This is a genomic window from Sphingobium sp. LB126, assembly GCF_002795205.1.
Lineage (GTDB): Bacteria > Pseudomonadota > Alphaproteobacteria > Sphingomonadales > Sphingomonadaceae > Sphingobium > Sphingobium chungbukense.
Window position 1 is genome coordinate 2779269 of sequence record NZ_NETV01000001.1, and the last position, 57671, is coordinate 2836939.

The window sequence follows — 57671 nt, forward strand, 5'->3', positions numbered from 1 at the left end:
CGCCCTCGGCAATTTCGTTAAGCGTCTTGGCGCGGGGCTTGAGGGAGGGCATGGCGTCGGTCAGCAGCTTTTCCGCGCCTGCCGGAAGGACGATGGCCAGTCTTTGCGCGATCCGGGGCGCCACCAGCGCGGCCAGGCGCGCATCGTCCGCTTCACGCAGATAATGACCGTTGAGATTCTCCAGCTTCTTGATGTCGAAGCGCGAGGGCGAGCGGCCGACGCCTGCAATATCGAACAGCTCGACCGCGCGGTCGCGGGAGATGATCTCCTCGTCGCCATGGCCCCAGCCCAGGCGCAGCAGATAGTTGAGCACCGCTTCGGGCAGCATGCCCATTTCGTCGCGATAGGCGTCGACGCCGAGCGCGCCGTGGCGCTTTGACAGCTTGGCCCCGTCCGATCCGTGGATCAGGGGGATATGGGCGTAGATCGGCTCTTCCCAATTCATCGCCCTTATGATGCCGAGCTGCCGGAATGCATTGTTGAGATGATCGTCGCCGCGAATGACGTGGGTCACGCCCATGTCATGGTCGTCGACCACCACGGCCAGCATGTAAGTCGGCGTGCCGTCGGAGCGCAGGAGGATCATGTCGTCCAGCTCCGCATTCTGGACGACGACGCGCCCCTGCACGGCGTCCTCGATGACGGTTTCGCCGGTTCGCGGGGCCTTCAGGCGAATGACATGGGGCGCGCCTTCGGGAGCTTCCTCCGGGGAGCGGTCGCGCCAGCGACCGTCATAGCGCATCGGCTGCTTGGCGGCGCGCTGCTGTTCGCGCAATTCGGCCAGTTCCTCGGGCGTCGCATAGCAGCGATAGGCATGGCCGGCCGCGAGCAACTGGTTGGCGACCTCGGCATGGCGGGGCGTTCGTTCGAACTGGAACACCGCCGGTTCGTCGCCGCCAAGGCCCAGCCATTCCAGTCCGTCGAAGATTGCGGCGACCGCCTCCTGCGTCGAGCGGGCACGATCGGTATCCTCGATCCGCAGCAGGAACCTGCCACCATGATGGCGCGCGAACAGCCAGTTGAACAGCGCGGTCCGCGCCCCCCCGATATGAAGAAAACCGGTGGGCGACGGCGCAAAACGGGTTACTACCTGTCTGTTCGAACCCGTGGCACTCACCGCTTCATTCCCTGACATTCGCTCCGATATCCACCTGGCCTATCCATGATCGCGACGCCCCCTAGCATGGCTTTCGAGCCACGACAAACCTCCGTTGTCGGTTATGGCCGACACGGCGCGCTGTCGCTTTTGGAGAGGGTGGAAGCCTGGCTGGAGGAGGAGCGCGAGCAGCTGCCGCTATGGGTCCCCGTGGCGCTCGGTGCGGGAATTGCGGCCTGGTTTTCTTTGCCTAACAGATTGGGATGGCTGGCCTTTTGTAGCGCTTCACTGGCCCTGGCCTGTGCCGCGTTGCTCCTGCCGAGCGGCGGGCGGCTGCGCCGGGCGGTCCTGATCGGAAGCATGATGGCCTGTTTCGGCTGCGTACTGATCTGGGGGAAGGCGACGTTTTTGGGTGCGCCGCCATTGGCCCAGGCGGTGTTCGTCGAGGTGAGCGGAGAGGTGAAACGGCTCAATCCGGTCCCGGCTCAGAAGATGAGTCGCATGCTGGTGCGGCCGATTGACGCCCCTGGCCTGCCGCCGCTCATCCGGGTCAATCTGGACGATGAACTGACACCCGCCGGCCTGGGGAGAGGCGCGGTCGTGCGTTTTCGTACAAGATTGATGCCGCCTGCATCGCCGGGCCTGCCTGGTGGATATGATTTTGCGCGGCGGGCCTATTTCGACGGCATCGGGGCGACGGGCCGCGTTCTCAAGCCGATCGCGCTATTGCGACCGGCTTCCGCGCCGCCGCCGATGAGGGAGCGGCTGTTCGCGCATATCGTTGGGCAGATTCCCGGCGCCGGCGGTGGCATCGCCGCCGCGCTGGCGACGGGGGATCAGGGGGCGATCGCGGAGGATGATGCCGAGGCGATGCGGCGCAGCGGCCTCGCGCACTTGCTGTCGATCAGCGGCCTGCATGTGACGGCTCTCATCGCGGCGGTCGTGTTCCTGTTGATGCGGGCGATGGCGCTCAGCCGGCGGGCGGCGCTGGATTGGCCGTTGATGCTGATCGCGGCGGGCGGCGGCGCGCTTGCGGGCATCGGCTATACATTGCTGACCGGAGCGGAAGTGCCGACCGTGCGGTCCTGCGTCGCCGCCTTGCTGGTGCTGGGCGGGCTGGCCATGGGGCGGGACGCCATCACATTGCGGTTGGTTGCGGCCGGTGCGCTGGTGGTGCTGCTGGCCTGGCCGGAGGCGTTGGTGGGTCCCAGTTTCCAGATGAGCTTCGCCGCCGTGGTCGCGCTGGTCGCGTTGGGTGAGCATCCGCGTTTCCGGGGCTTCATCGCCGCACGGGAAGAGGCCAGTTGGCGTCGGTTGGGCCGGCACTTGCTGGCCATGCTGGCGACGGGGCTGGTGGTGGAACTGGTGCTTGCGCCGATCGCCATCTTCCATTTTCACAAGGCGGGAATGTTGGGGGCCATCGCCAATCTGGTGGCGATTCCGCTCACCACCTTTGTCATCATGCCGCTGGAAGCGCTCGCCTTGCTGTTCGATCTGTGTGGATGGGGCGCGCCCTTCTGGTGGCTCACTGCACGCGCGCTCGATCTGTTGCTGCTCGTTGCGCATGGGGTGGCGTCCAGTCCCTGGGCGATCATGCGATCATCCGCGCAGTCCGGCGGGATTTTCGCGCTGATCCTTGCAGGCCTGCTCTGGTGCCTGCTGTGGCGCAGCCGATGGCGCTGGGTAGGGCTGATCCCCGCGGCGGCGGGCGTAGCGATGATCCTGAAAAGCGGGCCGCCCACCTTGTTGATAACGGGAGACGGTCGTCATGTGGCGGTCCGGACCGCGAGCGGGGGCATGGCTATTTTGCGGGAGAGGGCCGGAGGCTATGTGCGCGATGCGCTCGCCGAAACCGCCGGCTATGACGGTATGCTGGAAGCGATGGCTGCCATGCCAGCATCGCGCTGTTCACCTGACCTTTGTGCGGTACGGTTGAAGGGCGATGGACGGAACTGGGACATACTGGTGACGCGGAGCAGCGCCAGGATCGAGAGCGGGGTGCTGGCCCGAGACTGTGCACGGGCGGATATCGTGATCAGCGACCGGTTCCTCCCCGTTTCCTGCCGTCCACGCTGGCTGAAAGCGGACCGGCGCCTGCTTGCGCGGACCGGAGGGCTGGCCATTGACCTCGAAGTCCCCTTCGTCCGCACCGTCAGAAGCGTGGATGACGAGCATCCCTGGATTGCGCGGTCCGCGTTCAGGCTGCGCCGATCCTCTCAATTATAGCGGCGCAGCAATCCTGCGAGCTTGCCCTGGATGCGGACCTGCTGCGGATCGTAGATTTGCGGCTCATAGGCGCTGTTCGCCGGATCGAGCCGGACCTTGGGTCCTTCGCGCCGGAAATATTTGAGCGTCGCTTCGCTGTCGTCGATCAGGGCAACGACGATCTGTCCTTCCCGCGCGACGTCGGTTCGCTGGATCAATGCGAAGTCGCCGTCGAGAATGCCCGCCTCCATCATGGAATCACCCGCAACCTCCAGCGCATAATGGTCGCCGGAACCCAGCAGCGCCGCCGGCACGGAGAGCATGTTCTGCCCTTCCAGGGCCTCGATCGGCACGCCCGCCGCAATCCGTCCGTGCAGAGGGATTTCCAGCACGTCATTGGCGGCGATCGGAGCGCTTGCCACCAGTTGCGGCTTGGGCGGCGTGATGACTTTCGGCGCATTGCGATGCATGGCCTCGGGAAGTTTCAGAACCTCCAGCGCGCGGGCGCGGTTGGGCAGCCGACGGATGAAACCGCGCTCCTCCAGCGCATTGATCAGGCGATGGATGCCGGATTTGGACCTGAGATCCAGCGCTTCCTTCATTTCCTCGAAGGACGGGGACACGCCTCCCTCCTCCAGCCGGGTCTGAATGAAGCTCAGCAATTCCTGTTGCTTGATGGTCAACATGCCTGCTTGCCCTCCTTGGAACGGATGGAGAACGCATAGGAAACGAAAAAGGGGAAGTCAAGCGCTTGGTTATTATCCCCTTGAAACAAGTAAGCGGATATGGCATAGAATAGGCATGAGCAACAAAGCCCCTACGCTGCGCCAGTTCCAAGACCGCTTCCCGACTGAGGATAGCTGCCTCGATCATCTGATGCGCGTCCGCTACGGGAACCGCCATGATTGCGAGAAGTGCGGCAAGTCGGCTCATTTCTACCGCGTGAAGGGCCGCCGCTCCTACGCTTGCGAGTATTGCGGCGCGCAGGTTTACCCGACTGCTGGAACGCCCTTTGACCGCACTCGCACCAGTCTGCGCGATTGGTTCTTTGTCATGTTCCAGTTCTGCGCTTCGCGGAACGGCGTTGCCGCCAAGGAAGTCGAGCGCCAGCTAGGCGTGACCTACAAGACTGCTTGGCGCATGTGCCACATGATCCGCGAATATATGGGACAATTTGACGGCGATGATCCGGTGGGCGGCTTCGGCAAGATCGTGGAAGTCGATGAAACCTACATCGGCGGCAAGCAGGAAGGTAAAGGCGCGGGTAACTACCGTGACAACAAGGCCATCGTGATCGGAATGCACGAGCGCAACGGCGACGTTATCACCCGCGTTGTTCCGAACCGGAAGCGCGCAACGCTGGAACCGCACGTTTTCAACAACGTGAAGCCCTACAGCGAAATCCACACGGACGAACTAATCAGCTACGATAATTTGGGCGAGTTCAAGGGCTACTGGCACAAGACCGTCAACCACAGCGCCGATCAGTATGTCGGCCCGACTGGAACGACCGTGAATGGCATCGAAGGTTTTTGGGCGCAGCTAAAGCGCGGGATCAACGGCACTCACATTCATGTCAGCGAGAAGCATCTTTCGAAGTATCTCGCGGAGTTCGAGTTTCGCCACAATATGCGCGACGTTCCGCATCTGATGCTGGATCGCCTAATGGTTTCTTTTTCCCGCTGACAGGCGCGTGGCCGTGGGCCATTGCATCTAGTAGTCGGTCGAAGCGCTTATTCGTATCATCCGTCATATCGGTAAATTCCAAGCTTGTTTTGTGCTGACGTATCAAAAACGTCATCGCCCTCCTCTTGGACATAGAGGCATGGCGAAAGCTTTTGGCCAACGTGACTGATCATTTCTATATAGATTTTTCTCCGCTGCGTCAGCCATCGCCCGTGACACTCAAGGATGGCTACGTTTCTCGACCCGCCAATAAAATTCTCTGTTTTGAGCGGCCCCCAGCCGCGCTTCCTTTTGTGATCCCATCCCGCTGTTGGGATGCCCATATCAACAATTGGAATATCAAGTGTCTGCCCCGCTTGGGCATTATAGCTGTTCGCGATTTTCAGCACATATTCAAAAGGTTGCTGACCTCGACCTGTGCATGAGTATACGCGCAGAACTAAATCGACGCGCCGGACTTTGCGGATAAATCTTATTCTGAGCCGAACGCCAATATCGGTAGCAGGCATGACACCGCCCCACTCAGGGCCTGACCAATGCCCCGCATGGAGATGGGCAACCTCAAACTTGTCGCTAACTTTATGCCAGAACTGCCAAACGCGAGAGTCATTCCCGCGAAGTAGGTCATACCATAGCGTTGCAAGGGCGACTCCTATGGAGAAAGGATATGCCCAGTCAGGCACCGCCGTGACCCATCGGTATTGCGGGTTGGCTTCCAGCCATTTCCCGCAGAGGAAAAGCAACGGGCTTTGCAAAATCAGTAGGTAATTTGCATCCGCCAGATGGATTCGACTCGGCATTCCCATGCGCTCGCATATCACAGCCTCCTACTTGTCGGAAAGGGATAATCACCAAGCGCTTAACCGTTGGCCGCATTTGCCGGAACGCCAGCGTCCACGGGCCGTTCTATAGCGGCCTCCCTTCAAGGAGGTGAATAGGAGAGTAAGATGGCCAACCAGAATAATCAGGACAAGAATCAGCGCCGTGATCAACAGGGCGGTGATCGTTCCAGCCAGGGTGGACGCCAGCAGCAGCAGGAAAACCGGCAGGGTCAGATGGGCGATGAACGCCGTCAGGACAAGGCGCCCGGAAAGCAACAGCGCTGATCGGGTCGGCCGTCATTCGGTCACGGACAGGAATGGCGCCGGATTTCAGCATCAGGACCGCACTGGAAGGGGTCGCTTCGCGGCCCCTTTCCTTATGCCAGGGGGAGGATTGTGACGGCATCCCCCGCAACGGCCGGGGGTGATCCGGCGGGGCGTATTATCAGGCAATCGGCCATCGCCATGGCGGCGGTCGCCGCGCTGTCCTGGGAGGTGAGGGAGACGATGCCGGCCTCGCTGCGATAAGCGCGCAGATAATCGTCGCGTTCACCGGTCGCGGGAAGGGGGGCGGTAAGCGTCGCGGGCGCCGTCCGGGGCAGGGGGGCGACCGAGCCCATGAGATGCCGCACCAGCGGAAGCAGGAAAAGGGTCGCGGTGACGAAGGCGGACACGGGATTGCCGGGCAGGCCCAGGAAGACGGCGGAACCCAAGGTGCCCGCCATCAGGGGTTTGCCGGGCCGCATCCTGATCTTCCAGAAATCGAGCGAGCCGCCCGCCTTGGTGAAGGCGGGGCGGACGATGTCATGATCGCCGACCGACGCACCACCGGTCGAGACGATGATGTCGGCTTGCCCGGCGCGACTGAAAATAGCGGCCATGCTGTCGAGATCGTCGCGAATGATGCCGAGGTCGACGACTTCGCAGGGCAACCCGCCCAGCAGCGCGGCCAACATCGGTGCATTGGAAGCGGGCAATTGGCCGGGCCGGGCGGGCGTGCCCGGCGGCACCAACTCGTCGCCGGTCGAAAGCAGGGCGATGCGAGCGGGACGCGCGACCGGCAAGGAGCCATGGCCGCCCAGGACGGCGAGGGCGATCTGGGCCGGACCGAGCGCGGTGCCTGCGGGCAGGAGAAGACCGCCTTTGCCAAAATCCGAGGCCGCGGGCCGCACGTTGCGGCCCCGCGCCAGCGGTCCCTCGGTAGAGCGGATGACATGGCCCTCCCTTGCCGCATCTTCCTGGATCAGCACGCCGTCCGCGCCTTCCGGCAATGGCGCGCCGGTGAAGATGCGGCAGGCCTGGCCGGGCGCGAGGGCGGATGGCAATGATCCGCCCGCCGCGCTTTCGCCCGTCACCTGCCATGGGCCGGGCCATTCGGCGGCGCGGATCGCATAGCCGTCCATGGCGGAGAGATCGGCCCAGGGCTGATCGCGCAGAGCCGGGAGGTCACGGGTGAGCCAGCGTCGCGCGCAGGCGGGAATCGGCATGTCCTCGGTCGGAAGCGGCTCGGCCAATGCCATCAGCCGGCGTTGCGCTTCTGCGACCGGGAGCAGGCTCATGCCGCGCGTCCATCCTGGGCCGTCCAGGCGCCGGACTTGCCGCCGCTCTTGGCCAGCAGGCGGACTTCCCCGATGACCATGGCCTTGTCCAGCGCCTTGGCCATGTCATAGACGGTCAGCAGGGCGACCGTCGCGGCGGTGAGCGCTTCCATCTCGACGCCGGTCTGGCCCGTGGTTCTGGCGGTGGCGGTGACGGTCACGCCCGTAGCATCGAGATCGAAATCGACCGTCACGCTGCTGAGCGCGATCGGGTGGCAGAGCGGGATCAAATCGGCGGTGCGCTTGGCGGCCATGATCCCGGCGACGCGGGCGACGGCCAGGACATCGCCCTTCTTCACCAGTCCCTGCGCGATGGCGGCGGCGGCCTCCCCGCTCATGGTGATGCGGCCGGTGGCGATCGCTTCGCGGGCGGTCATGGCCTTGGCCGAGACATCGACCATATGGGCCGCGCCGTCCGCGTCCAGATGGGTGAGCTTGCTCATCGTCCCGTCAGCAGGTTGCGCGTGGCGGCTTCCACATCGGCCTGGCGCATCAGCGTTTCCCCGACCAGGAAACAGCGCACGCCATGGTCCGCCATGGCCGTGAGGTCCGCATGGCTGCCGATGCCGCTTTCCGCGACGAAGGTGCAGCCTTCGGGAGCCTGCCCCACCAGCTCATAAGTACGGGCGAAATCCACCGTGAAGTCCCGCAGATCGCGATTATTGACGCCGATCAGGCGGGAGCGGAGTTTCATCGCGCGCTCCAGTTCCTGCGCGTCATGGACTTCGATCAGGGCATCCATGCCAAGGCCGAGGGCCGCATCCTCGATCTCCGCCATTTGGCCGTCGTCCAGCGCGGCGACGATGATCAGGATCGCGTCGGCACCCAAGGATCGGCTTTCCAGCACCTGCCAGGGATCGACCATGAAATCCTTGCGCAGCACCGGCAGGGCGCAGGCCGAACGAGCGGCCATCAGATAGTCGTCATGACCCTGGAAATAGGGCTCGTCGGTCAACACCGAAAGGCAGGCCGCGCCGCCCGCCGCATAGGCCTGCGCATGGGCGGGCGGGTCGAAATCGGGGCGGATCAGGCCCTTGGACGGGCTGGCCTTCTTGATCTCCGCGATCAGGCCGAAGCCGGAGCGGGCGGCATCGTCCAGTGCCTTGCGGAAACCGCGCGGCGGCGTCTGCTCGGCGGCGCGGGCATGCAGGGTGGATACGGTGATCGCGGCCTTGCGGCGGGCGACTTCCTCTCGCTTCACATCGCAGATTTCGATCAGCTTGTTGGTCATTTATAGGCAATCCAGCAATTGAGGAGCGCGTTGGCAAGGCCGCGATCGATGGTTTCGGCGGCTTCTTCCACGCCTTCGCGGAAATCGGCGACAGCGTCCGCGACGACAAGGGCGGCGGCGGCGTTCAGCAGCACCGCGTCGCGATAAGGCCCCGTTTCGCCTTGCAACAGGGCGCGCAGGGCAGCGGCATTATGGGCGGGGTCGCCGCCCCGGATCGCATCGACCGGATGGGTGGAGAGGCCGAGTTCCGCGGCGGTCAGGCGGTGCATGGCGACCAGGCTGTTGCCCTTCACCTCGGCCAGGTCGTTGCCGCCCGCCAGCGACAGTTCGTCCAGCCCTTCGTCACCGGACACGATCATGGCATGGTCGACGCCAAGGGCCGCCAGCGCTTCGGCATAGATGGGGACATAGTCCGGGCGGGCGATGCCCACCAGCTGGCGGCGTACCCGGGCCGGATTGGCGAGCGGACCCATCAGGTTGAAGATGGTGCGTTCGCCGATCGCCTTGCGGATGGAAGCGAGCCCTTTGAGCGCGGGATGATAATTCTGCGCGAAGAGGAAACAGATGCCAAGGTCGGCCAGCGTCGCTTCGGCCGTCGCGGCGGCGCGGTCGAGGTCGAGGCCAAGCGCTTCGAGCGTGTCGGCAGCGCCCGCCTTGGAGGAGGCGGCGCGGTTGCCGTGTTTGGCAACGGGGGTGCCACTGGCCGCGACCACCAGCGATACGGCGGTCGAGACGTTCAGCGTATGGTGGCCGTCCCCGCCCGTGCCGCAGACGTCGATGGCATTTGCCGGAGCACTGACCGGGATCATGCGGGCCCGCATGGCGCGGGCCGCCGCGGCGATTTCCGTGGCCGTCTCGCCGCGGCGGGCCATGGTGACGAGGAAGCTGGCGATGTCCTCTTGCGGCAGGTTGGCATCGAACAGCAGGTCAAAGGCCGCGGCGGCCTGTTGCGCGTCAAGGGGGCCGCTGGGATCGGGCAGCTTGGGGTCGGGCAGGCGGGTCATCGACGCTGCCTTAATCACGGGATCGGGCCGGAGTCGAGATGGTGCCGCAGGAAAGTCTTCGTGCAAGCTGTTTCAGCCTGGCAAAGGCGACACGGCAGGCCCGCACGAAAGCGGGTCAGGCGGCGGTGCGTTCGTGAACCGGGATGCCCGCGATCCGCATGAAATTCGCCAGCATGTCATGGCCATGTTCGGTGGCGATGCTTTCCGGGTGGAACTGGACCGAATGGATCGGCAGGTCGCGGTGACGGAAGCCCATGACCGATCCGTCCTCGCTGGTGGCGTTGACGATCAGGGTTTCGGGAATGTCCTCGACGATCAGCGAGTGATAGCGGGTGGCGGTGAAGGGGGAGGGCAGGCCTGCGAACAGACCGGTGCCGTCATGGGTGACGGGCGATGTCTTGCCATGCATCAGGCCGCCACGGACCACCCTGCCGCCGAAATGCTGGCCGATCGACTGGTGGCCTAGGCACACGCCGAGCAACGGCGCGCCCGCGTCGGCGCAGGCGGCGACGAGGTCGAGGCTGACTCCCGCCTCATTGGGGGTGCAGGGGCCGGGCGAAAGCAGGAAGGCCTGCGCGCCGCTGGAGAGCGCTTGCCCAGCGGAAATGGCGTCGTTGCGGACGACCTCCACCTGCGCGCCCAATTCCATGAGGTAATGGACGAGGTTCCAGGTGAAGCTGTCGTAATTGTCGATGACGAGGATCATGAAACGGCTTTAGCGTGGGATCGAGGGTTGGGAAAGTGGGTCGATCGAGGGATGCAAGCCATGGGGCATTTCGGGATGACGAGGGTGGTCAGATTCGAAAAATCGCCGCCGGCCGTCATTCGGCCGGTGCAGGCCATGTGAAAGCAATGCTGCTTTCCCCGCTTTGTTTGCCCTCGGAATCGAAGCGGCGTTCGGTAATCGTGCCCTCGCCTTGCGCGTCGATCGCGACGATCGTGCTGCAACGGGTGCCGTAGGTGGGATTGCGGATGAAGATGGGGGAGACCCGTGCTTCGGCCGGAACGTCGGAGGGCGTGTCGGGGGCTATGCCCGCATGGGGAAGGGTTTCCGTGCGCAGGGCGTCGAACAGCGGGAGGGGATCGGCGGCTCCCGCCACCAGCCAGTCGAGCAGGGCGGATTTGAGCGCCAGCGTCTTGGGCCAGGGCGCGTCGAGCGTCCCGTTGGAGAGGCCGTAGAGACCGGGGGCGAGTTCGGTGCGCAGCGGCGCCGGGCGGTTGGACAGGAAATGGGCCTGTTCCCCGTCGACGAGGATGAGGTTGAAGGGGTTGAAATCATCCAGAGGCGCTGTTTTCCGGCCCGCCAGCAGGTCCGCCACCAGCACTCCGCGGGAAGCGCGATCGGGATCTGGGGCGCCATAGCCGCGCAAATTGGTGACGATGGCGGCGCGACCCTGTTCGGACACGCCCAGCCAGGTTCCGCCGGACAGCAGGTCGCGGCCCGCGATCAGGGAAGCGGGCTGATCCCAGCGCGCGAGCGGCGCGGCGGGGCGGGCGTGCAACTCGTCGCGATTGCCGATCAGGATCAGCCGCCAGCGCGGATGCGCGTTCCAAGCCATGGCCATGATGCACATGCGGTCTTCCTCCTGATCCGGGACGGCTTGATAAACCGTCTGCGTCTCTCCATATAGGCCCCTGCCGGGTTCGCCCGGCTATGGTGATAAATCGTGTCGTGTAATAGGCGCAGCGGACCCGGGGGCGGTACCCGGCGGCTCCACCATTTATCCCGGTCTTGCCGGGGTGATTGACGGGGCCGAACTAGGATCGACGTGTGTTGAAAAGCGATATTTTCACCCGGCCTGAGTACGCCGTAAAAAGGTTCAAAACTCACAAGTGCCAACGATAACGAGGCTCTTGCTCTTGCTGCGTAATTGATGGCCTCACGGCCGGACATTACTCAAAAAGAACGCGGTTGAACCCACCGGGCAACAGAAGGGAATTCAGCGGCCTCCGGAGGGGCCGGGCAACAGAACCCTCCGGACCTTCATGACATTTTCGGACTTTTCCCGGCGCGCGGTCGATGGACCGTCATGCGCCCTTTTGCGATTCGAATCGGGCGCCGCGTAACCCATTCATTCAATTACATTTTTATGACATTATTGCGTAAAAATTGCAAACCATTGTTTTAAAAGAGATAAAAATCCTTTTTCGGCCTTTGTTCCAGTCTTGTCCCCATGTCATCAAAGTGAAATACTAAGACCTATGCTAGAAAGTTTTTTTGGGAGAATCGGGATGAAGATGGTGGCTGCGACTTTCGGTCTGGTGCTGGCTGCAATCGCGCCGACCATGGCTTTCGCGGCACCTGACGAGGTGGTCGTGGTGGGCGTGCCCGATGGCCGCCTGGCCTCCGGTGCGCTGGTCTCGGGCGATTATGTCCATGCGGCCCAGCGGCTGGAAGTCGTGCGTCCCGACGCGGCCAACGATCCCGCAAGGCTCATCAACCTCGGTAATGCCTATGCCGGCATGGGCAAGATGCAGGCTGCGCGTGCCGCCTATAAGGCTGCCCGTTTCGCGCCGGATTCGATGCTGGTGACGGCCGATGGCAACGAGTCCTCCTCGCGCGAGATCGCGCGGCGGGCGATGGGCCGTCTGAACGCGCAATACGCCATGCGCTGAATGCGCGCGGCGAAAGCCCTGGGTGCAGGGAGAGGGGGCGTCATCCTGGCGTAGGGATGGCGCCCCTGCTTTTGTGTCTCACGGCATGTCATGCAAATGAAATAAGTGTCTTCAAAACGTCATCTTAAAGACGCCGTTTCGTCACTAAATCAAAATCACGCTGTCATCTGCACGCCCTAGCTGCCCGTTCAGAGGGCGACAGGGGGCGTTGTCCGATTCGAGTTCCCCTTGCGCTCCGCATCTCATCACAAGCCGGCTTGCGCCGGAGCGGAGACGACATGGCCAAGATTAACCGTATCCAGACCATCCTCATGGCGGGCTGCGCCTGCGCGGCGCTCAGCGCTTGCGGCGCCGACGACATCGCTTCGCCCGGTGAGGGCACGATCGTCCTGCCGACGCCCACCCCGACGCCGACTCCGACCCCCACGCCGACGCCTACACCGACGGCGGTGACGCCGGCTTCGGGTTGCCCGACGATCGCCGGTTCCGACCAGTTGCAGGATCTGGGCACCATCACCGACGGCAGCAACACCTGGCGCAATTGCGCCTTCCCGGCCCGTTTCAACAGCACGACGGCGATCGCCAAGACCACGGGCGTTATCTACTCGCTGCCCGGCCGCGTCGATGTCGGCACCGACCAGGGCGCCGCGAGCACCGGCTCCAACGTCACCCTGTCGATCGATCCGGGCGTCGTGGTCTTCGCCAGCACCGGCAACGCCTATCTGGCGGTCAATCGCGGCAACAAGATCAACGCCGTCGGCACCGCCGCCAGCCCGATCGTCTTCACCAGCCGCGAAAACGTGACCGGCGCCGCGACCGACCAGTCGTCGGGCCAGTGGGGCGGCATCGTGCTGCTCGGCCGCGCGAAGATCACCGATTGCGACGCACCGGCCGCCGCGCCGGGCACCACCGCCTGTACGCGTGACACCGAAGGCACCAGCAACGCCATTTACGGCGGCGCGGACGATGCCGACAATTCTGGCCGCCTCAGCTATGTGCAGATTCGCTATTCGGGCTTCGTGCTGTCGAACGGCAAGGAATTGCAGGGCCTGACCCCCTCGGGCGTAGGCACCGGCACGCAGATCGACCATATCCAGGTCCACAACAGCTCCGACGACGGTATCGAGGTGTTCGGCGGTTCGACCCATATGAAATATCTGGTCCTGACCGGCAACGAGGACGACAATCTCGACACCGACGTGGGCTTCCGCGGTACGGCGCAGTTCATCATCTCGATCCAGCGCGCCAACGCCAATATCGGCGACACCTTCACCGAGACGGACTCCAACGGATCGACCGTCAACAGCAATGCGAGCGAGGATGCGCTGCCCCGCCAATATCTGAAGGTGGCGAACTTCACCCACATCCAGCGGTCGAACACCGGCGACGACGGCGCGGCCATGATGCTGCGCGGCGGCGCCGACCTGGCCATGGTGAACGGCATCATCGTCAGCCCCGATCAGAGCTGCCTGCGCATCAACAGCGCCACGACCGTGCGCGACGCCGACGCCGCGCTTCAGGACGCGGGCAAGCCGCGCTACCTGTCGGTGGTGATGCAATGCAACGCCACCCCGTTCAAGGGCACGGGCGGCGCGGACGTGGCGCTGGTCCAGTCGATCTTCACGACCGATCCGAACAGCACGTTCACCTACACCCCGTCGCTGACCAGCCTGTTCATCAACGGTGCGACCGAAACCGCCCGCACCGCGATCGATCCCAAGACGGTCGACAGCAACTTCACCACCACCAACTATATCGGCGCGGTGAAGGACAGCAACGACACCTGGTATGCCGGTTGGACTTGCAACTCTGTGACGGCCAGCTTCGGCAGCACGAGCAAGAACTGCACGGCCATCCCGACCGCCTGATCGGTTCCCGACCTCAACAGGGGCGGGGAAGCGTGCATCCGGCGCTTCCCCGCCTTCTTTGCACTGAATTTCTTTGGGGGACATTTTCATGTCACAGCCGCTGAACATGGCGCGTCTGCTCCTGATTTCCACCGCGCTCGTCGCGCCTGCCGCCATGGCCCAGAACGCCGCGCCGACGCCGCCCGTCACGTCGGGCACGCCGACCGCATCCGAGGAAGCCGACGCCCAGGCCGGCCGGGTCGATGTCTCGATCCCCGGTTCCGACATCATCGTCACCGGCCGCCGCACCAGCAACATCTCGCAGGCCGCGCCGCAGGTGGTGAACGTGCTGTCGGCCGCCGACATCAAGCGCACGGGCGAGGGCGACATCGCCGGTTCGCTCCAGCGCGTGACCGGCCTTTCGGTCGTGTCGGGCGGCTATGTCTATGTGCGCGGCCTTGGCGACCGCTATTCGCTGGCACTGCTCAACGGCTCCCCGCTGCCCAGCCCCGAGCCATTGAAGCGCGTCGTCCCGCTCGACATCTTCCCGACCAGCGTGATCGCCTCGACCCTGGTGCAGAAAAGCTATTCGGCCAATTTCCCCGGCGAATTCGGCGGCGGCGTGATCAACCTCACCACCAAGGCGATCCCGGTCGAAAGCTATCTGGAACTGAGCGTCGGCAGCTCGGCCAACACCGAAACCTCGGGCCAGCTTGGCTATACCTATTATGGCGCCAAGTCGGACTGGACCGGCTTCGACGACAGTTCGCGCGACGTCCCGCCGCTGCTGGCCGACGCTTTCAAGAGCGGTGTGCCCTTCTCCAACATGCCGCGCGGAGAGCAGCAGGCGATTGCCATGCAGTTCCTGAACGCCAAGACTTCGGTGCTGCAGCGGACCAACAGCCTGCCCTTCAACTTTTCCGCGTCGCTGAACGGGGGCACGTCCTTCGACATCGGCAGCGACGGTCGCATGGGCCTGTTGCTGACCGCATCCTACAGCAACAAGTGGCGCACGCGCGAGACGCTGCAACAGGCGTCGACCGACCTGACCCAGGCACCCGGCAAGACCGGCACGCAGGTCAACACGGATAATGACGTCACCGTGAACGCCCTGTTCGGCGTCGGGCTGGAACTGGGCGATCAGAAGATCCGCTGGACCAATGTCTTCATCCGCGACACGCTGAAGCGCGGCGCCCTGTCGCTCGGCCAGAATAATGGCGAGATCGAGGGTGCGGATTACATGAAGCAGAACACCGCCTGGTATGAACGGCAGTTGATCGACACGCAGTTGGTCGGCGAGTTCAAGCTGGCCGATGCGCTGAGCCTGGACCTGCGCGGCGGCTATGCCAATTCGCAGCGCGAAGCGCCTTATGAGCGCGAGTTCGAATATGTGCGCACCAACCGTCCCCTGGCGATCGATCCGGTGGGCGACCGCTTCATCAACGCGCTGAACCGTCAGCGCGGCGATGCATCGATCACCTTTAGCGACCTGAACGAGGATCTGTGGTCGGCGGGCGCTGACCTCAGCTACAAATTCTCGCCCGCTTTGACGCTGACGGCGGGTTATGCGTTCAGCGACACCAAGCGGACATCCTCGCGCTACGAACTGCATTTCGATGCGACCAACCTGCCGATCGGGGCGCAGCAGATGCGGCCCGACTATCTGCTGTCGGACGCGGCGATCCAGCTCTACGACATGGGCCTGCTGGACTTTTCCGGCAATTATCCGGTCTATGACGCCGCGCTGCGCGTCCATGCCGGTTATGGCCAGGTGAAGGCGGAACTGGTGCCGGGCCTCACCATCGATGCGGGCGTGCGCTATGAAAAGGGCAAGCAGTCGGTCACGGGCGTCGATGTCTACAATAGCGGGCTGACCCCGGTGAACAGGATCGACAAAAGCTATTGGCTGCCTGCCGCGACCGTGACGTTCGAAGCGTCCAAGGGGCTTCAGTTCCGCATCAGCGGGTCGAAGACCATCGCCCGTCCGCAGTTCCGCGAACTGATCGCGCAGCCCTATATCGACACGGAATCCAACCGCTTCTATCGCGGCAATCCGTTCCTGCAGGACAGCGAGCTTTGGAACGCCGAAGCCCGCGCCGAATGGTATATGGGTCGCGACGAGCGGCTGACGCTGGCCGGTTTCTGGAAGAAGATCGATAATCCGATCGAAACCTACACCACCATCAACGACAAATATGACGTGACCACCAGCTTCGCCAATGCGCCCGAAGCGACGCTCTACGGCGCGGAGATCGAGGCGCAGAAATATCTGCCGCTGGACGGCTGGTCGGATGGCGCCTTCTTCCAGACCCGGCGGATCGTGCTGATCGGCAACTATACCTATACCAAGTCGAAGCTGAAGGTCAGCGACGGCGACACCACCATCCCCTATAGCTATACCACCGGGCCATTGCCGGCGGCGTCGGACTATTTCCAGGACAGCGTGCCGCTGACCGGCCAGTCGGACCATCTGGTGAATTTCCAGATCGGCCTGGAGGATACGGACAGGCTGTCGCAGCAGACGCTGTTGCTGACCTATGCCAGCCCCCGCGTGACGAGTCGTGGTCCGAACCTTCAGCCCGACATCAAGGAGAAGCCGGGCCTGACGCTGGACTTCGTGGCGCGGCAGGGGGTGAAGCTGCCGGGCGGGATCAACAGCGAATTCAAGTTCGAGGCCCGCAACATCACCGGCCGGAAATTCCAGGAGTTCCAGGAAATGGACGGCAACAAGGTGTTCTATAACCGGTACAAGATCGGCACGACCATTGCCGCGTCGTTGACCGTCGCTTTTTAGAGCATCGTGCGCAAAAGTGGGAACCGGCTCTTGCGAAAACTGATGTTATAACAAAATCTTAGATCGCGCGGGCTGCGTCAGGTTTAACGCAGCCCGCTCTGGAAACGACCTCTGCTGGAGGCATCGAACGGTCGATCCGCCACCGGCGGGTCGGCCGTTCTGCGTCTGGAACGATTCGCCTGGCCGGAGGGTTCGTGATAAAGGCCTGACCTGATCATGGCCGGGAAATGCGCGGAGGCAGCGCGTGGAGCGGGAAATCGAACTGAAGCTGGAACTCGTGCCCGAGGCGGCGGACGCATTCGGGCGGTTGGTCTTCCTTCCGGGCGAGAGCGATGTGGCGGCGTTGCACGCGGTCTATTTCGACACGCCGGACCAGGCGCTGGCCGCGCGGGGCATCAGCCTGCGTATCCGCCGCTCGCGCAAGCGGCTGATCCAGACCGTCAAGTCCGGAAACGCGGCCGAGGGCGGCCTGTTCGCGCGGGCGGAATGGGAAATGCCGGTCAAGAGCGAAGTCCCGGTGTTCGATGCCCGCACGCCGATCGCGGCTATGCTGGGGGATGCCGTGCATGCCATTGTCCCCGCCTTTCATGTCGATGTCGAACGGCGGACATGGCGGGTGGCGCAGGACGATGCCGACATCGAATTGGTGCTCGACCGTGGAATGGTGAGCGCGGACGGTCGGCAAACGGCGCTTTGCGAGATCGAACTGGAATTGAAGCGGGGAGAGCCAGGAGCGCTCTTCACCCTGGCGCGGCGGATCGATGCGGAAGTAGCCGTGCGCCCCGGCGTCATGACCAAGGCGGAGCGCGGCTACAGGCTGCGTGGCGCCATGACGGCATGGATCAAGGCGGAGCCGGTCGCGCTTGTCCCCACCATGGCGACGGGTGAAGCCTTTCTGCGGATCGCGGGCGCCTGCCTGCGTCATTATCGGCTGAATGAGGCGATTTTGCTCGATCATTATGACGCCAGGGCGCTGCACCAGGCGCGGGTGGCGATCCGGCGGCTGCGGTCGGCCTTTTCGCTGTTCAAGCCGATATTGCCTCCGGGAGATGTGACGCGTTTCCAGCGCGACTATAAATGGCTTGCCGGAGTGCTGGGCGAGGCGCGCAATCTGGATGTGCTGGCCGATCGGATCGAGGCGGAGGAACTGCGCGGGCGGCTGGAGGCGGTGCGAACCGAGGTGCATGGCCGGGTCGGGGAACGGCTGCGTTCGGCACGCGTGCGGATGTTGCTGATCGATCTGCTGGAATGGCTGACCCTGGGTGCGGGGCATGTCGAAGGGAAAGCGCAGGCTTTACGGGACCAACCGGCGGCCGACTTTGCCGCGCGTCGCCTGCGGCGGCTTCGCAGGCGGATAGTGGAGGACGGCAAGGGTCTTGCGGGATTGAGCGACGAGGCGCGGCATGAGGTGCGCAAGGATGCGAAGAAGCTGCGCTACGCCTCCGAATTTTTTGCCGGGCTGTTCGACCGCAGGAAGGCGAGGCGACGGCATGGGGCGTTCATTGCCGCACTGGAGGAAGTGCAGCGGGACCTGGGCGAACTGAACGATCTGGTCGCTGCGCCGGGGCTGCTGGCGCATTATGGACTGGATAGCGAGGGGGCGGAGGTCCGGAAGAAGCAGAAGCGGAAACTCCTGGCGGCGGCGGCCCGCGCCCATGAGGATCTGGTGGAGGCGCCGCGTTTCTGGCGATAAGGGTGCGTTCCGGCGGAAGAGGGTGGAAAACGGACATTCCTCTATCCCTCTCCCTGTAGGGAGAGGGCTGCGTAGACTTGGCAGCTTGGCGGCTAGTCGTAGCTGGGTGAGGGGGTGAGCGATCCACAGGATCGCGCGGGCCTTCAGCCCGCTCCCCCTCATCCAGCTCCGCCTTAGCTTCACTATGCTCAGCCATGCTTTTAATCCTTCTCCCGAAAGGGTGAAGGAATGCCCTGGTCTGGCCGACCATCTCCCTGTCATCAGTTCCAGGGACGCTCACGGAACCATTTGGTGATGACATGCTTCACGCCGCCCCGCACCTTCATGCCGTGGTGCAGGCTGGCGGCATTATAGTCTCCCGGAGCGCGGCGGTTGTTCCAGGCGAGCAGCTTGCCGGTTTCGGGCTGGACCGTCTTGCCGATCTTGACGAAGCGGGTCGCCCCGCCGGCCGCCGGCTCGTTGAGATAGACCATCAATGTCCAGGTGCGGTTGCCCGCGACCGCGCAATAGCGGGCGAAATCTGGTCCCCTGGGCTCGAAATAATCGGTATGCGCCTTGAATTCCTGGCCGACGGCATAGCGCTGGCCCTGGATCGGCTCGCCATAAGCGGGATCGATACCGGCAAAGGCCGCCAGCTTCGCGTCGATCGTCGCGATGAACGGGTCCGATGGATCGAGGTCGCAGGTCTCGCTGGTACGGAAAGTGCCGTCGCCATTCGCGTCCGCGATGGTCGAAGGGCGGCGATGCGCCTCGATCCGTTCGATCAGGCCCGAACATTCCTGCGCGGAAAGGAAGCCGCGCTGGATGAACAGCGTCAATTCCCGACTGGGGACGCGCTGGACATGGGCGTGCCCCGCGATCCAGGCCGGATCGCCGTCAGGCGCGCAAGGAGGCAGGCGGTCGGCCATCATTCATCCTGAAAAAAGAAGCCGGACGGTCGGAGCGGTCGAACCGAGCATAGGGACAGGCCGATCCAGGTCATTGATTTGCTGCGATTTCCCGACCGCGATCAAGGCCGGCCGATTGAAATCGCTCTGGAAGAGCGCCCTTGCTATCGCTGGCCGTGTGAAATGCAAGCCTTGTCGTTTCTGCGTTGCGATCGTCATCAAAGCGTCACAAAACGGTCATCTGGCGGTAAAGCCATTTGCCTAGCAGGCGCAGACAGCAAGGGGGATGATCGACGCTTATGCGTGTGCCTTATGGCGACAATATCCTGAAGTTCGGCGGACGGCTACGGCCCATCGACTGGCTGTCGGTGGTCGAGAAGCTGCTGCTGGGGATATTGGCGTTGCAAGGCGCCTGGCTGGTCTGGGCGGTGCTGACGCCTGTGGGCAGCTTCGGCCCCTGGGAAGGGCGGCAGGCGCGATTTCTGTCCATCGCCGAGCGGCAGTCGCTATTTTCGGGCTTCGACCCCTTTTATCGCAGCGGTCCGCAACAGGCGGGCAGCGGCGTCGTGACCTCGCTGGCGCTGACGGTCTATGGCATCAGGCTGAACGAAGGATCGGGTCTGGGATCGGCGATCGTCGCCGGGCCGGACGGCGTGCAGAACAGCTTCGCCGTCGGCGAGGAGATCATGCCCGGCGTGAAGCTGAAAGCCGTGGCCTTCGATCATGTCACCATCGATCGCGGCGGCGTCGAGGAACAGGTTTTCCTGGACCAGTCGCAGCCCGCGCCGGCCGCCGCGCCGGAGGGCGGGGTGCCTCCGCCGCCGGTGGCGGGGATCGACAATCCGACCGCCGACATGCTGAAACGCGATGTAGGCCTTACCCCCCGGATGCAGAATGGGCGCGTGACGGGCCTCATCCTGACGGCCAAGGGGCCGACCTTCCAGAATGCCGGTTTCCAGCCCGGCGACATCGTTACCCAGATTGACGGCCAGCCGGTCGGTTCGGTGGGTGATCTTCAGGCGTTGCAGGGCAAGATCATGCCCGGCGCGCGCATCTCTTTGACGATCGAGCGTGGTGCCGCCATGGCCTCGGTCAATCTGACACTGCAAGGCCAATGACCCAAAAATTGCTTCTTTCCGCCGCCATGGCCCTCGCTCTGGCGGCTCCCATCGCATCGCCGGTCATGGCGCAGCAGACGTTGAACGTGCGCGATGCCGATATAAGGGCCTTCATCCAGGACGCGGCGCGGGTGACGGGGCGTACCTTCATCATCGACAACCGGGTGCAGGGGAAGGTGTCGGTCGTCACCGACCGGCCTTTGTCCCGATCGGAATATTTCGAGATTTTCCTGTCGACCCTGCGGGCGAACGGGCTGGTGGCGGTGCCGGCGCCGGGCGGGGCCTATCGCATCCAGCCGGCGGACGGAGCGGCGGGACAGCCCAGCGCCGTCGGGCGGGCGGCCAATCGCAACCAGTTCGTGACGGAGGTGTTCCGCCTGCGTTCGATCGATGCGGCGAGCGCACTGGAAACGCTTCGGCCGCTGGTCAGCAAGGATGGTTCCGTGACGGCGAACCGGGCCGGAAACAGTGTGGTCGTGGCCGACTATGCGGACAATATCGGGCGCATCCGGCAAGTGATCGCACGGATCGACCGGGATACCGCCTCGACCATGACGGTCGTGCTGAAAAATGCCGGGGCGCGGGAGATCGCGACATCGCTTCAGGCTCTGGTGACGACGGGTGGAGAGGGGGCCGCCAAGCCCGCGACCATCGTGCCGGTCGACAGCAGCAATGCGGTGGCGATCCGGGGCGACGCCGGGACCGTGGCGCGGCTGGCGCAGATGGCGCGGGATCTGGACCGCCAGGCGGCGAGCGGAACCGAAATCCGCGTCTACTGGCTGGAACATGCCGATGCGGAGAAGCTTTTGCCGGTGTTGCAGCAGCTTGTCGGGCAATCGACCAGTTCGGCGGTGACGGCTTCGACCCCGGCGGCGGGAGGGGCGCCTTCGGCAGTGCCCGCTGCCGCTTCCTCGGCGCCGATCATGGCGAGTGCGGGCGGGTCCGGCGGCAACGGCATTTCCACGCGCGGCCCCGCCATCGTTACCCGCTATGAGGGCGCCAATGCGATCATCGTCGCGGCGAACAGCGACGTGCAGCGGATGCTGGGCGAGACGATCCGCCAGATCGACACAAGGCGCGAGCAGGTTCTGGTGGAGGCGATCATCGTCGAGATCAGCGATGCCGCGGCGAAGAAACTGGGCGTGCAGTTCCTGATCGGCAGCACGTCCACCGGCTTTGCAGCGACCAACTATTCCAACGCCTCGCCCAATTTGCTGACGATCGCCGGAGCTGTGGCGGCGGACAGGCTGGGTACGACCAAGACCACGATTGTCGCGGCCGACGGAACGACCACCACGACCGAGACGCAGACCAACAGCGATCTTGCCGGCACGCTCCAGCAGGCGGCGGTCGACAGCCTGTCCAGCGCCACCGGCATCATCGGCGGCCTTGGCACGCAGATCGGCAAGAACGGCATTTTCGGTGCGATCCTCAATGCCGTGAAATCGGATACCAACAGCAATATCCTGTCCACGCCGTCGATCATGACGCTGGACAATCAGAAGGCCTCCATTCTGGTCGGGCAGCAGGTGCCGGTGACGACCGGCGAGGCGCTGAGCCAGAATTTCGACAACCAGTTCCGCACCGTCCAGCGGCAGGATGTCGGCATCAAGCTGGAGGTGAAGCCCCAGATCAACACGGGCGGCGCGATCAAGATGTTCCTGAAGCAGGAGGTGTCGAGCGTCGCGGGGCCGGTGTCGAACAACAACAGCGACCTCATCATCAACAAACGCGAGATCGAGACGACCGTGACGGTCGACGATGGCGAGATATTGGCGCTGGGCGGCCTGCTGGACGATAATGAGCGGCGGACGATCGAGCGGATTCCGCTGCTGTCCGATATTCCGGGCATTGGCGAGCTGTTCAAGTCGCGCTCCAAGAGCCGGACCAAGACCAATTTGATGGTCTTCATCCGCCCGACCATCCTGCGGTCGAAGGAGGATGCGCAAAAGCTGACGCAGCAGCGCTACGGCTATATCCGGGGCATGCAGTTGCAGCGCAATCCGGATCAGGAACCGAGCATCGACGAACTGGTCCGCGACTATATGGGCGCGACGCCGCCGGCTCCGGCGCCACAGCCGGGCGATGCCGTGGTACAGCCGCCCGCGCAAATCATCGAGCCGACAGCCCGCCAGTCGAGCGGTGTCGTGCGTCCCGTGGAAATCCCGGCAAGCGGAGAGAAACGGTGAATGAAGCAGCCGCGATGGACCCTGATCCCATCCCCCCGCACGTCGCGCCGCGCGCCGTGGACATACCCTATGTCTTCGCGCGCAGGCATGGCGTCGTCATGCTTCCACAAGAAGGTGAGCGGCTGACCATCGCCGTGCGCGAGGGCAGCGATCCCCGCGTGCTGCTGGAGGTGCGGCGGCATCTGGCGCGCAGTTTCGACGTCCGTTTCGTCGACGGGCCGCAGTTCGACAGGCATCTGTCCGACCATTATGCGATGGAAGGGACCGCCGCCGCCATGGCCGGTTCGCTGGAGGTCGGCGCGGACGAACTGGACATGTTGGCCGCCGATATTCCGACGGCGGACGATCTGCTCGACAGTGCCGACGATGCGCCTGCGATCCGGCTGATCAACGGCATCATTGCCGAAGCGGCGCGGCAGGGCGTGTCCGATATCCATATCGAGCCTTATGAGACCGGCCTGATCGTGCGGATGCGCGTCGACGGCGTGCTGCGCGAAACGCTGCGCATGCCGCCGCATGTCGCGCCGGTCGTCGTCAGCCGCATCAAGGTGATGGCACGGCTCGACATCGCCGAGCGGCGGGTGCCGCAGGACGGACGGATCGGGCTGACACTGGGCGGAAAATTGCTCGACGTGCGCGTGTCGACGCTGCCCAGCCGGGCGGGGGAGCGGGTGGTGCTGCGCATTCTCGACAAGGAGAATGCGGGGATGAGCCTTGACCTGCTCGGCATGATGGGCGCCGCCGACAGGATTTTCCGGGAGGGGTTGCGGGAACCCAATGGCATCATCCTCGTCACCGGGCCGACCGGTTCGGGCAAGACGACGACGCTATATGCGGGCCTTAGGCAACTCAATGACGGGACGCGCAATATCCTGACCGTGGAGGACCCGGTCGAATATGCGATCGAGGGCGTCGGCCAGACGCAGGTGAATGCCAAGGTGGGCCTGACCTTCGCGGCGGGGCTGCGGGCGATCCTGCGGCAGGACCCGGACGTCGTGATGGTCGGTGAAATCCGCGATCGCGAAACGGCGGAGATCGCCGTGCAGGCGTCGCTGACGGGGCATCTGGTGCTGTCCACCGTGCATACCAATGATGCGGTGGGCGCCATCACCCGTATGCGCGACATGCGGGTGGAGCCGTTTCTGCTCGCTTCGACATTGCGCGCCGTCATCGCGCAACGGCTGGTACGGCGGCTCTGCCAGCATTGTCGGGAGCCAGTGCAGGCGGACAAGTCGGCCAGCGCCCTGCTGGGCTTCGATCCCGGCACGATCATCTACCGGGCGCGGGGCTGTGAGGAATGCAACGGCTCCGGTTACAAGGGCCGGATCGGTGTGTTCGAGGCGATCCGGGTGGACGATACGATCCGGCGGCTCATCAATGACGGCGGCGATGAATCGCTGATCGCGCGCCACGCCTTCCTCAATACGCCCAATCTGGGATCGGCGGCGCGGGCCCTGGTGCGCGACGGACAGACCACGGCGGAGGAGGCGATCCGCGTGTCGCGGCGCGATGCGGCGGAGGCGGAAACCATCGCCGATGGCTGAGTTCGATTATATTGCGCTTGACCCTGCGGGGAAGGAGCGCAAAGGATCGGTCAAGGCCGACACGATGGACGATGCCCGCGCCCGGCTGGATGCGCGCAAGCTGTTCATCGTGCGGATCGAGCCCGGTGCCGTCGAAAAGGCGCGCAAGCGGGCGGGGTTGTCGCTGCGGACGCCCCGCCTGTCGGCCAAGGAATTGACCCTGTTCACGCGGCAATTGTCCACGCTGATCCAGGTCAGCCCGCTGGAGGAATCGCTGCGGACCATCGGACGGCAGAGCGAGCAGGCGCATGTCCAGGCGATCGTCGGCAAGGTGCATGCGGGGGTGCTGGAGGGGCGGCGGCTGGCCGATGCGCTGGGCGCCGAGCCGAAAAGCTTTCCGGCGCTCTATCGCGCGATGGTTTCGGCCGGGGAAAGTTCGGGCAGCCTGCCGACGATCATGGAACGGCTGGCCGAATTGATGGAGCGGCAGGCGGTGATCCGTTCCAAGGTGCTGACGGCCATTGCCTATCCCAGCGTGCTGGCGGTCTTCGCCGTATGCGTGGTCGCGGCGCTGATGATCTTCGTCGTGCCCAAGGTGGTCGAGCAGTTCGATACGGTCGGCCAGCAATTGCCGCTGCTGACGCGGATGGTGATGGCAGTTTCAGCCTTTCTGGCGGGTTATTGGTGGTTGTTGCTGATCCTGATCGGGCTTGGCGCCTTCGGCTTCTGGCGGGCGCTCAAGGTCGATGGCTTTCGCTATCGCTTCGATGCCATGCTGCTACGCCTGCCGCTGCTGGGGCGGTTGATCCGTGACCTTCATGCGGCGCGGATGGCGCGGACGCTTTCGACCATGGTGGCGAGCCGGTTGCCGCTGATGGAGGGGCTGTCGCTGACGACGCAGACGGTCCATAATCGCGTGCTGCGGCAGGCTTCGGAGCAGATTGTCGAGGCCATTCGCGGCGGCGGCAGCCTGTCGGCGGCGCTGCGGCGGGCGGGCGTGTTTCCGCCCTTGCTGGTCTATCTGGCGGCGAGCGGGGAGAGCGCGGGACGGCTCGATACGATGCTGGAGCGGGCGGCGGATTATCTGGAGCGGGAATTCGACAGCTTCACCTCCACCGCGCTCGCCATGCTGGAGCCGGTGATCATCATATTGATGGGCGGTATCGTCGCCGTCATCATCCTGTCCATCCTGCTGCCGATTTTGCAGTTGCAGAGCCTGACCGGGGCCTGAAGGAGTGTTTATGTTGGATTTCTTTTCCCGCCGTCATTCCCGCGCTCTCGCGAATGATGGGAGGCGTTCCGCCGAACACGGCTTCAGTTCTTCGCGACGTTCCGCCGAACACGGCTTCACGCTGGTCGAACTGATGGTCGTCATCGTCATCATCGGCCTGCTGGCGACGATCGTGGCGATCAACGTCATTCCGGCGACCGACACGGCGCGGGTCGAGAAGGCCAAGGCCGACATCGCCACGATCGAGCAGGCGCTGGAGCAATATCGGCTCGACAATCTCAGCTATCCATCGGCCACGGACGGGTTGCAGGCGTTGATCAATCCGCCCGCCTCGCTTGCCCAGCCGCAGCGCTACCGGCGTGGCGGCTATATCAAGAAGCTGCCGAACGATCCCTGGGGGCGGCCCTACGGCTATGCCGTGCCGGGCCGGAAGGGCGCCTTCGAGATCAGTTCGCTGGGTGCGGACGGTCAGCCGGGCGGTGAGAATGAAAATGCCGACATCACTTCCAGCGAGCTTTGATCGCGGCTTTCGGGCAGGCCTTACCCCTTTGCGACGTTCCGCCGAACACGGCTTCACCCCTTTGCGACGTTCCGCCGAACACGGCTTCACTTCCCTGAGGCGTTCCGCCGAACACGGCTTCACGTTGATAGAACTGATGGTCGTGCTGACGATCATCGGCTTCATTTCGGCCGCGGTGGTGTTGGCGATCCCCGATCCGCGCGGACGGGTGATCGAGGATGCCGACCGCTTCGCCGCACGTGTGGCCGCCGCGCGCGACGAAGCGGTCGTCACCGCGCGCCCCATCGGCGTGTGGGTTTCCGCGTCGGGCTACGGGTTCCAGCGTCGCGATGGAGGGCAATGGGTGGGGCTGGAGGACAAGCCCTTCGTCACTGCCAACTGGAAGGGGGGCACGCGGGCATTAGTCGGCAAGGATGGGCGGCAGCAGATCGGTTTCGACGGCACCGGCCTGCCGACCGATCCGATGACGGTCACTTTGGCGCGTGAGGGCGAGCGGGTGTCGGTGACGGTCGATATGGCCGGAAAGGTGCTGGTCGGTGGTTGAGCGGATCGGCCCTATGGACCGACATGCGGGGCAATGGGGCTTCACCCTGCTCGAAATGCTCGTCGCGCTGGCGGTGTTCAGCCTGGCGGCGCTTGCTCTGGTGCGCTTGCAGGGCGTGACATTGCACACGGCGGCCGATCTCGACAGCAAGGCCATGGGACAGATCGTCGCGCGTAACCTGATGGTGGAACTTCGGACCGATCCCGCGCCGCCTTCGCTTGGCAGCGAGGAAGGCGAGGTCGATAATGGTGGCCGGCGCTGGCATTGGACGCGGCAAGTCAAGGCGACCGACGACAAGCGGCTGTTGCAGGTGAATCTGGTGGTCGATGGGCAGTCGGGTTCCTCGCCGGTCGTGCTGAGTTTCGTGCGGGTGGTCCAATGACCTGTCCGCCCGCCATGGAACGGGGCTTCACCCTGATCGAACTGCTCGTGGCGCTGATGATCTTCGCCATGCTCGCGGCGGCGGGGGTGCTGTTGCTGGGCAACAGCGTGTCGGCGCAGGCGCAGATCAGGCTGCGGCTGGACGACATGGCGGCGGTGCAGCGGGCGGGCGGCGCGCTGGCGGCCGATCTGGGGCAGGCGGTCCCGCGCATCAGCCGCACGGAGGCGGGGACGCTGGCGCCCGCCTTCTGGTCGCATCGGGAGGGTGAGAGCCTGCCCGTGCTTCAATTCGTGCGGGGGGGCTGGGACAATCTGGGCGACCTGCCGCGGCCTTCCTTGCAGAAGGTCGAATATTGGGTGCGGCAGGGGCGGCTGGAGCGGCGCACCTATGCCCAGGTCGACGGCGCGGCGGGCGGCGAACCGGCGGCATTGCTGAGCCATGTCGAGGATGTGGCGCTGCGTTTCCGCGATGCAGGTGGCGAGTGGCGCGACGAATGGGTGCCGACCCAGCCCGACCTGATGCCGCGCGCCGTGGAGATGACGGTGACGCGGACGGGCGAGCCGCCGGTGACATTGCGCTTCCTGGTCGGGCCCGGGCCTGTGGAAAGGCTGGAGGGGGTGGCAACCAGTGGTTGATTCCCGGAACAGGAAGGAGCGCGGCGCGGCGCTGCTGACGGTGCTGCTGCTGGTAGCGGTGATGGCGGTGGTCGCCACGACGGCGCTGGAGCGACTGGCGCTGGCGACGCGGATGACCGGCAATGGCGGTGCGATCGATCAGGCACGCGCCTTTGCCGATGCCGGGACGGAAATAGCGCGCCTGCGGATCGGCGATCTGGTGGCGGCCAATCCGGGCAAGACGACGCTGGCCGGGAACTGGATGGGCACGCCACAGGCCATTCCAGTGCCGGGCGGCGTGGCGACGGCGCGGGTGACGGACGGCGGCAATTGCTTCAACCTCAACAGCGTGGTGGCGGGGACAAGCGAGGCCGATCTCAAGGTCCGGCCGGTCGGCGTGTCGCAGTTCCAGGCGTTGTTGCAGGCACTGGGAGTCGATGCGCGGCAGGCGCAGGTGGCGGCGGCATCCCTGGCGGACTGGATCGATACGGACGGCGTGCCCCAGCCTGGCGGGGCGGAGGATGACATCTACGCGCAGGCCGCGCAGCCCTATCGCACGGCCAATCGCTTCATGGTCGATCCCAGCGAATTGCGCGCCGTGCACGGGGTGACGCCCGCCATCTACGATCTGGCGCGGCCCTGGGTCTGCGCCCTGCCGACGGCGGATCTGTCGCCGATCAACATCAATACGCTGCTGCCCAGCCAGGCGCCGCTCTTCGCCATGCTGATGCAGGGGCAATTGAGTGTCGCGCAAGCGCGGCAATTGCTGGCACAACGGCCTGCGGAGGGGTACGGCAGCACGGTGGCGTTCTGGGCCGTGCCCGCGCTGGCGGGATTGAGTCCGCTCGAGGAAGTGGCCAACCAGGTCAAGTTGACGACAGGATTTTTCGGAGTGGAAGTGTCGGTGGATGTCGGGGGGACGCAGGTGGTCGAACGGGCGCTGATCGATGCGCGGCAGAGCCCGGCGATGCTGATACGCCGTAATTGGGGGGGCGGGGCGTGAGCCAGGCCGAAGGATTGATCGTCACGCTGGCCGAGGAGCCGGGGGCCGAGCCGCACTGGATGCGGGTGGCGAACGGCGCAGTGGTGCAGACGGGCGAGGGGGCGAACTGGCTGGCGGCTTGCGGGCTTGCCGCCTTGCCCGATGATATGACCGTGATGCTCGTCCCGCCGGCGGCGCTGGTGACGCTGCATGAGGGACGCTATCCCGACCTGCCCGCGCGGCAGGGCCGGGCGGCGGCGCGGCTGGCGGCTCTGGCCGGCGGTGTCGTGCCCGCCGATCAGCTTTTCGCGGCCGCCAATGAGAATGACGACCCGGCCCGGCCCCATCTGGTCGCCGTGGCGGCGCGGTCCGACATGCAGCATTGGCTGCTCTGGGCGCAGCATCATGGGCTGGACCCCGACATCATCGTGCCGGCGCCCTTGCTGTTGCCCGAACCGCAGGATGGTTTCCAGCGCGGGATCGTCGGTGGCGCGCCGGTGTTGCGCGGCACGGATATGGCGCTGGCGGGCGATCTCGCCTTGCCGGAGCTGATCGGCGATGCCGTTGTCCGGGATGTGCCCGATGAGCAGATCGATGCGCGGGCGATCGCCGCGCTCGACGCGCCGCCGCTGGACCTCAGGCAAGGCGATTTCGCGAAAAGGGTGCGCCGATCGTTTGACAGGCGGACGCTGGGGCGGCTCCTGCTCTGGAGCGGATTGATCCTGCTCGTCAGCTTGTCGATCGCGCTGGTGGGACTGGCGAAGCGGCATTTCGCGGCGAGCGGGCTGGATGCGGACAGTCTGGCGCTGGCGCGGCAGGTGGTGCCCGGCGCGACCGATCCGGTCCAGGCGGAGGCGGAGATGGACCGCCAGCTCGCGGCGCGCGGGGCGGGGGGCTATGCCTTCACCGCGCCGGTCGCCGGGGTGCTGAAGGCGATGCAGGATGTGCCGGGCGTGTCGCTGACTGCCCTGTCGCGCGATCCGGACGGGATGGTGCGGGCGACGCTGGCGGCGGCGCGGATGGAGGACATCAACGGCGTGCTGCTGGCCTTGCAGGCGGCCGGTTTCACGATCACGGCGACGCCTTCGCAGGAGCCGGGCGGGCGGATGCTGGCGGATATCACGGTGCGGTCATGATGGAACGTCTGAAAACGGTATGGGGCGAGCGGTCGCCGCGCGAACAGTGGATGCTGGGCGTGATGTTCGCATTGCTGGCGGTGGTGATCCTGTGGCTGGGGTTGCTGCGGCCGCTCGATATGGCGCGGCGTTCCACCCGCGATGCGCTGCGGGAGGCGACGGACCGCAATGCGTCGATCCGGGCCAAGGTGAAGCTGCTGAAGTCCTTGCCTCGTGCGGCCGGAACCGTGGATGCGGGCGTGCCGCTTGACCAGTTCATCGGGCAGAGCGCGGGTGAGGCCGGGCTGACGCTGGAGCGCGCGCAGGCGCAGGGTGGCGACCGGCTGGACATGGCGATCGCATCGGTGCGGCCGGTGGCGCTGTTTTCCTGGCTGGCGGGACTGGAGGCGCAGGGCGTGCGGGTCGAGACGATGAGCGCGCGGCCGTCCCCCACTGCCGGCAGCGTGTCGGTGCAGGCGGTGCTGGTACGGGGCGGCGGGCAATGATGGGCCTGTCGCTTTCGCGCAGGATGCGGATCGCCTTGATCCTTCTCTTCGCCCTGGGTTTCGTCCTGTTCCTGCCCATGCGGATCGCGCTGGGCATGGCGGGGCTGGAACGGCTGGGCGTCGCCGCCCGTGAAGTGCAGGGAACGGTGTGGAGCGGCGGGATCGACCGGCTGATGCTGGGGACGACGTCGCTCGGATCGGTTCATGCCGGCTTGTCGCCCCTTCCCCTGCTGGTCGGGCGGGCGCGGTTCGATGTCTGGCGGCGCAACGGCGCGGCGGATGACGTGGCGGGCGCGCTGACGGTCGGGTTCGGGCGGATCGGGATCGATGATGTGACGGGCGCGGTGCCGCTGGGGCGGACCTTCGCGCCATTGCCGGTCAGCAGCTTCGTCATGGACGATGTGTCGGCTTATTTTTCCGGCGACCGTTGCGGTCATGCCGAGGGGCGGGTGCGGGCGCAGATGGCGGGGCAGTTTCCGGGGCTCAATCTCAGCCAGGGCCTGTCCGGCGTGGCGAGCTGCGATGGCGAGGCACTGCTGCTGCCGCTGGTGAGCCAGTCGGGGCTGGAGAAGGTCGATCTGCGCCTCTGGCGCTCAGGCCGCTACGTGGCGGAGATGCGGGTGGAAACGGCGGATGCGACCCTGGGCGACGCGCTCGCCAAAGCGGGCTTTGCCGATGCCGGGGGCGTGCGGGTGCTGAAGGTCGAAGGGATGCTGTGATCCACATCTTTCCCGCCTTGCTGGGCGGCATAGCGGGCGCCATTGCCGGGAGTTTCCTCGCCACGCTGATCCTGCGCTGGCCGCAGGGACGTGGCGTTGCGCGCGGGCGATCGGCCTGTGACGGGTGCGGACGTGTTCTGGGCGCGGTCGACCTTATCCCCCTAGTGAGCGCGCTGGCGCAGCGCGGGCGCTGCCGGACCTGCGGCGCGGCGATCGATCCGCTGCATGGGCGGATCGAGGCGGGCTGCGCGATCGTCGGTGCGCTGGCCCTTGGTTTCGCGCCCGACCTGGGCGGGATCGGATGGGCGTTGCTCGGTTGGCTGCTGCTGACACTGGCGGTGCTGGACAAGCGGCATTTATGGCTGCCCGACGCGCTGACCCTGCCGCTGGCATTCCTGGGCTTCACCATCGGGCTCTGGAGCACCGATGCCGGGATGGGAGATCGCGTGATCGGTGCCGCCGTGGGTTATCTGGCGCTGCTGTGCGTCGCGCTCGGCTATCGGCGGTTGCGGGGGCGCGAAGGGTTGGGACTTGGCGATGCCAAGTTGCTGGGCGCGCTGGGCGCCTGGTTCGGTTGGCAGGCCTTGCCCTTCATCGTGTTGCTGGCCGCCAGTCTGGGGTTGCTGGCCGTTCTGGCGGCGATGGCGGTGGGCCGGGCGGTCGACGCCAGGACACAGGTCCCGCTGGGCACTTTCCTGGCCGTCGCCGCGGTGCCGGGCTGGTGGCTGTCGGTGCTGGGCACCGGCGTTGGAGCATGACCCATGCAGAGAATTTTCACGATGCGGTGAAACCCCGTTGACCCATCCGTCCGCTCTGCTTATAGCGCCGCCTCACCGCAGGGCACTGCCCGGCGGATGCCCATGGGGCGGAGTAGCTCAGCTGGTTAGAGCAGCGGAATCATAATCCGCGTGTCGGGGGTTCAAGTCCCTCCTCCGCTACCACTTCAACAGTCCTCTTTATAGGCGGTCTGCGGATTTTCCGCTTGCATTCGTTCGTCCCTATTGCACTAATGTTGCAATGCACAATTAGCCATTCTGGCTGAGGGAGGATCGACGCTTTGCCCTTCCATGAAATGTTTGAGCCGGATGGTTCGATACGCCCCTGCTACGCGGAAGTGCAGAATTGGGTGGAGCGGACGGGCATTGCCGGGCTCAATCGTCGAATGGATGAGGCGGAGGCGATTTTCCGGCGGATCGGCATCACTTTCGCGGTCTATGGCGAAGGGGGCGATCCGGAACGGCTGATCCCGTTCGACCTGCTGCCCCGCATCTTCACCGGCCAGGAATGGCGGGTGCTGGATAGGGGTATCCGCCAGCGGGCGCGGGCCCTGAACGCCTTCCTCCACGACGTCTATCATCGGGGCGAGATCGTGAAGGCGGGGATCATGCCCGCCGACATCATCTACCGGAACAGCGCCTATCTGGCGGAAATGGCCGACTTCACCCCGCCCGGGAAGGTGTACAGCCATATTGTCGGCATCGACATCGTGCGCACCGGCCCGACCCGGTTCGAGGTGCTGGAGGATAATTGCCGCACGCCGTCGGGCGTCTCCTACATGCTCGAAAACCGTGAGATCATGACGCGCATGTTCCCCGAACTGTTCGCGCAGGGGATAGTGGCGCCGGTCGACGATTATCCGGCGGAACTGCTCAAGAGCCTGAAGGAAGTCGCGCCCCCGGCGTGCAAGGGCGATCCGGTGGTGGTGGTGCTGACGCCGGGCTCGCTCAACAGCGCTTATTATGAACACAGCTTCCTCGCCGACCTGATGGGCGTGGAACTGGTCGAACCGGCGGACCTGTTCGTGGACAATGACCGGGTGTGGATGAAGACCACGCTGGGGCCCAAGGCGGTCGACGTCATCTATCGCCGCATCGACGACGAATATATCGATCCGCTGGTGTTCCGGCCCGACAGCCTGCTGGGTGTGCCGGGCATCTTCAACGTCTATCGCAACGGCGGCGTGACGTTGGCCTCCGCGCCGGGATCGGGGATCGCGGACGACAAGGCCGTGTATATCTATGTGCCGGAAATGATCCGCTTCTATCTGGGCGAGCAGCCGATCCTGGACAATATCCAGACCTGGCAGTGCGGCAAGCCGGACGAATGCGCCTATGTGCTGGAGAATCTGCACGATCTGGTGGCCAAGGAAGTCCATGGATCGGGCGGCTACGGCATGCTGATCGGGCCGAAGTCGACCAAGGACGAGGTCGCTGCCTATGCCGATCGGATCAGAGCCAATCCGGGCGAGTTCATCGCCCAGCCGACACTGGACCTGTCGACCGTGCCGACACTCGGCCCGGCGGCGGTGGTCGGGCGGCATGCGGATTTCCGCCCCTATTGCCTGGTGGGCAAGCAGATCAGGCTGGTGCCGGGCGGGCTGACGCGGGTGGCGCTGACCGAAGGATCGCTGGTGGTGAACTCCAGCCAGGGGGGCGGGGTGAAGGATACGTGGGTGTTGCAGGATTGATGATGGTGGACCTGTCCCTTTTCTTTCTCCGTCATCCCAGCGAAAGCTGGGATCTCGTGCGGCTATGCTGTGCCTTCTCGCCTGAGATCCCAGCTTTCGCTGGGATGACGGAGGTGCCTTCATGCTGAGCCGGACCGCCGAAAATCTCTTCTGGATGGCCCGCTACATGGAGCGGGCCGAGGCCACCGCCCGCCTGCTGACCATGGGCCAGCGCATGGCGATCCTGCCCGGCGCACATCATCGCGACGAGTGGCGCTCCGTGGTGCGGGCCACGGGCGCGCTCAACCATTTCCCCGAAGGCGCGCAGGTGACGGAGAGCGACGCCATCGCCTTCCTGATGCTGGATCTGGACAATCCCTCCTCCATCCGCTCCTGCCTGCTGAAAGCCCGCGCCAACGCCAAGTCCGCGCGCACCATGCTGACGCAGGACATGTGGGAAGCGCTGAACGAAGGCTGGCGCAAGCTCGACAGCTATGATGTGGCGGAGGCGCGGCAGCAGCTTCCCGCCCTGATCGACTGGGTGAAGACGCGGGTGATGACCTTTCGCGGCGCGGCCCATTCGGGACAGCTCCGCAATGAGGGGCATGATTTCCTGCGCACCGGGTCGGCGCTGGAGCGGGCGCAGATGACGCTGCGCCTGCTGGACGTCAAATATTATGTGCTGTTGCCGGAGACCGAGGTGGTGGGCGGCAATCGCGACCATTATCAGTGGACGTCGGTGCTCTATGCGCTGTCGGGCGCGCGCGCCTTCCACCATATCTATGGCGGCACCTACACGCCCTGGCAGATCACCGACTTTCTCGTGCTGAACCGGTTGTTTCCGCGCAGCATCGCCTATTGCTACGACCAGCTTGCCTATCGGCTGAACCGGCTGGCGGGATGGCACAATGCGCGCGCCGACTGCCATGAAACGGTGCGGGAGATGGTGGCGGATCTGGAGAAGCTGGACAGCGGCGAGATTTTCCGGGCCGGCCTGCACGAGACGGTGCAGAACGGCCTGACGCGCACCAACCGGCTGGGCGTGGAGATCGCCCAGGCCTATCATTTCGGCTGAGCGGGGAAGGGGGCTTCCATGAAACTGCTCGTCCGCCATCAGACGGTCTACCGATATGAGGCCGCGGCCGGACGCGTGGCGATGCGGCTGAAGCTGATGCCCGTCGACACGCCGGCCCAGAAGGTGCTGGACTGGCAGGTCAGCGTGAATGATGAGCCGCTGACCGGCTTCCGTCCCAACAGCTATGGCGAGATGGAGGCGATCTGGGTTCGCCATGACCGGACGGACAATGCCGTGATCGTCGCCGAAGGGCTGGTCGAGACGCGGGAAAGCCACGGCGTTCTGGGCTGGCTGGGTAGCCGGGTCGATCCGCGCTATTTCCTGCGGGATACGCGGCTGACGAGTGCGTCCGAAGGGATCAGGGCGATGGCGCTCGACTTGCCCGATGAGGATGGCCCGCTGGCGCGGCTCCACGCCCTGTCGGCGGCGGTGAGCGATGCGGTCGCCTATCGCAGCGGCGTCACGACAGCGAACACCACGGCGGCGGAGGCTTTCGCGCTGGGGGCGGGGGTCTGTCAGGACCATGCGCAGGTCTTCATCGCCGGCGCGCGGGCCATGGGAATTCCGGCCCGCTATGTGTCGGGCTATCTGCTGGCCGACGAGGGCGACGTGCTGCACGAAACCCATGGCTGGGCGGAGGCGTTCGTACCCGAACTGGGCTGGGTCGGGTTCGATCCGTCCAACCGGGTCTGCGTGACGGAGCGCTATCTGCGGATCGCCTGCGGGCTGGACGCGGATGAGGCTGCGCCGATTCGGGGTTCGGTGACGGTCGCGGGCGATATCTGGATTGACGCGGACGTCCGGATCGCGCAGGCGGAGGATGGGGTGGAGGAGCGGCAGCTGCAACGGCAGCAACAACAAAGCACGCAGGCCACCGCGCAGGGTTGAACGACGATAGGAGCCCTTGGGCCCATGACTTATTGTGTGGCGGTGCGCGTCGACCAGGGACTGGTCATGCTGTCCGACACCCGCACCAATGCGGGAATGGACAATATTGCGCGCTTCCGGAAAAGCTTCACCTACAGCGTGCCGGGCGAACGCGCGATCACCATGATGTGTTCGGGCAATCTGTCGATCACCCAGGGGGTGAAGGCGATGCTGGGCCGCGCGATCAAGGACGCGGCACTTGATCCTGAGATCGAAACCATTCTCAATTGCCCGACCATGCACCGCGTCGCGCAGATTGTGGGCGAGGCGATGTGCACCATGCAGGGGCGCTATCGCAGCACGATCGAGATGCAGGGATCGGGGGCGGATGCCTCGATCCTGATCGCCGGCCAGCGCAAGGGGGGTAAGCCGCGGCTCTACCTCATCTATTCGGCTGGCAATTTCATCGAGGCGACGGAGGACACGCCCTTCTTCCAGATCGGCGAGCATAAATATGGCAAGCCCATCCTGGACCGCATCATCAAGCGCGGAACCAGCCTGGAGGATGCGACGAAGGCGGTGCTGGTATCGATGGATTCGACGCTGCGGTCCAACCTGTCGGTGGGCATGCCGCTCGACCTGACGGTGATCGAGCGCGACGCGTTCGACTTTCGCGTCCGCACGCGGATCGAGGCGGACAATGAGGAATTCCAGCTTCTCTCGCATAGCTGGTCGGCGGCGTTGCGGAAGGGGTTCGAAGACCTGCCCAACGTGATCGATTAAGTTCCTCCCTCACCTGCCTACCCAACACTAATCGTCATCCCAGCGTAGGCTGGGATGACGACAGCGGGGGGAAGGGGAGACAAAGAGGCTCAGCTTCTCCCCCTTCAAGCAAATCCATCGCTTGCGCGTCCGCTGGCTTGGCCTATCTCATCCCGACACACGAATCGCAGCCGGAAAGACGTTCATGACCGCAACCCATTCGACCCGCATGCTGATCCTCGGTTCCGGCCCGGCCGGCCTGTCCGCCGCCATTTACGGCGCGCGTGCGGGCCTGGCGCCGATCGTGGTGCAGGGCATGCAGCCGGGCGGGCAGCTCACCATCACCACCGATGTCGAAAATTATCCCGGTTTCCGCGACGTCATCCAGGGCCCCTGGCTGATGGAGCAGATGCAGGCGCAGGCCGAGCATGTCGGCGCGCAGATGATGTACGACCAGATCGTTGATGTCGACCTCAGCGAACGCCCCTTCCGCCTGAAGGGCGACAGCGGCACGCTCTATTATGCCGACAGCCTGGTGATCGCGACCGGCGCGCAGGCCAAGTGGCTGGGCGCGGAGGGCGAGCAGCTTTTGCAGGGCAAGGGCGTCTCGGCCTGCGCGACCTGCGACGGCTTCTTCTATCGCGGCAAGAAGGTGGTGGTGATCGGCGGTGGCAACACCGCGGTCGAGGAAGCGCTCTACCTCACCAATCACAGTCATGATGTCACGCTGATCCACCGCCGCGATTCGCTGCGGGCGGAGAAGATTCTCCAGCAGCGCCTGTTCGCGCATCCCAACATCAAAGTGCTGTGGAACCAGGCGGTCGAGCGCTTCGTCGGCGGCGGCAGTCCGGAAGGGTTGGTGGGCGTCGACCTGATCGACACGGTGACGGGCCATAAGTCGCATATCGAAACGGACGGCGCTTTCGTCGCCATCGGGCATCAGCCCGCGACCGAGCTGTTCGTCGACAAGCTGCCGATGGACGAGGGCTATCTGCTGGTCGAGAAGGGCACGACGAAGACCGCCGTGCCGGGCGTGTTCGCGGCGGGTGACGTCAGCGACAAGGTCTATCGTCAGGCGGTGACGGCGGCCGGCATGGGCTGCATGGCGGCGCTGGATGTCGAGAAATTCCTGGCCGAAGCGGACTTCGAGGCGGTCGCGGCGGGATGAAGCGGCTCGGCGGGTGGCTATGAATGGCCACTTCCCGCCATCAAGCACCCCGTGCTCCTGCGAAGGCAGGAGCCCAGTCCTGCCCATCTTGGGTCATCGCACCGCCTGAACTGGACTCCTGCCTTCGCAGGAGCACGCTGTATTTCAAGGAAAGCAGAAGGTTAGCGAACCAACCATCAGAAAGTCATCAACGCGCAAAAACACGCTCTTCGGCACCGCAAATCCGCAAGTTTAGCCCTCGGTCTTGGCCTCCGCGAAGGCGACCAGCGATCCGAACGTCTCGAACGTGTCGCCGTCGATATCCTCATCCTCGATCAGGATGCCGAAGCGGTCTTCCATTTCGGTGAGCAGGCCGGCGACGGCCATGGAATCGAGCTCGGGCAAGGCGCCGAAGAGCGGCGTATCCGCATCGAAGGCGTCGACCCGATCCTGGGACAAGGCCAGCACATCGCGCAGCAAGGCGCGCATCATCGTTTCGATATCCATTGCCCGGTCGACCGGTTGACTATTGTCCGCCCGCATGATGGGCGCCTACCTAGTCGTTCCCGCGCTAACCTACAAGCGCGGAAATGGCCGCGCGGGCGGCGGGGAGCCAGATGGAGGCCCGCCGGGGATTGAAGAAGTCGAGCTGGTGGAGCGTTTCGCGCTGCTCCATCCAATCGGTCTTATAATTATTGTCGCCCGTACCATAGTCGATCGTCGCGACATGGTCGTTCCGGATCACATCGGCGAACATCGCATGGCTGAGCAGGCTGCCGGGCGATGCGCCGTCCAACGCCTGGTCATGGACCAGCTTGTGGATCAGCGCAGTGCCGTTTTCCACGGTCCAGAGCTGGGTGGCGATGGGCTGCTCCTCCAGCCGGGCGAAGCCCAGGCGAAGGGTTCCCGCGGCGCTTTCCCTGGCGGCGAGCGCGTGGAGGAAGGGAAGGTTCGCCTCGGGCTGTTTCCAGCTTCGGTCATGGACGGCGACATAGTCGCGCCACAGCGCATCGGTCAGCCTGTCGGTGATGCTGAGGGTGAAGCGGCTGGCGCGGCTTTTGCGCGTGATGAGCGTGCGCAGGCGACCGGGCCTTTGCGCCCAATACTCCTCGAATGTGCGGCCATTGAGGTGCAATATGTGCCGGCCGCCCATCGGCCGCCGGACGCCGAACCAGCCCGCGCGGCGGAACGCGTCGAGCAGCAGACCGGATGCCTCCGTCACCGGATAGAGATTGATCTGGGCGCTGTCCTTCAGCAGATTCTGCGCGACGGCTTCGATCAGGCGACGTCGGACGGTCAGGTCGGACGGGCCCAGGAAGATCGGCGTCCAGTCGAAGCTGTACCAGTTGGCAAGGGCGCTCAGCCGGCCGGCTTTGGGGGAGACGAGGAAAAGCCATGCCTGATGCTCGCCCTCCAGCGCCTGGATGATGCGGGCATCGGTTTCGGCGAAGCAATGTTCGTGGAGCGATTCGAACCAGTCGATGCGGTCGAACAGCGAGGGCGTGGAGGTCCGGTCGAGCGCGGTGCCGAGCGCCTGACGCGCCTCCATGACACTGCGATATTCCCTTGCGACCAGCAAACCATTATCTCCCCGGCAACATCATGGCGTTTAGGAAAAAAGTCTGGAGATGGAGTTAAGCGATTCCCCTGCGGCGATGACTGGCCCGATGATGGTCGATGGTGCCCGAATATCGCCCATCGATCACATCCTGCTGCGCGGCGATCCCGCCCGGCCCGCGCTGGATGGGCGGTCCGGCACCCAGAGTTACGCCGAGCTGGAAAGAACCCTGGGACGGCTGGCGGCCTGGCTGGCGGGATTCGGACTGGAGAAGGGCGCGCGAGTCGCAAGCTGGATCGCCAAGGGGCCTGTGGCGGCGCTGATGCCGCTCGCGGCGCCGCGCGCCGGGCTGGTGCATGTGCCGGTCAATCCGCTGCTCAAACATGCCCAGGTCGCGCATATATTGGCCGATAGCGGGGCGGCGCTGCTGATCGGAACGGCGAGTCGCCTGGCGACCCTGGAACCAACCGACGTGCCCGAAGCATGCCACCTCCATCGGGAGGACGATGCGGCTTGCGCGATGAGCGGCGGAGACGCGCTGGACCCATCCGACGCCGCGCCGGACGATCTGGCGGCGATCCTCTACACCAGCGGCTCTACCGGCAGGCCCAAGGGCGTGATGCTGAGCCACGCCAATCTCTGGCTGGGGGCGGTGTCGGTAGCCGATTATCTCAGGCTCACGGCGCAGGACCGGACGCTTTGCGTGCTGCCCTTCAGCTTCGATTATGGGCAAAATCAGTTGCTTTCGACCTGGTTTGCCGGGGGTTGCGTCTATCCGCTCGACTATCTGACGCCGCGCGACGTGGTGAAGTCGGTGGACCGGCGGGACATCACGACGCTCGCCGGGGTGCCGCCGCTCTGGGTGCAACTCACGGAACTGGATTGGCCGGAGGAGGTTGCGGCGAAGCTCAGGCGCCTCACCAACAGCGGCGGAGCGCTGACCCGGCCCCTCGTGGCGAAATTGCGGGCGCTTTTCCCGAAGGCGGACCTCTATCCCATGTACGGGCTGACCGAAGCCTTCCGCTCGACCTATTTGCCGCCCGCCTTGGTGGACAGCCATCCCGACAGCATGGGATCGGCCATCCCCCATGCCGAGATATTGGTGGTGCGCCCCGACGGCAGCGTGACCGACGATGATGAACCAGGCGAACTGGTGCATTGCGGTCCGCTGGTGGCGCAGGGCTATTGGCGGGACGCAGCGCGGACGGCGGAGCGGTTCAAGCCTGCCCCGAAAGCCTCCCGCTATGGCGGCATGGCGGTGTGGTCGGGCGATACGGTGCGCCGGGATGCCCAAGGCCTGCTCACTTTCGTGGGACGCGACGATGCGATGATCAAGTCGGCGGGCAACCGCATCAGCCCGACCGAGATCGAGGAAGCCGCCGTCGCCGTCGATGGCGTGGCCGAGGCGGTGGCGCTGGGCGTCAAGGACGAGCGATTGGGTCAGGCGGTGCTCTTGCTGTTGCGCGGCGCTTCGCTTGAATTAAACGGGCTCGAACTAAAGGGGCTCGAACTGAAGGGCCCCGAACTGAAGGACGAAGTCGAGGCGCGGCTGAAGGCCGAGCTTCCCAATTTCATGCAACCCCGCGAGATCGTCATGCTGTCTGAATTTCCCCGCAATCCCAACGGCAAGATCGACCGGGTGGCGCTTGCCAGGGAATATGCCGCATGAAACCGATGGGACCCATCCCGCCCTTTTTTACGGGCGAAGAGGGCATGCTGCTGATCGGCGGCAGCGGCGCGGCGAGTCTGGTCGACGAAGCCGGCGACACGCCGCTGTTCGTCTATGACATGGGGATCGTGAAGGAACAGGTGCGCGCCTTCCGTGACGCCATGCCGTCCATGCTGTCGCTTCATTATGCGGTGAAGGCCAACCCCTATGCGCCCTTGCTGGAGCGGATGGCGAAGCTGGTCGACGGCTTCGACGTGGCCTCCGGGGGCGAACTGACGCGGGCGCTGGAAGCGGGGATGGACGCGGCGCATATCAGCTTTGCCGGGCCGGGGAAGCGGGACGATGAACTGATCGTCGCGATCGACAGCGGCGCGACGATCAATCTGGAATCGGAAGGCGAGGCGCGACGGGCCATCGCGCTCGGCGAGCAGCGAGGCAGGACGCCGAAACTGGCGGTGCGGGTGAACCCGGATTTCGACCTCAAGGGCTCCGGCATGCGCATGGGCGGCGGGGCCAAGCCCTTCGGCGTGGATGCCGAACGGGCCGCCGATCTGGCGCGCTGGGTGATCGATGCGGGCGCGGACTGGCGCGGATGGCACATCTTCGCCGGAAGCCAGGCCTTGGGCGCGGAGGCGCTGATCGATACGCAGGCGGCGACCATCGGCCTGGCGACGCGGCTTTCCGAAGCGGTCGGGGCGACGCCGTCTCTGGTCAATCTGGGCGGCGGCTTCGGCATTCCCTATTTCCCTGGCGACGAGCGGCTCGACATCCGGCCGATCGGGGATGCGCTGGGCAGGCTGCTGGAGACGCGGGCCGATATTCTCAAGGGCAGCGCATTCGCCATGGAGCTTGGCCGCTGGCTGGTCGGGGAGGCAGGCGTCTACCTGACCCGCATAATAGACGTGAAGAAAAGCCAGGGCGAAACTTTTGTCGTGGTCGACGGGGGGCTGCACCATCAATTGGCGGCCAGCGGCAATTTCGGCACGGTGGTCCGGCGCAATTATCCCATCGCCGTCGCCAACCGCTTCGGGGAGGGGCCGGCGCAGGAGGCCGTAACGGTCGTGGGGTGTCTCTGCACCCCGATCGACAGGCTTGGCGACAAGGTGGCGCTGCCGCCGGTGGAGGAAGGCGACCTGATCGCGATCTTCCTTGCGGGGGCCTATGGAGCCTCCGCCAGCCCCGCGGCTTTTCTTGGCCACCCAAGTCCTCAACAGCTATTACTTGACTGATTTGCCAACAACTTAACTCCTAACGCTATTTTTACCCTTTGCGGGCATGAAGGCGGTCAAAGCCCCGTGCCCGACGGTCCGCCTTGTCCCTTGGCGGCCCTGTGCGCGCGGCAAGCAAGCAAGAGGGTGAAGACCATGCGTTTCCAGTCGGTTTCCCGGGCTCTGATCGGCGTGTCGCTGCCTGCGGTCGCCCTTTCTGGCTGCGCCTCCGGTGGGGGAAGCGCGCCGAATCTGCCGCCGGCCGCCTTCGTCTCGACGCAGGAGGGGCCGGGCGAGGAATATATCATCGGTCCGCTCGACGACCTCACCATCTTCGTGTGGCGCAATCCCGATCTGGGCGCGAAGGTCCAGGTGCGGCCCGACGGGCGCATCACCACGCCGCTGATTTCGGATATGCCTGCCGTGGGCAAGACGCCCAAGCAACTGGCCGACGACCTCAAGGTCGCGCTCGGCAAATATATCGAAAATCCGCTGGTGTCGGTGATCGTCAACAATTTCTCCGGCACCTTCAGTCAGCAGGTGCGGATCGTCGGCGCGAGGGAAAAGCCCGCCTCCATCCCGTTCCGCGCGAACATGACGCTGCTCGATGCGATGATTTCCGTCGGCGGGCTCAGCGAATATGCGGCGGGCAACAAGGCGCGGCTGGTGCGGTTCAACCGCGAAACCGCCAAGCAGGACGAATATCAGCTCCGCATCGGCGATCTGCTGAAGCGCGGCGACAGCAAGGCCAATGTCATGCTGGCGCCCGGCGACGTCATCATCATTCCCGAAAGCATGTTCTGACCATGGCGGCGCTGGTCGACGAACTGCTCGTCATCCTGCATGGCCTATGGACCCGTCGCTGGCTGGCGCTGGGCGTTGCCTGGGGCGTGTGCCTGGCCGGCTGGCTGGGCGTGGCGCTCATTCCCAATAGTTATGAGTCCAAGGCACGGGTCTATGTGAACACCCAGTCGCTGCTGGAGGACAAGGTGGGTATCACCCAGCTCCAGTCGCAGCAGGACCTGGACCGGGTGCGCCAGACGCTGGCCAGCACCGCCAATCTGGAACGGGTGGTCAAGGAAACCGACCTCAGCCGGACGGTCGACGGTCCCCGCGATCTGGCGGCGAAGATCACCAAGCTGCGCGAAGGCATCATGGTCGTCGCGCAACTGGACCCCAGCATGATCGACATCAGCGCCACCTGGGCCGATTCCGGCCTGTCGGACGGCGCCAATGCACGCATTTCGCAGCAGATCGTGCAGAAGCTTGTCGACATCTTCCAGGAAACCAACCTGTCGTCCGACAAGGTCGAGACGAAACAGAGCCTGAGCTTCCTCGACCAGCAACTGGAAGGGCGCGGCAAGCAGCTTGCCGCCGCCGAACAGCGCCGGGTCGAATTCGAGCAGCGCTATGCCGGGATGCTGCCGGGCGCGGGGTCGATCGGCCAGCGCATGGATGCCGCCCGGTCGGAGATCAATTCGATCGATTCGCAGCTTGTGCAGGCGCAAAGTGCCCTGGCGGCCATGAACGGCCAGTTGGCGGGCACGCCGCAGACCTTGCCGGGCGTGGGCGCGTCGGGTGGACCTTCGGCGCTGTCCCAGGCGCAGGCCGACCTTGCCTCCATGCGGGCGCGCGGCTTCACCAGCAGCCATCCCGATATGATCTCGGCGCAGCGGCAGGTCGACCTGCTGCGCGGGCAGGGCGGCGGCGGCGCGGGCAGCACGCCCAACCCCGCCTATCTCTCGATCCGGTCGATGCAGGCGGAGCGTGCCGCGACGGTGCAGGGGCTTTCGGCCCGCAAGGCGCAGTTGCAGGCGGACCTCAACGCCATGGCCTCTCGCCAGACCGACGAACCGGGTCTCGCCGCCGAGCAGGAACGGCTCGACCGCGACTATCAGGTGCTCAAGACCCAATATGACAAGATGCTCGCCGACCGGGAGGAAATCCGCCTGCGCGGCGACGTGAAGTCGGAAACCGGATCGATCCAGTTCCGCGTCATCAATCCGCCCAATCTGCCGACCGTGCCCGACGCGCCCAACCGGCCGCTGCTGCTCCTGGGCGTGTTGGTCCTGGGGATCGGCGCCGGCGTCGGCACGGCTTTTGCCATGGCGCAGTTGAAGGGCGGCTTCCCCAATGCGGCGCGGCTGGAAAAGGCGCTGGGCGTGCCCGTGATCGGATCGATCAGCCAGACCGTCAGCGCCGCGCAGGTCGCGGTGGAGAAGCAGCGGCTGAAATGGTTTGCCGGCGCGAGCGGGGGGCTGGCGGCGCTGTGCCTGCTGCTCGTCGTCATCGAATTTGTCCAGCGTGGAATGGCCTGAAGGGGACGGACGATGAACAAGATGAAGTCCCTTTCCGGCGGATCGCTGATCGAGCGGGCGACCGAAATCTACGATTTCAACGCGGCCCTGCGTGGCCGGACGGCGCCTCCGGTCGAGGTGCCGGACGACGAGCCCGTCATTGCGGTCGCCCAGTCCGCACCGGTCGCTGTGGAGCAGCCGGACACGCGTTATCGCGCATCGGACTGGACGGGACCGGTGCAGCCCGTCGACCGGATCGCGCTGGTCGAGGCGGGCTATCTGCTCCCCGACGGTCCCGTCACCGCGATGAGCGAGGAATTTCGCCTGCTCAAGCGCGACCTGCTGGCTGAACTGGCGGGCAATGTCCGGGGCAATCGCGTGCTCGTCTGCTCGGCGCACAGTGGGGAGGGCAAGAGCTTCTGCGCGATCAATCTGGCGCTCAGTTTGGCGGCGGAGAAGGACCGGGAAATCCTGCTGGTCGACGCCGATTTCGGCAAGCCGGGGATTCCCGAGGCGTTGGGGCTGGAGGCGGGGCCGGGCCTGATGGACGCGCTGGCCGATCCGGCGATCGCCATAGAGAATATCGTGGTGCGGACGGACATCCCCTCCCTCTCCATCCTTCCCGCCGGACGGCGGAGCAACAACGACACCGAATATCTGGCCTCCGCACGCACGGAAATGCTTCTCAATAGCCTGACCGAAGGCCGCCCCGACCGCATCATCCTGTTCGATTCGCCACCCTTGCTGGCCGCGTCTCCGGCGGCGGTTCTGGTGGGCCATGCCGCTATCGCGCTGCTGGTGGTGCGGGCGGACCGGACCACGGAAAGCGCGCTGCGCGATGCCGCCAGCCTGCTCAAGGGCGCGTCAAAGGTGAAGCTGCTCCTGAACGGTGTGAACTTCGCCAATAACGGGCGCCGTTTCGGCAGCTATTATGGCCAGGGGAATGCGGGATAATGATGTCTCGCATCGCCCTTCTTCTCGCGGGGATCGCCTTGACCTCGCCCGCCCTTGCGCGCGACGAGCAGTACAAGGTCGACGTCACGCCCTATCTCGGCATCGATCAGGTCGTGGTCGCGCCGATCAAGGGCGGCGGCGATGTGCTGACCTATACCAACGTCACCGCGGGCGTGACGGCCGGCATCCAGACGCGGCGCATGGAGGCGTCGGCGGACCTGCAATATGCCCACAGCTTCGGCTGGGGCGGCGACCTTGGCGATCAGGATATCATCAGCGGCATCGTCAGCGGGCGATATAGTGTTGCGCGGGGGCTGACGCTGAACGCGGGTGGTCTGGCGACCCGGGTGCGGACCGATGGGCTGTCCGGCGCTTCGGTGCGCAATGACGGTTACAGCAGCCAGGTCTATGCCGGCTATGTCGGGCCGTCCTATACGACGCGGCTCGGCGATCTGGACCTCGGCGCTTCCTATCGGCTGGGCTATGCGCGGGTCGAGGATGACGTGAATGTCGACTTCCCCGGCGCGCCGCGAGGAAGTTCGTTCGCGGATTCGACGACGCATGATCTGATGGGATCGGTGGGCGTGGGCCCGGGCGTGTGGATGCCGCTGGGCCTGGTCGCCAGCGCGGGATACAGCCGGGAGGATGCGAGCCAGCTCGACCAGCGGTTCGAGGACAAATGGGCGCGATTGGACGCCACGCTGCCGGTATCGCCTACGGTCGCCCTGATCGGCGGCGTCGGTTATGAAAAGATCGGGATCAGCCAGAGGTCGCCGTTATTGGACTCCAACGGTGTGCCGGTGATCTCCTCCAGCGGACGCTATGTCACCGACGAAAATTCGCCGCGCCAGCTCCTCTACGATTTCGACGATATCATCTGGGACGTCGGCGTGCTCTGGCGGCCGAGCCACCGCACCTCGCTGACCGCGCGGGTGGGCGAGCGCTATGGCGGCATGACCTATTCGGGCAGCTTCGTCTGGCAGGGGCGGAACAAGAGCTTCGCGCTGGTGGTGTTCGATGGCATCGACAGTTTCGGACGGGTCATCACATCCGATGTGGCGGCGCTGTCCGGCAGCGACCTCAATATCGTGCGCAATCCCTTCACCGGCGATTTCACCGGCTGCGCCTTCTCCACCACCGGTGGCGGACAATGCTTCAACGATGCGCTGGCGGGCGTGACGGGCGCCAATTTCCGCTATCGCGGCGTTGCCGCGCAATTCGCGGCGGAGCGTGGTCCCTGGGGCATGGGCATTGGCCTTGGCTATTCGCAGCGCAAGTTCGTGACGCCCTCGGGCGAGACGCTGTTCGCCCGGGGCACGCGCGACCAGAACTGGTACGGCAACGCCTCGCTCACCTATCGCGTGGACAGCCAGTCGAGCATCGATACGGCGGTCTACGCCAATTATTTCGACGCCAGCGGCAATCGCCTGGACGTGCTGAACCTGGGCGCCTTCACCAGCTATTACCGGCTCGTCACCCGCAATTTGCAGGCGTCGGCCTCGGTCGGCATCGACAGCGCCAAGGCGGACAAGCTGGACGCCGTCATCAACGCCATGGGCCAGCTTGGCCTTCGCTACACATTTTAAGCCAATGCCCGACAGGGTGGAGAGATAGACATGTACGATCAGTTCTACGGATTGCAGGGACGGCCGTTCCAGCTCACGCCGGACCCGCATTTCTATTTCGAGAGCGCGACCCATCGCAAGGCACTATCCTATCTCGGTTATGGCCTGGCGCAGGGGGAGGGCTTCATCGTCATCACCGGCGACATCGGCGCCGGCAAGACCACGCTGGTCGGGCACCTCATGAACACCATCGATCCTTCGCGGCTGACGGCGGTGAAGATCGTCTCGACCCAGGTCGAGGGCGACGACATGCTGCGCCTCGCCGCGCAGAGCTTCGGCCTGGCGGTCGACGGCATGCCCAAGGCACAGATTTTGAAGCAGATAGAAGGCTGGCTGCATGCACAGGCGCGGGCGGGCAAGCGGTCGCTGCTGATCGTGGACGAGGCGCAGAACCTGCCCATCTCGGCCATCGAGGAATTGCGGATGCTCTCCAACTTCCAGTTGGGCGGGCAATCGCTGTTGCAGATCTTCCTGCTGGGCCAGCCGGAATTCCGCGACCTGCTGAAATCGCCGGAACTGGAACAGCTTCGCCAGCGCGTGATCGCCACCCATCATCTCGACCCGATGATGCGACGGGAGGTCGAGCCCTATATCCTGCATCGCCTGTCGCTGGTCGGCTGGCAGGGCGATCCGCAATTCACGCCGGAAGCCTTCGCCGCCATCTACGCCGCGACGGGCGGCGTGCCGCGCCGGATCAATGTGCTGGTGAGCCGCGTGCTGCTGCTGGGCGCGTTGGACCAGTTGTCGGTGATCGATGCCGAGGTGGTCTATGCGGTCGTGGCCGATATGGGTGCCGACGCCGATGTGACGCCCGAACCGATGGCGCATAGCGTGCTGGACGAGGCGGAAGAGCTGGCCGAGCCAGCGCGGATCGTGCCGGTCGCCGTCGATCCGGCGGTGTCGGACGAGGTCGTGGCGTTGCGCGCGGCGCGGAGCGAGCCCGCGGCGCATCTGCTGGACGAGATCGCGTCCCTGCGGGCGGAGATCGATATGTTGCGGGCGGAGCATGACTTTGCCCGCAATGTGCCGACCGTCGATCCCGAAGCGCTCAAGGATTGCTTCACCCTGATCGAGGAGCGGCTCTCCACGCTGGAATTCCGCGTGACGGAGCAGGACACGGCATTGCGCCGGGTGCTGACGCTGCTGGTCGAATGGGTCGAGCGCGAGGAGCGGATGGGCGACACGCAGCACAGTGCCGCTGCCTGACATCGCCATGCTGAACGCCCTGTCCGTTGACGTCGAGGACTGGTTCCAGGTCGGCGCGTTCGAGCGTACGATCCGGCGCGAGGATTGGCCGGGCCTGAGCCACCGCGTAGAACAGAATACCGATGCGGTGCTGGCGCTGTTCGACGAGGCGGGGGTCAAGGCCACTTTCTTCACGCTTGGCTGGGTGGCGGAGCGCTACCCGGCGTTGATGCGGCGCATCGTCGCGGGTGGCCATGAAGTGGCGAGCCATGGTTATGACCATGCGCGGGTCTTCACTTTCGACGGCGCGCAATTTCGCGCCGATCTGCGCCGCTCGCGGGCGATATTGGAGGATGCGAGCGGGCAGGCGGTGACCGGCTATCGCGCGCCGAGCTTCTCCATCGACCGGCGCGTGCCCTGGGCGCATGAGGTGCTGGCGGAGGAGGGCTATGCCTATTCCAGCAGCGTCGCGCCGATCCGGCACGATCATTATGGCTGGCCGGAAAGCCCGCGCTTCGCCTGGAAGCCGGTGGCGGGATCGCCGCTGGTCGAATTGCCGGTGACGACGGCAAGGCTCGCCGGGCGCACGCTGGCCGCGGGGGGAGGCGGCTTTTTCCGCCTGCTGCCCTACGGCTTTTCGCGCTGGGCGATCCGGCAGGTCAACCGGCGCGACCGACGGCCCGCGATCATCTATTTCCACCCGTGGGAGATCGACCCCGATCAGCCGCGCGTCGATGGCGCGCCCTTCCGGTCGCGGTTTCGCCACTACGCCAATCTCTCGGTCATGGCCGCCAAGTTGCGACGCCTGACGCGGGATTTTTCCTGGGGCCGGGTAGATGCACTGGCAAGGCAGGAAGCGGAGCGGGCGGCATGAAAGCGGGGGAGATGCTCGTCACCGCGCTCGACCTCGCCGATCCGGCGCAGCGGACGGCGGCGGATGCCTTCGTGCTGGGGCATCGGCAAGGCACGCCCTTTCATCGCCCCGCCTGGTTGACGGGCGTCGAGCGCGGAACGGGCAATCGGGCGCATATGCTGGCCGCCATTGCGCCTTCGGGGCAGATCGTTGGTCTGCTGCCGCTGCATCATGTGAAAAGCGCCTTGTTCGGACAGGCGCTGGTGTCGTCGGGCTTCGCCGTCGACGGCGGGCTTCTCGCAAACGATCCGGCGGCGGTGTCGGCTCTGACCGCCGCCTGCCTGGGGCTGGCGCGCGATCGCGGCATCGTATCGGTGGAACTGCGCGGCGGTCCGGCCCCGGGCGAGGGCTGGGCATTGCATGAGGGCAGCCATCTGGGCTTCGCGCGGCCGATCGCGGCGGATGACGAGGCGGAATTGCTCGCCGTGCCACGCAAGCATCGGGCGGAATTGCGCAAGGCTTTGGCGAATGACGCGCTCCGTATCGAGATCGGGCGAGAGGTGCGCCACCTGAAGGCACATTATCGCGTCTATTCGGAAAGCGTGCGCAATCTGGGCACGCCCGTCTTTCCGGCGCGGCTGTTCCGCGAAGTGCTGGCGGCCTTTGGCGAGGATGCCGATATATTGCTCGTGCTGGAGGGCGAGAGGCCGGTCTCGGCGGTGCTGACGCTCTATCACCAGGGGCGGATCATGCCCTTCTGGGGTGGTGGGATCGCGGACGCGCGGCGGCTACGGACCAACGAACTCATGTATTACCGGCTGATGGGCCATGGCCGGGCGCGGGGCATGCGCGTCTTCGATTTCGGACGCTCCAAGACGGGCAGCGGCCAGGCGGCGTGGAAAAAGAGCTTCGGTTTCGACCCTGTGCCGCTTTCCTATCATGGCTGGTCAGCGACCGGAGAGCGGCGCGACATCAACCCCAACAGCCCGCAATATCAGCGACGGATCGAGCTGTGGAAGAAGCTGCCCTTGCCGGTCGCGAACTGGGTCGGGCCGTTCATCGCGCGGGGGTTGGGGTGACGGGCGAGATACTCTTCCTCTGCCACCGCATTCCCTTTCCGCCGGACCGGGGGGACAAGATCCGCTCCTATCATCTGCTGGAACGGATGGCGCAGATCGCGCCGGTCCATGTCGGCTGCTTCGCGGACGATGCGCGGGACATGGGCTTTGCGCCCGACATGGCGAAGCTGACCGCCAGCCATTGCGTGCTGATGCGGGACCGGCCGCGTGTCATCGCCGGGCTGAAAGGGCTGGCCACCGGGCAGCCGCTGCTGGTGTCGCTGTTCGATCATCCGGACCTGCATCGCTGGGTCGCGCAAACCCTGGCGGAGCGGCCCATCGCGGCGGTCGTCACTTATTCCGCGCAAATGGCGCATTTCGTGCCGGTCCTGCCAGAGGGTGTCCGCTTCGTCATGGATTTCGTGGATTTCGATTCCGCCAAATATGCCGCTTACGGCGCGCAGGGTTCCGGACCCATGGCCTGGATCAACCGGCGCGAAGGGCGGGTGCTGCTCGATTTCGAGCGGAAGGTGGCGCAGCGTGCGAATCTCTGCGCCTTTGTGAGCGAGGCGGAGGCAACCCTGTTCCGTCAGGCGAGCGGCCTCGGGCCGGATCGGATCGTCGGCATCGATAATGGCGTGGCGCTGGATTATTTCGATCCTGCGGCCGATTTCCCCCCAGTGGAGCATCCGGACGGACCGTTGCTCGTTTTCACCGGGCAGATGGATTACCGCCCCAATGTCGAGGCGGTGGAGAGTTTCGCCCGCGAGACGCTGCCCGTCATCCGGACCCGACGTCCCGATGCGGTCTTCGCCATTGTGGGCCGTCATCCCGTGAAACCGGTCCGGGCGCTGGCGGAACTGCCCGGTGTGATCGTGACCGGCGCCGTGCCCGACGTGCGCGGCTGGCTGGCGGCGGCGGATGTGGTGGTGGCGCCGCTGAGGATCGCGCGGGGCATCCAGAACAAGGTGCTGGAGGCGATGGCCATGGCGCGGCCCGTGGTCGCCTCTCCACAGGCCGCCGAAGGGATCGATGCGCGCGACGGGGACCATCTGCTGATCGCCGCCGATCCAGCGCAGGAGGCGGAGGCGGTCGTCGCCTTGCTCGATGACCGGGATCGCGCCGGGCGCTTGGGCCAAGCCGCGCGAGCGAGGATGGAAGAACGCTATCGCTGGTCTGCGACGCTGGCCGGCTTGCCTGCCATGCTGTTCGGATCGCCGTCCGGCGCCGAAGTGAGGGCCGCATGATCGGGCGCGTCCTCTCGATCAAGCGGGAGGTCGAGCTTGCGGGCTGGCACGGCCATCTGACCGCGCTCGGCATCATCGCCTTCACCATCCTCGCCTTGTTCCATCGTGATGTGCTGGGCATGATGGCGATCTGGTGGAACGCATCCACATACGGCCATTGCCTGTTCATCCCGATCCTGGTCGCATGGCTGGTGCAGCAGCGTTTGCCGGGCCTTCGCCAGATGACGCCCGCCGCCTGGGCGCCGGGGCTGCTCTGGCTGGGGTTGGGCGCCTTTGCCTGGATGCTGGGCGCGGCGGCGGGGGTGGCGGTGTTCCGGCACGGCGCGCTGATCCTGATGTTGCAGGGATCGGCGATCGCCCTGCTCGGTCCGGCCGTGGCGCGGGCTTTGCTCTTCCCGCTTTTCTACGCCTTTTTCATGGTACCTTTCGGGGAAGAGATCGTCGCGCCGCTGCAACTGGTGACGGCGCATATCAGCATGATCCTGCTCCACCTGACGGGCATCCCCGCGCAGATGCAGGGCATCTTCATCACCACGCCCAACGGCTATTTCGAGGTGGCGGAGGCCTGCTCCGGCGCCAAGTTCGTGATCGCCATGACCGCCTATGGCCTGCTGGTCTGCAACGTCTGCTTCACCCGTTGGACACGGCGGGTCGCCTTCATGGCGGGGGCGCTTTGCCTGTCCATATTGGCCAACGGTGTCCGGGCCTTCGCCACCATCTTCGTGGCGGAAGTGACGACCATCGACGCGGCGGCGGGCTTCGATCATGTCGTCTATGGCTGGGTCTTCTTCGCCATCATCATGACGCTGGTGATGGCCACGGCCTGGCCGTTTTTCGACCGCAAGCCGGGCGATCCCTGGTTCGACCCGGAACGGTTGAGGCAGAGGGGCGGCTCCGCCACGGCGCATGTGGCTGGCGCCGCATTGGCGATCATCGTGGCCGCCCCGCTGTGGCTGGCGGCAAGCGCGGCGGCAGGGCAGCCTTTGCCCCGCGCTCCTGTCATGCCTGATGTGAAGGGCTGGATGCGCAGCGATGACGCGCCGCTCCATCCATGGCGGCCGCGTTTCGACGGGGCCGACTATCTGGGCATGGCCCGCTACCGCAACGCAACGGGTGAGGTCGTCGACCTCGCCATCGCGACCTTCGACCGGCAGGATGAGGGCCGCGAACTCGTCGGCTTCGCCCAGGGGGCGGCCGATCCCGACGGCGATTGGACCTGGTCGCAGCCCGCGCCGGCCCCCGCCGATGCGCGGGGCGAGCAGATCACCGGCCCCGGCCCCGTGATTCGCCATGTGGTGAGCTTCTATGTCGTTGGAACGGCGCATCCGACCGGCAGCGGACATCTGGTCAAGCTGGAGACGATGAGGGCGCGGTTATTGGGTGGCGATCAGCGTGCCGCCGCCATATTGGTATCGGTGGAGGAGCGGGACGGGCGTTCTTCGGATGCCACGATCAGCGCCTTTCTCCACGATCTGGGCGATGTGAAGGATTTGGCTGACCGCAGCCTTAGAAGCCGCTAAGACCCTTCGCATGTGCGGAATTGCGGGTATCTTCCACCTTGAAACGGCCAAGCCGGTCGATCCGGCGCGGGTCGGCCTGATGCTGGATGCCATGCCGTGGCGCGGGCCGGACGACAGCGGCATCTGGACCGCGCCGGGGATAGGGCTGGGGCATCTGCGGCTGTCGATCATCGACCTCTCCACCGGCGCGCAGCCCATGCTGACCGAGGATGACAGCCTGGCCGTCGTCTTCAATGGCGAGATCTACAATTTCATGGAAGTCCGCGCGGAGCTGGAGGCCAAGGGCCATGTCTTCCGCACGCATAGCGACACCGAAGTCATCCTGCACGGCTATCGCCAATGGGGTGAGGCCTGTGTCGAGAAGTTCGACGGCATGTTCGCCTTCGCCCTGTTCGATGCGCGGGCGCAGGCGCTCTGGCTGGTGCGCGACCGGTTGGGGGTGAAGCCGCTCCATTATGCGCTGCTGTCGGACGGCAGCCTGATCTTCGGGTCGGAATTGAAGAGCTTGCTCGCCCACCCCCTTTTGAGGCGCGCGCCGGACCTGTCGGCGGTCGAGGATTATCTCGCTTACGGCTATGTGCCCGACGATGCCTGCCTGGTGGCGGGCGTGCGCAAGCTGGGCGCGGGTGAGACCCTGCGTCTCGTGCGGGGGCGGCCCATGGCCCAGCCGCAGCGCTACTGGGATGTCAGCTTCGCCGACCGCAGGAAGGCGAAACCCGAAGCGCTGGAAGAGGAACTGGTCGCGCTGATGCGGCAGGCGGTGCGATCCCGCATGGTGGCGGACGTGCCGCTCGGCGCATTCCTGTCGGGCGGGGTGGACAGCAGCAGCGTGGTCGCGCTGATGGCCGAGGCGTCGAAACAGGCGGTCAGGACCTGCACGATCGGCTTCGACGTCAAGGAACTGGACGAAACCGCCTATGCCGACCGGATCGCGCGGCGCTTCGCCACCGATCACCGCACGCGGATCGTGTCGCCCGACGATTATGGGCTGATCGATACGCTCGCCCTGCATTTCGACGAGCCTTTTGCCGATGCCTCGGCCTTGCCCACCTACAGGGTGTGCGAACTGGCGCGCGAGCAGGTGACGGTAGCGCTGTCGGGCGACGGCGCGGACGAGGCCTTTGCCGGTTATCGCCGCCATCGCTTCCAGATGCAGGGGGAAAGGCTGCGTTCCCTGATCCCGGCTTCGGTGCGCCAGCCTGTGTTTGGCGCGCTCGGGCGCTATTATCCCAAGGCCGATTGGGCGCCCCGCTTCCTGCGGGCCAAGTCGACCCTCCTCGAACTGGCGGGGGAGGGTGGGGAAGCCTATGCCGCCTCGGTCGGGGTGACGCCCCATGCCTTGCGGCAAAGGCTGTTCAGCCAGGACATGAAGGCGCGGCTCGGCGCCTATCGGGCGGAGGATCGCTATATCAAGGCGATGGCGCAGGCCCCGGCGCGCGATCCGCTGGACCGGGCGCAATATGCCGATATCCGCATCTGGCTGCCCGGCGACATCCTGACCAAGACCGACCGGATGAGCATGGCCGTCAGCCTGGAGGCGCGCGAGCCCTTGCTCGATCACCGGCTGGTCGAATTCGCCGCCCGCTTGCCCGTCGCCCAGCGGATTCGCGGCAATAGCGGCAAATATCTCATGAAGAAGGCGATGGAGCCCTATCTGCCGCAGGACATTCTCTATCGCCCGAAAATGGGTTTCGTGACGCCGATCAGCGACTGGTTCCGGGGACCGCTGGCCGGAGAGGCGACGGCGATCGCGGGCGGATCGGCCCTGGCCCGGACGGAATGGTTCGATGCGCGCATGCTGGGCAGGATCGCGGCGGATCATAAGGCCGGCATTGCCGACCATGGGCGGCTGTTGTGGCAATTGCTGATGCTCGACAAGGCTTTGACGCGGCTCTTCGCGCTCTAACTCTTGAAAGGCATCGCGAGCGGTGCCAACGGAGCGGACACGTTAAGGTGAACAGGGTCCAAGAGTGACAGTCTCCAAGGAAATCGTGCGGGTGCGGTTGTACCTGCTGTGTCTGCTGGGGGACATGGCGGGGCTGTTCCTGTCGTTTCTGCTCGCGAACTGGCTGGTGCTGGGCGCGTTCACGGGAGAGCCGGGCAAGCCGCACGGCCTTGTCATGTTCGCGATGATCGCTCCGCTCTATGTGCTGCTGGGGGTGCAGGGCGGCGCTTACGGCATTCACATGCTGGAGAATTTGCGGCGGGGCATCTTCCGCGGCCTGCTGGCGCTGGCGCAGGCGGCGATGCTGATGCTGCTGATCGTCTATCTGGGCAAGATCGCGGAGCAGTTGTCGCGCCTGACCTTCATCGTCGGTCTGGGTCTTTCGGCGGTCAGCGTCGCGATGGTGCGGCTGGCCATCGGGCGGCTCGGCGCGCGGCTGCTGGGCGAGGTGCCGCATTTGACGGTCGTCATCATGGATGGCGTGGCGATCGACACCGGCCCGCACATGCATGTGATCGAGGCCGCCGTCGCACGGCTTTCGCCCAAGGGACATGATGCCGACATGGCGGCCCGGCTGGCCGCCGCCGTGGGCATGGCGGAGCGGGTGATCGTCGCCTGCCCGATGGAACGGATGGACGACTGGTCCGTCGCGCTGAAATCCCTTTCGGCGCGGGGAGAAATTGTCGTGCCCGAACTGTTGCGCTTCGCCCCGGCGCGGGTGGATGAGTTTGACGGCCAGCCCACGATCATCGTGGCGGGCGGGCCTTTCCAGTTCCGCGATCGCCTCATCAAGCGCTTCTTCGACATCGTCGTGGCGACGGCGGCAACCATCGCGCTGTCTCCCGTGCTGATCGCGGCGGCGCTGGCGGTGAAGCTCACCAGTCCCGGCCCGATCATCTTCCGCCAGCCGCGCATCGGCCGCGACGCCCGGCCGTTCAGCATCTACAAATTCCGCTCGATGCGCGCGGAGGCCAGCGACCACAAGGCCGACAAGCTGACGGGACGCGACGACGACCGGGTGACGGCGGTGGGCCGCTTCCTGCGCAAGACCAGCATCGACGAATTGCCGCAGCTCTTCAACGTGCTGCGCGGCGATATGAGCATCGTCGGCCCGCGCCCCCATGCCGCCGCAGCCAAGGCGGGCGACAGCCTCTATTGGGAGGTCGACGATCGTTACTGGGAACGGCATTGCATCAAGCCGGGGATGACCGGTCTCGCCCAGGTGCGTGGCCATCGGGGATCGACCGATCATCATCAGGATCTGATCGACCGGCTCCAGTCCGACCTCGAATATGTGACCCAATGGTCGATCTGGCGCGACCTGCGCATCATCGTCGCGACCCTCGGCGTGCTGGTTCATCATAAGGCTTATTGATGGACGGGATCGACCTGATCGCGGCTTTGGTGCTGCTGCTCTCGCTGGTGGCGGTAGCATGGCCGTTCCTCTTCTATCCGCTGATCCTGCGCATGTTGCCGACGCGGCCCGAACAGCCTGTTGTGGGGCCGGCGCCATCCGCCTCGCTGCTGTTCTGCGCCTATAATGAGGCGGCTGCGATGCCGGAAAAGCTCGCCAATCTGGCGATGCTGAAGGCGCGTTACCCGAGCCTGGAAATCCTGGCGTTCGACGATGGCTCCTCGGACGAGACGGCGGCGTTGATCGCGGCGCAGGGGGGGCTGGTGACGCTGCTGCGCGGACCGGGGCGGAGCGGCAAGGCGCATGGCATGAAATTGCTGGCGGCCAAGGCGCGGGGTGATGTGCTGATCTTCACCGACGCCAATGTGATGCTGGATGCCGACGCCATCGACAATCTGCTCGCCCGCTATGCCGATCCGGACATTGGCGGGGTGCTGGGGTCACTCCATTATATCGGTGACGGGGAAAGCGCGACGGCCTCGGTCGGCTCGCTCTACTGGCGGATCGAGGAAAAGCTGAAGGACGAGGAATCGCGCACCGGCAATGTGCTGGGGGCGGATGGCTCGATCTTCTCGATCCGGCGGGCGCTCTATCCCGAATTTCCCGACAGCGTGCTCGACGATCTGACCGTTTCCATGGCGGTGGTTTTCGCGGGCAAACGCTTGGTGAAGGCCAGGGACGTGATCGCCCGCGAGCGCCTGGTCGCCGCGCGGGGCGAGGAATATCGCCGCAAGGTCCGCATTGCCGCACGCGCATGGCACACGCACAGCCATTTGCGGCCGCAATTGCGGCGCCTGGGCGTGCTGGACCGCTTCAAATATGCCTCGCGCAAGATCGTGCGCTGGTTCGGCGGTCTCTTCATCCTGACCGGCATTGTCGCTGCGGGCACGCTGGCGATGCGGATTTCGCCGACGCTCTACATGATCGGCGGGCTGACCGGCGTGTTCATCCTCTGGCGCGGCCTGCGGTCAAGGGGCGGACCGTTCGCGGCGGTGGTGGATATCGTGATCGCCTATTTCGCGACCCTCCAGGGCGTGTTCAAGGCCATGACCGGCCGCACCGTCACCATCTGGAATCCGGCCAAGTCGCGCTGATCCCTCTCGCCAAAGCGGCGGCATATTGTATAGGCCATCCCACTGAATAGCGGAGCCAAGGCGTGATTACTTTCCAGCGGGTGGCGAAGGCCGCCGGCAAGCATCTGACCCGGACCATGCTGGCCGTGCGCAAGGCGCTGGGCGCGCGGGCCAATCGCGGCTGCCCGGCCTGCGGTCAGGCGGTGGTGGGCTTCTTCCGCTATGGCGACAATGGCGAATGGGGTTGTCCGAATTGCGGCGCTTCCCCGCGTGAGCGGCTGATGAACCATCTGATCGCAAGGGAAGTGCTGAATGTGCCGGTGAAAGGCGCGGTGCTGCATATGGCGCCCAATGAATCCAGTCTGGTGAAACGCTTTTCCGCTGCCGCCGACTATACGCCCGCAGACCTCGATCCCGGCCGCTATCATGTGCCGAACATGCGGCGCGTCGACCTGATGGCGCTCGATGACAACGAGCGCTACGACCTGTTCTATGCCAGCCATGTGATGGAGCATGTGCCCGACGATCATGCCGTGCTGCGCAACATCCACTGTGCACTGAAGCCCGGCGGCGAAGCCTGGCTGATCGTGCCGCTGTGGGACAAGCCGACCGAGGACGGCAGTTTCGACATACCGCCCCGCGAACGCGAACGGCGCTTCGGCCAATGGGACCATGTGCGCCAATATGGCCTCGATTTCGCCGACCGCATCCGCGCGGCGGGCTTCGACCTGGAAGAGATTGATGCGAGCGGCATCGACGCCGATACGCGGCACTATTATGCGCTGGACGACCGCCTGTTCCGCGCGCGCAAGCCGGTGCGAGCCTGACCCCGGTGAGCGAACCGCTC

Annotated in this window: 52 protein-coding genes, 1 tRNA gene and 1 other RNA gene (1 of these 54 only partly in view); 42 read left to right on the forward strand and 12 right to left on the reverse strand. The window is 65.2% G+C overall.

What is annotated here, in order from left to right; all coding sequences use genetic code 11:
* Window positions 1-1135: the 5' portion of a glutamate--tRNA ligase gene (gene gltX, locus CAF53_RS13650; RefSeq protein WP_046764465.1), read on the reverse strand. 320 nt of this gene lie to the left of the window's left edge; 1135 of the gene's 1455 nt are visible here — the first part of the coding sequence; it begins with the start codon at window positions 1133-1135; the stop codon falls past the left edge of the window.
* A 120-nt stretch (window positions 1136-1255) separates the two neighbouring features.
* On the opposite strand from gltX, the gene CAF53_RS13655 reads away from it, so the two are divergent.
* Window positions 1256-3322: a ComEC/Rec2 family competence protein gene (locus CAF53_RS13655; protein ID WP_242443443.1), complete on the forward strand. Its 2067-nt coding sequence runs from the start codon at window positions 1256-1258 to the stop codon at window positions 3320-3322.
* Here CAF53_RS13655 and lexA read toward each other — a convergent pair.
* The gene (lexA, locus tag CAF53_RS13660) at window positions 3313-3987 is read right to left on the reverse strand and encodes a transcriptional repressor LexA (protein ID WP_046764463.1); all 675 of its coding nucleotides are present in this window, start codon (window positions 3985-3987) and stop codon (window positions 3313-3315) included. The two genes, CAF53_RS13655 and lexA, sit on opposite strands and share 10 nt — an antisense overlap.
* Window positions 3988-4102: 115 nt before the next feature.
* Between lexA and CAF53_RS13665 the strand changes: the two genes are divergently transcribed.
* On the forward strand, window positions 4103-4987 hold the full coding sequence (locus CAF53_RS13665; RefSeq protein WP_100238333.1) for an IS1595 family transposase: 885 nt from the start codon (window positions 4103-4105) through the stop codon (window positions 4985-4987).
* A gap of 56 nt (window positions 4988-5043) precedes the next feature.
* Here the strand turns inward: CAF53_RS13665 and CAF53_RS27100 are convergent, their stop codons facing one another.
* Window positions 5044-5793, reverse strand: a complete 750-nt coding sequence (locus CAF53_RS27100) for a hypothetical protein (protein WP_157801264.1) — start codon at window positions 5791-5793, stop codon at window positions 5044-5046.
* A gap of 141 nt (window positions 5794-5934) precedes the next feature.
* Between CAF53_RS27100 and CAF53_RS27565 the strand changes: the two genes are divergently transcribed.
* The gene (locus CAF53_RS27565) at window positions 5935-6093 is read left to right on the forward strand and encodes a hypothetical protein (RefSeq protein WP_197707417.1); all 159 of its coding nucleotides are present in this window, start codon (window positions 5935-5937) and stop codon (window positions 6091-6093) included.
* A gap of 92 nt (window positions 6094-6185) precedes the next feature.
* Here CAF53_RS27565 and CAF53_RS13670 read toward each other — a convergent pair whose 3' ends face one another.
* The 6 genes from CAF53_RS13670 to CAF53_RS13695 all read right to left on the reverse strand — a co-directional run bounded on the left by CAF53_RS13670 (window position 6186) and on the right by CAF53_RS13695 (window position 11215).
* The gene (locus CAF53_RS13670) at window positions 6186-7367 is read right to left on the reverse strand and encodes a molybdopterin molybdotransferase MoeA (RefSeq protein WP_100238334.1); all 1182 of its coding nucleotides are present in this window, start codon (window positions 7365-7367) and stop codon (window positions 6186-6188) included.
* Window positions 7364-7849, reverse strand: coding sequence for a cyclic pyranopterin monophosphate synthase MoaC (gene moaC / locus CAF53_RS13675; RefSeq protein WP_100238335.1), 486 nt, complete (start codon window positions 7847-7849; stop codon window positions 7364-7366). The genes CAF53_RS13670 and moaC overlap by 4 nt, the downstream gene beginning before the upstream one ends.
* Window positions 7846-8637 (reverse strand): indole-3-glycerol phosphate synthase TrpC, encoded by a 792-nt coding sequence (trpC, locus tag CAF53_RS13680; protein ID WP_046764460.1) that lies wholly within the window; start codon window positions 8635-8637, stop codon window positions 7846-7848. The genes moaC and trpC overlap by 4 nt, the downstream gene beginning before the upstream one ends.
* Window positions 8634-9641 (reverse strand): anthranilate phosphoribosyltransferase, encoded by a 1008-nt coding sequence (gene trpD, locus CAF53_RS13685; RefSeq protein ID WP_046764459.1) that lies wholly within the window; start codon window positions 9639-9641, stop codon window positions 8634-8636. The genes trpC and trpD overlap by 4 nt, the downstream gene beginning before the upstream one ends.
* 115 nt (window positions 9642-9756) lie before the next feature.
* On the reverse strand, window positions 9757-10347 hold the full coding sequence (locus CAF53_RS13690) for an aminodeoxychorismate/anthranilate synthase component II (RefSeq protein ID WP_046764458.1): 591 nt from the start codon (window positions 10345-10347) through the stop codon (window positions 9757-9759).
* A gap of 115 nt (window positions 10348-10462) precedes the next feature.
* Entirely contained in the window at window positions 10463-11215 is a 753-nt protein-coding gene (locus tag CAF53_RS13695; RefSeq protein ID WP_100238818.1) for an NRDE family protein, read from the reverse strand.
* A 23-nt stretch (window positions 11216-11238) separates the two neighbouring features.
* On the opposite strand from CAF53_RS13695, the gene ssrA reads away from it, so the two are divergent.
* From ssrA to CAF53_RS13720, 5 genes are all read left to right on the forward strand, one after another.
* Window positions 11239-11584: a transfer-messenger RNA gene (gene ssrA, locus CAF53_RS13700) on the forward strand.
* Between the two features lie 289 nt (window positions 11585-11873).
* Window positions 11874-12257 carry a hypothetical protein gene (locus CAF53_RS13705; protein ID WP_100238336.1) on the forward strand — a complete coding sequence of 128 codons (384 nt, stop codon included), beginning with the start codon at window positions 11874-11876 and terminating at the stop codon, window positions 12255-12257.
* Window positions 12258-12535: 278 nt separating this feature from the next.
* Window positions 12536-14125: a hypothetical protein gene (locus tag CAF53_RS13710; RefSeq protein WP_100238337.1), complete on the forward strand. Its 1590-nt coding sequence runs from the start codon at window positions 12536-12538 to the stop codon at window positions 14123-14125.
* An 88-nt stretch (window positions 14126-14213) separates the two neighbouring features.
* Window positions 14214-16898 carry a TonB-dependent receptor gene (locus CAF53_RS13715; protein WP_100238338.1) on the forward strand — a complete coding sequence of 895 codons (2685 nt, stop codon included), beginning with the start codon at window positions 14214-14216 and terminating at the stop codon, window positions 16896-16898.
* A gap of 244 nt (window positions 16899-17142) precedes the next feature.
* Complete coding sequence (locus CAF53_RS13720) at window positions 17143-18591, forward strand: CYTH and CHAD domain-containing protein (RefSeq protein ID WP_100238339.1); 1449 nt, start codon at window positions 17143-17145, stop codon at window positions 18589-18591.
* 260 nt (window positions 18592-18851) lie between these two features.
* On the opposite strand, the gene CAF53_RS13725 is transcribed toward CAF53_RS13720, so the two are convergent.
* Entirely contained in the window at window positions 18852-19499 is a 648-nt protein-coding gene (locus CAF53_RS13725; protein WP_100238819.1) for a 2OG-Fe(II) oxygenase, read from the reverse strand.
* 278 nt (window positions 19500-19777) lie between these two features.
* Between CAF53_RS13725 and CAF53_RS13735 the strand changes: the two genes are divergently transcribed.
* From CAF53_RS13735 to trxB, 19 genes are all read left to right on the forward strand, one after another.
* Window positions 19778-20596: a type II secretion system protein N gene (locus CAF53_RS13735; protein ID WP_100238341.1), complete on the forward strand. Its 819-nt coding sequence runs from the start codon at window positions 19778-19780 to the stop codon at window positions 20594-20596.
* Window positions 20593-22785 carry a type II secretion system secretin GspD gene (gene gspD / locus CAF53_RS13740; RefSeq protein ID WP_100238342.1) on the forward strand — a complete coding sequence of 731 codons (2193 nt, stop codon included), beginning with the start codon at window positions 20593-20595 and terminating at the stop codon, window positions 22783-22785. Before CAF53_RS13735 ends, gspD begins: the two co-directional genes overlap by 4 nt.
* A 14-nt stretch (window positions 22786-22799) precedes the next feature.
* Window positions 22800-24329, forward strand: a complete 1530-nt coding sequence (gspE, locus tag CAF53_RS13745; protein ID WP_046764884.1) for a type II secretion system ATPase GspE — start codon at window positions 22800-22802, stop codon at window positions 24327-24329.
* Window positions 24322-25539, forward strand: a complete 1218-nt coding sequence (gene gspF / locus CAF53_RS13750; RefSeq protein ID WP_046764449.1) for a type II secretion system inner membrane protein GspF — start codon at window positions 24322-24324, stop codon at window positions 25537-25539. Before gspE ends, gspF begins: the two co-directional genes overlap by 8 nt.
* A 10-nt stretch (window positions 25540-25549) precedes the next feature.
* Window positions 25550-26059: a type II secretion system major pseudopilin GspG gene (gene gspG, locus CAF53_RS13755; protein ID WP_100238343.1), complete on the forward strand. Its 510-nt coding sequence runs from the start codon at window positions 25550-25552 to the stop codon at window positions 26057-26059.
* The gene (locus CAF53_RS13760) at window positions 26031-26603 is read left to right on the forward strand and encodes a GspH/FimT family pseudopilin (protein ID WP_100238344.1); all 573 of its coding nucleotides are present in this window, start codon (window positions 26031-26033) and stop codon (window positions 26601-26603) included. Before gspG ends, CAF53_RS13760 begins: the two co-directional genes overlap by 29 nt.
* Before the next feature lie 13 nt (window positions 26604-26616).
* Window positions 26617-26985: a type II secretion system minor pseudopilin GspI gene (gspI, locus tag CAF53_RS13765; RefSeq protein ID WP_100238345.1), complete on the forward strand. Its 369-nt coding sequence runs from the start codon at window positions 26617-26619 to the stop codon at window positions 26983-26985.
* The gene (gene gspJ, locus CAF53_RS13770) at window positions 26982-27620 is read left to right on the forward strand and encodes a type II secretion system minor pseudopilin GspJ (protein ID WP_046764446.1); all 639 of its coding nucleotides are present in this window, start codon (window positions 26982-26984) and stop codon (window positions 27618-27620) included. The genes gspI and gspJ overlap by 4 nt, the downstream gene beginning before the upstream one ends.
* Entirely contained in the window at window positions 27613-28602 is a 990-nt protein-coding gene (gene gspK / locus CAF53_RS13775; protein WP_100238346.1) for a type II secretion system minor pseudopilin GspK, read from the forward strand. Before gspJ ends, gspK begins: the two co-directional genes overlap by 8 nt.
* Window positions 28599-29717 (forward strand): type II secretion system protein GspL, encoded by a 1119-nt coding sequence (gene gspL / locus CAF53_RS13780; RefSeq protein ID WP_046764882.1) that lies wholly within the window; start codon window positions 28599-28601, stop codon window positions 29715-29717. Before gspK ends, gspL begins: the two co-directional genes overlap by 4 nt.
* Window positions 29714-30202, forward strand: a complete 489-nt coding sequence (locus tag CAF53_RS13785) for a type II secretion system protein M (protein WP_100238347.1) — start codon at window positions 29714-29716, stop codon at window positions 30200-30202. The genes gspL and CAF53_RS13785 overlap by 4 nt, the downstream gene beginning before the upstream one ends.
* Complete coding sequence (gspN, locus tag CAF53_RS13790) at window positions 30199-30921, forward strand: type II secretion system protein N (RefSeq protein WP_100238348.1); 723 nt, start codon at window positions 30199-30201, stop codon at window positions 30919-30921. Before CAF53_RS13785 ends, gspN begins: the two co-directional genes overlap by 4 nt.
* Entirely contained in the window at window positions 30918-31679 is a 762-nt protein-coding gene (locus tag CAF53_RS13795; RefSeq protein ID WP_100238349.1) for an A24 family peptidase, read from the forward strand. Before gspN ends, CAF53_RS13795 begins: the two co-directional genes overlap by 4 nt.
* Window positions 31680-31785: 106 nt before the next feature.
* Window positions 31786-31862, forward strand: a tRNA-Met gene (locus CAF53_RS13800).
* A 116-nt stretch (window positions 31863-31978) separates the two neighbouring features.
* Window positions 31979-33388 carry a circularly permuted type 2 ATP-grasp protein gene (locus tag CAF53_RS13805; protein WP_100238350.1) on the forward strand — a complete coding sequence of 470 codons (1410 nt, stop codon included), beginning with the start codon at window positions 31979-31981 and terminating at the stop codon, window positions 33386-33388.
* Window positions 33389-33509: 121 nt separating this feature from the next.
* The gene (locus CAF53_RS13810; RefSeq protein WP_100238351.1) at window positions 33510-34442 is read left to right on the forward strand and encodes an alpha-E domain-containing protein; all 933 of its coding nucleotides are present in this window, start codon (window positions 33510-33512) and stop codon (window positions 34440-34442) included.
* An 18-nt stretch (window positions 34443-34460) separates the two neighbouring features.
* Window positions 34461-35330, forward strand: coding sequence for a transglutaminase family protein (locus CAF53_RS13815; RefSeq protein WP_100238352.1), 870 nt, complete (start codon window positions 34461-34463; stop codon window positions 35328-35330).
* Window positions 35331-35354: 24 nt separating this feature from the next.
* A complete protein-coding gene (locus CAF53_RS13820) occupies window positions 35355-36092 on the forward strand; it encodes a peptidase (protein WP_046766041.1) in 738 nt (245 codons plus the stop codon).
* 184 nt (window positions 36093-36276) lie between these two features.
* Window positions 36277-37239 (forward strand): thioredoxin-disulfide reductase, encoded by a 963-nt coding sequence (gene trxB, locus CAF53_RS13825; protein WP_100238353.1) that lies wholly within the window; start codon window positions 36277-36279, stop codon window positions 37237-37239.
* Between the two features lie 231 nt (window positions 37240-37470).
* Here trxB and CAF53_RS13830 read toward each other — a convergent pair whose 3' ends face one another.
* Together CAF53_RS13830 and CAF53_RS13835 are read right to left on the reverse strand one after the other, a co-directional pair.
* Window positions 37471-37761 carry an acyl carrier protein gene (locus CAF53_RS13830; protein WP_046766039.1) on the reverse strand — a complete coding sequence of 97 codons (291 nt, stop codon included), beginning with the start codon at window positions 37759-37761 and terminating at the stop codon, window positions 37471-37473.
* 28 nt (window positions 37762-37789) lie between these two features.
* Window positions 37790-38797, reverse strand: coding sequence for a GNAT family N-acetyltransferase (locus tag CAF53_RS13835; protein WP_100238354.1), 1008 nt, complete (start codon window positions 38795-38797; stop codon window positions 37790-37792).
* 49 nt (window positions 38798-38846) lie between these two features.
* Here CAF53_RS13835 and CAF53_RS13840 point away from each other — a divergent pair, with 49 nt between their 5' ends.
* From CAF53_RS13840 to CAF53_RS13910, 15 genes are all read left to right on the forward strand, one after another.
* Complete coding sequence (locus CAF53_RS13840) at window positions 38847-40445, forward strand: acyl-CoA ligase (AMP-forming), exosortase A system-associated (protein ID WP_242443445.1); 1599 nt, start codon at window positions 38847-38849, stop codon at window positions 40443-40445.
* The gene (locus tag CAF53_RS13845; protein WP_100238355.1) at window positions 40442-41674 is read left to right on the forward strand and encodes a pyridoxal-dependent decarboxylase, exosortase A system-associated; all 1233 of its coding nucleotides are present in this window, start codon (window positions 40442-40444) and stop codon (window positions 41672-41674) included. Before CAF53_RS13840 ends, CAF53_RS13845 begins: the two co-directional genes overlap by 4 nt.
* 135 nt (window positions 41675-41809) lie before the next feature.
* Complete coding sequence (locus tag CAF53_RS13850) at window positions 41810-42457, forward strand: XrtA/PEP-CTERM system exopolysaccharide export protein (RefSeq protein WP_100238356.1); 648 nt, start codon at window positions 41810-41812, stop codon at window positions 42455-42457.
* Window positions 42458-42459: 2 nt separating this feature from the next.
* Window positions 42460-43971 (forward strand): XrtA system polysaccharide chain length determinant, encoded by a 1512-nt coding sequence (locus CAF53_RS13855; RefSeq protein ID WP_100238357.1) that lies wholly within the window; start codon window positions 42460-42462, stop codon window positions 43969-43971.
* Window positions 43972-43983: 12 nt separating this feature from the next.
* On the forward strand, window positions 43984-44904 hold the full coding sequence (locus tag CAF53_RS13860; protein WP_100238358.1) for a P-loop NTPase: 921 nt from the start codon (window positions 43984-43986) through the stop codon (window positions 44902-44904).
* Window positions 44904-46490 carry a hypothetical protein gene (locus tag CAF53_RS13865; protein ID WP_100238359.1) on the forward strand — a complete coding sequence of 529 codons (1587 nt, stop codon included), beginning with the start codon at window positions 44904-44906 and terminating at the stop codon, window positions 46488-46490. The genes CAF53_RS13860 and CAF53_RS13865 overlap by 1 nt, the downstream gene beginning before the upstream one ends.
* Window positions 46491-46520: 30 nt before the next feature.
* The gene (locus tag CAF53_RS13870; RefSeq protein WP_100238360.1) at window positions 46521-47735 is read left to right on the forward strand and encodes an XrtA/PEP-CTERM system-associated ATPase; all 1215 of its coding nucleotides are present in this window, start codon (window positions 46521-46523) and stop codon (window positions 47733-47735) included.
* A 7-nt stretch (window positions 47736-47742) separates the two neighbouring features.
* The gene (locus CAF53_RS13875; protein WP_100238821.1) at window positions 47743-48588 is read left to right on the forward strand and encodes an XrtA system polysaccharide deacetylase; all 846 of its coding nucleotides are present in this window, start codon (window positions 47743-47745) and stop codon (window positions 48586-48588) included.
* The gene (locus tag CAF53_RS13880) at window positions 48585-49646 is read left to right on the forward strand and encodes a FemAB family XrtA/PEP-CTERM system-associated protein (protein WP_100238361.1); all 1062 of its coding nucleotides are present in this window, start codon (window positions 48585-48587) and stop codon (window positions 49644-49646) included. The genes CAF53_RS13875 and CAF53_RS13880 overlap by 4 nt, the downstream gene beginning before the upstream one ends.
* Complete coding sequence (locus CAF53_RS13885) at window positions 49643-50872, forward strand: TIGR03087 family PEP-CTERM/XrtA system glycosyltransferase (protein ID WP_100238362.1); 1230 nt, start codon at window positions 49643-49645, stop codon at window positions 50870-50872. The genes CAF53_RS13880 and CAF53_RS13885 overlap by 4 nt, the downstream gene beginning before the upstream one ends.
* Window positions 50869-52392: an exosortase A gene (gene xrtA, locus CAF53_RS13890; RefSeq protein WP_100238363.1), complete on the forward strand. Its 1524-nt coding sequence runs from the start codon at window positions 50869-50871 to the stop codon at window positions 52390-52392. The genes CAF53_RS13885 and xrtA overlap by 4 nt, the downstream gene beginning before the upstream one ends.
* A 10-nt stretch (window positions 52393-52402) precedes the next feature.
* Window positions 52403-54298, forward strand: coding sequence for an XrtA/PEP-CTERM system amidotransferase (locus CAF53_RS13895; RefSeq protein ID WP_100238364.1), 1896 nt, complete (start codon window positions 52403-52405; stop codon window positions 54296-54298).
* A gap of 64 nt (window positions 54299-54362) precedes the next feature.
* The gene (locus CAF53_RS13900) at window positions 54363-55712 is read left to right on the forward strand and encodes a sugar transferase (protein ID WP_100238365.1); all 1350 of its coding nucleotides are present in this window, start codon (window positions 54363-54365) and stop codon (window positions 55710-55712) included.
* Window positions 55712-56845: a glycosyltransferase gene (locus CAF53_RS13905; RefSeq protein ID WP_100238366.1), complete on the forward strand. Its 1134-nt coding sequence runs from the start codon at window positions 55712-55714 to the stop codon at window positions 56843-56845. Before CAF53_RS13900 ends, CAF53_RS13905 begins: the two co-directional genes overlap by 1 nt.
* 62 nt (window positions 56846-56907) lie before the next feature.
* Window positions 56908-57651, forward strand: coding sequence for a methyltransferase domain-containing protein (locus CAF53_RS13910; RefSeq protein WP_100238367.1), 744 nt, complete (start codon window positions 56908-56910; stop codon window positions 57649-57651).
* The last annotated feature ends 20 nt before the right edge of the window (window positions 57652-57671 follow it).

Bases quoted from the DNA above. Each gene is read 5' to 3' on its own strand.
- CAF53_RS13875 (WP_100238821.1), top strand. From the start codon at position 47,743: ATGCTGAACGCCCTGTCCGTTGACGTCGAGGACTGGTTCCAGGTCGGC.
- CAF53_RS13840 (WP_242443445.1), top strand. From the start codon at position 38,847: ATGGAGTTAAGCGATTCCCCTGCGGCGATGACTGGCCCGATGATGGTC.
- gspE (WP_046764884.1), top strand. From the start codon at position 22,800: ATGGACCCTGATCCCATCCCCCCGCACGTCGCGCCGCGCGCCGTGGAC.
- gspG (WP_100238343.1), top strand. From the start codon at position 25,550: ATGTTGGATTTCTTTTCCCGCCGTCATTCCCGCGCTCTCGCGAATGAT.
- CAF53_RS13870 (WP_100238360.1), top strand. From the start codon at position 46,521: ATGTACGATCAGTTCTACGGATTGCAGGGACGGCCGTTCCAGCTCACG.
- moaC (WP_100238335.1), bottom strand. From the start codon at position 7,849: ATGAGCAAGCTCACCCATCTGGACGCGGACGGCGCGGCCCATATGGTC.
- gspD (WP_100238342.1), top strand. From the start codon at position 20,593: ATGACCCAAAAATTGCTTCTTTCCGCCGCCATGGCCCTCGCTCTGGCG.
- CAF53_RS27100 (WP_157801264.1), bottom strand. From the start codon at position 5,793: ATGGGAATGCCGAGTCGAATCCATCTGGCGGATGCAAATTACCTACTG.
- trpD (WP_046764459.1), bottom strand. From the start codon at position 9,641: ATGACCCGCCTGCCCGACCCCAAGCTGCCCGATCCCAGCGGCCCCCTT.
- CAF53_RS27565 (WP_197707417.1), top strand. From the start codon at position 5,935: ATGGCCAACCAGAATAATCAGGACAAGAATCAGCGCCGTGATCAACAG.
- trxB (WP_100238353.1), top strand. From the start codon at position 36,277: ATGACCGCAACCCATTCGACCCGCATGCTGATCCTCGGTTCCGGCCCG.
- CAF53_RS13865 (WP_100238359.1), top strand. From the start codon at position 44,904: ATGATGTCTCGCATCGCCCTTCTTCTCGCGGGGATCGCCTTGACCTCG.
- xrtA (WP_100238363.1), top strand. From the start codon at position 50,869: ATGATCGGGCGCGTCCTCTCGATCAAGCGGGAGGTCGAGCTTGCGGGC.
- CAF53_RS13895 (WP_100238364.1), top strand. From the start codon at position 52,403: ATGTGCGGAATTGCGGGTATCTTCCACCTTGAAACGGCCAAGCCGGTC.
- gspI (WP_100238345.1), top strand. From the start codon at position 26,617: ATGGACCGACATGCGGGGCAATGGGGCTTCACCCTGCTCGAAATGCTC.
- CAF53_RS13715 (WP_100238338.1), top strand. From the start codon at position 14,214: ATGTCACAGCCGCTGAACATGGCGCGTCTGCTCCTGATTTCCACCGCG.
- CAF53_RS13665 (WP_100238333.1), top strand. From the start codon at position 4,103: ATGAGCAACAAAGCCCCTACGCTGCGCCAGTTCCAAGACCGCTTCCCG.
- CAF53_RS13850 (WP_100238356.1), top strand. From the start codon at position 41,810: ATGCGTTTCCAGTCGGTTTCCCGGGCTCTGATCGGCGTGTCGCTGCCT.
- CAF53_RS13670 (WP_100238334.1), bottom strand. From the start codon at position 7,367: ATGAGCCTGCTCCCGGTCGCAGAAGCGCAACGCCGGCTGATGGCATTG.
- CAF53_RS13820 (WP_046766041.1), top strand. From the start codon at position 35,355: ATGACTTATTGTGTGGCGGTGCGCGTCGACCAGGGACTGGTCATGCTG.
- CAF53_RS13880 (WP_100238361.1), top strand. From the start codon at position 48,585: ATGAAAGCGGGGGAGATGCTCGTCACCGCGCTCGACCTCGCCGATCCG.
- CAF53_RS13695 (WP_100238818.1), bottom strand. From the start codon at position 11,215: ATGTGCATCATGGCCATGGCTTGGAACGCGCATCCGCGCTGGCGGCTG.
- gspF (WP_046764449.1), top strand. From the start codon at position 24,322: ATGGCTGAGTTCGATTATATTGCGCTTGACCCTGCGGGGAAGGAGCGC.
- CAF53_RS13845 (WP_100238355.1), top strand. From the start codon at position 40,442: ATGAAACCGATGGGACCCATCCCGCCCTTTTTTACGGGCGAAGAGGGC.
- CAF53_RS13760 (WP_100238344.1), top strand. From the start codon at position 26,031: ATGCCGACATCACTTCCAGCGAGCTTTGATCGCGGCTTTCGGGCAGGC.
- CAF53_RS13860 (WP_100238358.1), top strand. From the start codon at position 43,984: ATGAACAAGATGAAGTCCCTTTCCGGCGGATCGCTGATCGAGCGGGCG.
- gspJ (WP_046764446.1), top strand. From the start codon at position 26,982: ATGACCTGTCCGCCCGCCATGGAACGGGGCTTCACCCTGATCGAACTG.
- CAF53_RS13830 (WP_046766039.1), bottom strand. From the start codon at position 37,761: ATGCGGGCGGACAATAGTCAACCGGTCGACCGGGCAATGGATATCGAA.
- trpC (WP_046764460.1), bottom strand. From the start codon at position 8,637: ATGACCAACAAGCTGATCGAAATCTGCGATGTGAAGCGAGAGGAAGTC.
- CAF53_RS13905 (WP_100238366.1), top strand. From the start codon at position 55,712: ATGGACGGGATCGACCTGATCGCGGCTTTGGTGCTGCTGCTCTCGCTG.
- CAF53_RS13710 (WP_100238337.1), top strand. From the start codon at position 12,536: ATGGCCAAGATTAACCGTATCCAGACCATCCTCATGGCGGGCTGCGCC.
- CAF53_RS13705 (WP_100238336.1), top strand. From the start codon at position 11,874: ATGAAGATGGTGGCTGCGACTTTCGGTCTGGTGCTGGCTGCAATCGCG.
- gspN (WP_100238348.1), top strand. From the start codon at position 30,199: ATGATGGGCCTGTCGCTTTCGCGCAGGATGCGGATCGCCTTGATCCTT.
- CAF53_RS13815 (WP_100238352.1), top strand. From the start codon at position 34,461: ATGAAACTGCTCGTCCGCCATCAGACGGTCTACCGATATGAGGCCGCG.
- CAF53_RS13785 (WP_100238347.1), top strand. From the start codon at position 29,714: ATGATGGAACGTCTGAAAACGGTATGGGGCGAGCGGTCGCCGCGCGAA.
- CAF53_RS13725 (WP_100238819.1), bottom strand. From the start codon at position 19,499: ATGGCCGACCGCCTGCCTCCTTGCGCGCCTGACGGCGATCCGGCCTGG.
- CAF53_RS13735 (WP_100238341.1), top strand. From the start codon at position 19,778: ATGCGTGTGCCTTATGGCGACAATATCCTGAAGTTCGGCGGACGGCTA.
- CAF53_RS13810 (WP_100238351.1), top strand. From the start codon at position 33,510: ATGCTGAGCCGGACCGCCGAAAATCTCTTCTGGATGGCCCGCTACATG.
- CAF53_RS13855 (WP_100238357.1), top strand. From the start codon at position 42,460: ATGGCGGCGCTGGTCGACGAACTGCTCGTCATCCTGCATGGCCTATGG.
- CAF53_RS13690 (WP_046764458.1), bottom strand. From the start codon at position 10,347: ATGATCCTCGTCATCGACAATTACGACAGCTTCACCTGGAACCTCGTC.
- lexA (WP_046764463.1), bottom strand. From the start codon at position 3,987: ATGTTGACCATCAAGCAACAGGAATTGCTGAGCTTCATTCAGACCCGG.